The organism is Bacillus sp. I-2 (assembly GCF_001974945.1).
GTDB lineage: Bacteria > Bacillota > Bacilli > Bacillales > Bacillaceae > Bacillus > Bacillus safensis.
This window is the reverse complement of sequence record NZ_LZRW01000002.1, coordinates 1-57,671: the sequence shown is the minus strand read 5'-3', so window position 1 is coordinate 57,671 and position 57,671 is coordinate 1. Positions and strand designations below refer to the sequence as shown.

Sequence of the window (57,671 nt, the reverse complement as noted above, 5' to 3'; positions counted from 1 at the left end):
GCGCACGAGCTTCAAATTGGTGATGTCATTTGCTACGATTTTGAAGGTGATGGAAGGTATAATCATACAACCATTGTCGTTGATCATGACAAAGGAGGAATGCCTCTTGTGAATGCACAGACGTATGACTCCCGCATGCGTTATTGGTCATACGAGGATTCGACTGCCTATACACCTTCTATTCGATATATGTTTTTTCACATTCTGGACGATGCCGCGAAGGATAGTTAGTGGTATAATGTTGAGCGGAAAAGAAAATTAGAGGTGAACTTTTTTGGGACTTCATGTCGTTTTATATCAACCAGAGATTCCAGCTAATACTGGAAATATTGCGCGTACATGTGCAGCAACAAATACAACCCTTCATCTGATTCGTCCGCTTGGTTTTTCGACAGATGACAAAATGCTGAAGCGTGCAGGACTCGATTATTGGAAATATGCCAATGTGGTCTATCATGATTCACTTGATGAATTGTTTGAGGCACATCCGAAGGGGCAATTTTTCTATATCACTAAATTTGGCCAAAAGCCGCATACAACATTTGATTACTCTCAGCTGGATGAAGACTATTTCTTTGTGTTTGGAAGAGAGACAAGTGGATTGCCAAAAGATTTGATTGAACAAAATATGGACCGTTGTCTTCGATTACCGATGACAGAGCATGTTCGTTCTCTGAATCTGTCGAATACGGCAGCCATTCTTGTATATGAGGCACTTCGCCAGCAGCAATATCGCGATCTCATATAAGATCATGATAAAAGCCGAGATACTGAACTCGGCTTTTTTATGTGAAATCACTTTTTTTGACATGTTGAAAATGAAAAGGATGTTCCGCAAATGGAACATCCTTTTTTTTCATTTACCAGGCTTGCCTTCGTAGCCAGCAGTGAAAATGGATACTAAAAACGTAATGATGACGCCCATCATAATGACCGTTCTCATATAAGCTCCCCCTTATCCCTTTGTTCCGTTCGCTGCCTGTTTCATATGATGTGAAGTTCACCTTGAAAAGCAGGAGAAGAAAATCATTTTTCTCCTATTTTTCCTTTATTATGAAGGGTCTTGCGGATGGTTGTCAATTCAGTTTGCCAATTCGTCATTTTGAAGAACAAAAGCATGTAATAGGACGCCTCCGCATAGATTGTAAAACAGTATCTGATTTCTAGCTTCAATCTTGAAAGAGGAGGTTCATATGGATATTTTAAAGAAAATCGAACAGCACAGAGAAGAAGAGCAGCGTCTCAAATGGGAAGGCACATTCAGCGATTATTTAGACATTATTAAGGAAAATCCACTTGTCGCTCAATCTGCTCATTCTCGCGTTTATCATATGATTAAAGACAGCGGGATTGAAGAGGAGAATGGGGTCAGAACCTACAAATTTTTTGATCAGGAGCTGTTTGGGTTAGAGGAATCACTCGAAAGATTAGTGGAGGAATATTTTCACCCTGCTGCCAAGCGGCTAGATGTCAGGAAGCGTATTTTATTACTGATGGGACCAGTAAGCGGGGGGAAATCGACGCTTGTCACTAGATTGAAAAGAGGACTTGAAGAATATTCACTGACAGATCATGGCGCAGTTTATGCGATCAAAGGCTGCCCTATGCATGAAGATCCGCTTCATCTCATTCCGCAAAATCTGCGGGAGGATTTCTATAGAGAATATGGGATTCGTGTGCAGGGGAATTTGTCGCCTCTGAACATGATGAGACTGGAAGAGGAATATGGCGGCAGAATTGAAGATGTAAGGGTCGAGCGGATCTTTTTCTCTGAAGATAAACGGACCGGTATTGGTACTTTTAGTCCGTCTGATCCGAAATCTCAGGACATTGCCGATTTAACAGGAAGCATCGATTTTTCAACCATTGCTGAATTTGGATCAGAGTCAGATCCCCGCGCCTACCGCTTTGATGGAGAACTCAATAAAGCAAACCGAGGGATGATGGAGTTTCAGGAGATGTTAAAGTGTGATGAGAAATTTCTCTGGCACCTCCTGTCATTAACGCAGGAAGGAAATTTTAAGGCAGGAAGATTCGCCTTAATTAGTGCAGATGAATTGATCGTCGCCCATACGAATGAAACCGAGTACCGGTCGTTTATTTCAAATAAAAAGAACGAGGCGCTCCATTCAAGAATTATTGTGATGCCAATTCCTTATAACTTAAAGGTCACAGAAGAAGAACGCATTTATCATAAAATGATTTCAGAGAGTGATGTCTCAGATGTGCATATTGCCCCGCATACGCTGAAGGTAGCAGCAATGTTCTCCATTTTGACGAGATTGAAAGAGCCGAAGCGTTCTGATATTGATTTGGTGAAAAAAATGCGTTTGTATGACGGAGAAAGTGTCGAAGGCTTCCAATCAGTCGACATTGATGAGATGAAAAAGGAATTTCATGACGAAGGGATGAGCGGAATTGATCCGCGGTATGTGATTAACCGAATTTCATCTACCATCATTCGAAAGAATATGGAATCGATCAATGCACTGGATGTCCTTCGCTCCTTAAAAGAAGGGCTCGATCAGCATCCGTCTATCTCCAGCGAGGACCGGGAGCGTTATTTGAATTTCATTTCAGTCGCGCGAAAAGAGTATGATGATATTGCGAAGAAGGAAGTGCAAAAGGCATTTGTGTATTCCTATGAGGAGTCTGCGAAAACGCTGATGGATAATTACTTAGATAATGTCGAGGCATACTGCAATAAAAACAAGCTGCGTGATCCGTTAACGGGTGAAGAAATGAATCCTGATGAAAAGCTCATGCGTTCAATTGAAGAGCAGATCGGTATTTCTGAAAACGCCAAAAAGGCATTTAGAGAAGAAATTCTAATTCGTATTTCGGCTTATGCGAGAAAGGGAAAACGCTTTGATTATAATTCGCATGAGAGATTGCGGGAGGCCATTCAGAAGAAGCTGTTTGCTGATCTAAAAGATGTGGTGAAAATCACGACATCGACGAAGACACCGGATGAACAGCAGCTGAAGAAGGTCAATGAAGTAGTGGCTAGATTAATTGATGAGCATGGCTATAATTCAACAAGTGCAAATGAACTTTTAAAATATGTAGGCAGTCTTCTGAATCGTTAATATATGAAGGAGGCATTATTGGCGCATCAGCACCGGTAATGTCTTTTTTAGAAATGATCGTCAACTTGGATGACGAGCAGCATAGGATAAAGGAATCGATGGTTAGAAGAATTGTGCAAATAGGTGAGGAGGGGGATGGATGTCCCGGCAAGAAAAAAGTCAGTTTATTGTGTCTCAGGAAGACTGGTCCCTCCATCGAAAAGGCTATGACGACCAGCAGCGTCATCAGAAAAAAGTCAAAGAGGCGATTAAAAACAATTTGCCGGATCTTGTCACAGAAGAAAGCATCATCATGTCGAATGGAAAAGATGTTGTGAAAATTCCGATCCGTTCATTAGATGAATATAAAATTCGGTATAACTACGACAAAAATAAACATGTGGGTCAAGGCGATGGAGACAGCGAGGTTGGCGATGTTGTTGCGCGTGACGGCTCAGACAGCAAGCAGGGTCAAGGAAAGGGGCAGGGTGCTGGAGATCAAGCTGGTGAGGATTATTACGAAGCAGAAGTCTCATTAATGGATCTCGAGAAAGCACTGTTTCGTGAACTAGAGCTGCCAAACCTCAAGCAAAAGGAGCTTGACGACATCATTGTTGAACAAATTGAGTTTAACGATATTCGCAAAACCGGGTTAACAGGAAATATCCACAAAAAACGAACGATGCTGTCGGCATTTAAACGAAATGCGATGACAGGCAGTCCTTCCTTTTATCCAATCTACCCAGAGGATATCAAGTATAAAACGTGGAATGAAGTGACCAAACCAGAGTCGAAAGCCGTCGTTTTGGCGATGATGGATACGAGCGGAAGTATGGGGCTTTGGGAAAAATATATGGCGAGAAGTTTTTTCTTTTGGATGACACGTTTCTTACGGACAAAGTATGAGACGGTCGATATTGAATTTATTGCCCACCATACAGAGGCGAAGGTGGTAGACGAAGAACATTTCTTCTCACGGGGTGAGAGCGGGGGGACCATTTGCTCGTCTGTCTATCGAAAGGCACTAGAGCTCATAGATGAACGATACCCGCCGTCGAGATATAATATTTATCCTTTTCACTTTTCTGATGGTGACAATTTGACCTCAGACAACGCCCGGTGTGTGAAACTTGTTTCTGAAATCATGAAAAAAGCCAATTTATTCTGTTACGGTGAGGTCAATCAATACAACCGGCATTCTACGTTAATGTCAGCATATAAGCACATTCAGGATGAGAAATTTAAGCATTATATTTTGAAGCAAAAATCAGACGTTTTTCTCGCACTAAAAAAATTTTTTCAGCAGGAAGAAGTTCATTCATAACGAGCACATTTGAAAAAACCTTTCAGCATAAGGGCTGAAAGGTTTTTTGTGTGGAGAAGGAAAGGATCGCCAAAAAAAAAGTAAAACTTTCTCTTTGACATTTCAATTTTCATTTATTAATATTTAATCTTGTTAAATATAAGTTTTTCAAAAAAGATGCCGATCGTCTTTTCTTCTTTTTCTGCTCTTTGCTCATAAGTGAACAATAAGTATAAATGGGCTGCACACCATGATAGGGGCGGGAGTAGATGAAGGGAAAAGGACAGATTGTTGAGCTTGTTTCATATTCTGTCAGATGATGGGCATTCTAAGTTTGCTAAAGCAGATGACACTATATTTTTATACATGAAAGGAGAAACAAAACATGAACAGAGGGCGTTTATTGCTAACGAACATTATTGGCCTTATTGTGATTCTTGCCATTATTGCCGGAGGTGCTTATTACTACTACGAAAGCACAAACTTTGTCAAAACAGATGAGGCAAAAGTGACAGGTGACATGTATCAAATTACAGCACCAGCAGCTGGACAAATCAAAGGCTGGGATATCAACGAAGGTGACGAAGTTGAAAAAGACAGCACAGTTGCAAAAGTTGAAGGACAAACAAAAACAAACATTAAAGCAGTGGCTGATGGCACATTAGTCAAAAAAGAAGTACAAAACAATCAACAAGTGCAGCCTGGTACAGTTCTTGGTGAAACAATTGATTTAAGCAAGCTTTACATCACAGCAAATATTAAAGAAACAGATATTAAAAACATTGAAAAAGGCGACAAAGTCGACATCGTTGTAGATGGAGATCCTGATACAACATTTGAAGGAACTGTTGAACAAATTGGTTATGCGACAAACTCAACATTCAATATGCTGCCAGCAACGAATTCAAGTGGTAACTATACAAAAGTAACGCAAAAAGTAGCAGTGAAAATTTCAATTAAAAATCCATCAGACAAAGTGCTTCCAGGTATGAATGCTTCTGTCAAAATTTCATCTTAATGATGATTGATATCAAAATATGAAAGGAGGTTGTCTGAGATGGCAAATCAACCTGCAGCGACAAAACAGGGAACAGGCTCCTTGTCTTTACTGATCATTTTAATGGCCGGTTTGTTCGTAGCGATTTTAAACCAAACGCTTTTGAACGTAGCCATGCCCCATTTAATGACAGAATTTAATGTGAGTGCAACGACGATTCAGTGGCTGACAACAGGCTACATGCTTGTCAACGGTGTGCTGATTCCGTTGTCTGCGTTTTTAATCACACGTTTTGGACAGCGCAGCTTATTCCTAGTGGCTATGATCTCTTTTACACTAGGTACATTTATTTGCGGTATTGCGCCAAACTTTTCAACGATGCTTATCGGCCGTTTGATTCAGGCTGTCGGCGGCGGTATCTTACAGCCGCTCGTCATGACAACAATCCTTTTTATTTTCCCTCCGGAAAACAGAGGGAAAGGAATGGGGATTTTTGGTCTTGCGATGATGTTTGCTCCTGCAGTAGGACCAACATTATCTGGTTACATTATTGAACATTATTCTTGGCGTATTATGTTTTATGGACTTGTGCCAATCGGTGCGATTGTCATTATCGCGGCTTTCTTTATGTTTAAAAATATTGTAGAGCCTAAAAAAATCAAGCTGGACAGTCTTGGTGCGATTCTTTCAATCGTCGGTTTTGCTTCCCTTCTATACGGAGTGAGTGAAGCAGGAAGTGATGGTTGGACAGATCCGATCGTCTTATCTACGATTATTATTGGTGCGATTGCGATCATTCTCTTTATTTTCCAACAGCTGAAAGCTGATAATCCAATGCTTGATTTCCGTGTATTTAAATACAGCATTTTCTCATTATCAAGTGTCATTAACATCATTATTACAGTTGCCTTATATACGGGGATGTTCTTACTTCCGATTTATCTGCAAAACCTCGTTGGGTTTACGGCATTGCAATCTGGGCTATTAATGCTTCCAGGGGCACTTGCGATGCTCATTATGTCCCCGATTTCAGGAATCTTATTTGATAAATTTGGACCTCGTCCGCTTGCCATTGTGGGGATGCTCATTACCGTTGTCACGACATATGAGTTTACAAGGCTGACCATTGATACTTCCTATAGTCACATTGTGCTCATGTATGCAGTACGTGCATTTGGTATGTCACTCTTGATGATGCCGGTTATGACAGCAGGGATGAACCAATTACCGCAGCACTTAAACAGCCATGGTACAGCGATGTCTAATACATTAAGACAAATTAGCGGTTCCATCGGTACGAGTTTGATCACAACGATTTATACGAATCGGACGACATTCCATTATTCCAATATGGCGGATCAAACAAATACAGCGGACCCGTTCTTTATGAATTCATTCCAGGCGGCTGTATCGAATGTGATGCATCATATGGGCATGACAGCAGAAGCTGCACAAAAATATGTATCCACCCAGCTCTTTACAAAAGCACAGGTTGATTCAAACGTGATGGGCATCAATGATGCTTACATGTGGGTGACATTATTCTGTGCGGCTGGTGTTATTCTCAGCTTGTTCCTGCGAGATGTTCGTAAGGATAAAAAGCGAAAAGAACAGCAGCATAAGAAACAAGAAATATCACTGCTTCCAGCACCTAAGGAAGCTAACCAAGATGCAAGATAAGTGTGGAGGGACCGTACATGAAAATTTATGTTGTATACGATAGTGAAGGTGACCATACAAAAGCACTTGCAGAAGCGATTGCAGCAGGCGCGGGTGAAACAGAGCAGGCTGAAGTATTCATTGATCACGTGAAAGATGCGGATATTCGCAAGCTCGATCAAATGGATGCGATCATTTGGGGCTGCCCTGGTCACTTTGGTACCATTAGTTCTGGGTTAAAGACATGGATTGACCGTCTCGGCTACTTATGGGCAGAAGGAAAACTAATCGATAAAGTCGGTGCTGTTTTCTGTACAACTGCTACAACACACGGCGGTTTAGAAATGACAATGCATAATTTGATCACACCAATGTTCCACCAAGGAATGCTTGTTGTCGGCCTTCCTGGAAATGTTCCAGAGAATGCTTTATACGGCTCTTACTATGGAGCTGGTGTGACATGTCCGATCGATTCAGATGAATTGATTTCGACTGAAGGCATTGAACTTGGAAAAGCACTAGGAAGACGTGTAGCATCAGTCACTGCATCATTTAAGCGATAAGGAGAGGGTTCTTTTGGCGACGATTATTGTAGCGTTAGTAGCTGCTGTTCTAGTCATTATTGGATTAGTAGCGTTCAATGTCAGACACGCATCAGCCGATAAGGAAGAGATCAAAGAAGATGTCTCCAATCAGCCTGACGTGCCGCATAGCGAGCCAGAAGCTGTGGCGAGACATGTAGAGCCTGAAGTTGAAAAAAAAGCGTCAGAGCCTTCTCAAACGGATGATGCTGCGTCTGGCGACGATTTCTATAGACAGGCGCTTCAAAAGTTTAAGCAGCCAGAACCACCTGTCAAAGAAGAAGAACCAGAGACAAAAATGAATGATGACATGTATCGTTCTGCTTTGCAGAAGCTAAAGCAGAAGGACAAATAAAAAAGAGAACCCCTCATCAGGTTCTCTTTTTTTATGGCACAAAAAAACCGCCGGCAGAAGCCGGGCGGTTTTCCTTCACTCTATAAAGTGCTAAAAGAGCAGATGCTCTTAAATTACGCTTTGTTAACGTTAGCAGCTTGTGGTCCACGGTTACCTTCAACGATTTCGAAAGAAACTGATTGACCTTCTTCTAAAGTTTTGAAGCCTTCGCCTTGGATAGCAGAGAAGTGAACGAATACATCGTCTTGACCTTCTACTTCGATGAATCCGAAACCTTTTTCAGAGTTGAACCATTTTACTTTACCTTCTAACATGAAATTTCCTCCTAAAGCGATCTTAACGCTTAAATTCACTATTCTTGCTCTTACACAAACTTCAAAGACGAAAACTCTTTCAAAACTTTCTTCTTAAAGATGATACGAACAAAAATAATTACCTTTACTTTACCAGTGTTTGCGGGAAAAAACAACTGTTATACGAAAACTTTTTTAAAAATAATTAGCGCTAACAAATTGAGGAAAATGCCTATGTCAAATGGTCTTTTTTTCTCTCTGAAAAGCTCACTTGATTTCGGCCAGACTCCTTCGCTTTATAGAGCTCCTGGTCAGCTATAATCGGTAATTGCTTGATGTCTGCACCAATTCCTTGAGAATAAGCACATCCAATTGATACCGTAGTGTGGATAGACAGACCGTTTTTTAAATAAATCGGCTGATCGGCTATTTTTTTTCGCAAGCGTTCTGCAATCTGCCATGTTTTTTCAATTGTACAATTTGGTAGAAGGACAGCGAATTCTTCACCGCCAATCCGACCAATATAATCAGAGCTTCTTGTGTTTTTAATCAGCCTTGTACCGATTTCTTTTAAAACAATATCTCCCTCATGATGCCCATATTGATCATTGATGGTTTTAAAGTAATCGATGTCTAGGTAAATAAGGGACATTTGATGGATAGGCTGCTTCAACTTTTTAGTAAAAGCATCACTTAATACCTCATCGAACTTCCGTTTATTTAAAACACCTGTTAAAAAGTCATAATGAGCCTGGAATTTATACAAATTTAACAGCTGATATGCTTTTGTTTGATGCTCAATGACATAAAAGTTAAACAATCCAGCAATATATGAGAAAATCCAATAAGTAGAATGCAGCTGAAATGATGTCTCATGCACGATCAAGATGAACAGGCTTGTGGCAACCACATTACCAATCGTAATGGATAACAGCATTTTCACAACATGATTCATATGACGCTCTGCAATCAAAAAAGAAGCGGCTGCGATAAACATCATGGAAAAAATATTGATGGAAGAAGCGATATTGGCATCAATTAATAATCGGCCAATGATCACAACAAAAGCTGCAATCATTGTTTGGGCGATGCCTCCATAAAAGGCCGTTAAAATAAGGGGAATATGTCTTAAATCGATGATCGCTGGTCCTGTTTTAATAGAGAAGAACATTAAAAGGACACCGAGTAACCCAGAAAGCATGCCTTTGCATATTTGTCTGAGCAAGGTATCTTCTTTCTTCAGAAAATTCTCTTTAAACACAAGTATAAATAAGTAATGGAAAGTGACAAGAATTGTTAAATTAATAAAGAGGTCTCTTAGCAAAATAGAATCACCTTTTTAAAATTACTAAAATTTGTTGCAAAAGAAAAGGGGAAAAAAGATAATTAATAAAAATTTTAATGATGAGGAATTGAAGAAAATGCGAGGAAAACGCTTTCCAGATCAAACGGACTGGCTTTCTTTTTTTGAAAAAATGCCAGATGCCGGATTTGAAAAAGAAATGCCGGTTGAATATCAAGATTTGACTTTTCGGTTCGAGAATCAGGAGGAGCGATTTGTTGTGAACATGTCGCTTGCTATGAAGGAGTTTAGCTTAAACGTCGTTCGAAAAAAGACCGAATCCGTTTTAGGAATATATGATTTTAAAACAGTGCAGCATGCAGAAATAAAAAAAGATCGAAAGGAAGAAAAGGAGCTTTTACTGATATTAGAGCATCATGACGACTTCATCACAACTATCGAAATCACATTTCTACCTTCCTTTTGTCTTATGGTCAAAGAACATTTTTCAGGAGAATAAACAGGAGCCTCTTTTTATGAAGGCTCCTGTTTTATTATTTGTGCTCGATGTCATTGATGACTTGCTGGATCGATTCATCATCCATCACATTCATCACACTTTCATCAATGTGAAGAGATTGCGCATAAGACTCTCTTGGCTGATGAGTTCTTGATGGTGATTGGTGCTGGCTCGTTTGATTTGGCTGGACAGCTGTGAATGCCTCCTTGATCATTTGGCCAACTTCACCTGTTCCTTTTGATTCCTTATGTGAGTGGGACTCATGGCGAGATGAGTTTTGGTGCTGATGGTTTGCGTCTTTCATCATTGAAGACATATTCATTTGTGTCATGCTTTTCAGTCTTCTTCGTAAAACCGGGGAGAATAATGCAATGATTGCTGTTGATACTGCGATCATTGCGCCAGTGCTCATACCTTTTCTTTTTTTAAACAAACGAATCCCTCCATTTGATCGTGATGATCTTTCATCAAGTTTAGGATGACCAATCACAGCTGAATTATGAATTCATTTTGCGGAAAGAGAGGATATGTGCATAAAAAGCCGGCTGGATGAAAAACCTATGAGCAAAAGGAGGGAATAATTGATGAATAAGAAATGGATGCTATCTTTACTGCTCGTGCCAACATTAATCACCGCTGGGTGTGGAATGAACAACCAAGGCGATGAGCGTAGAGGAACAATGAAAAGGCAGTATGAAAATGTCACATATAAGAATGACAACATGAGACAGGATCAGCAAGATGTTCAAACACCTCAGAAGGTCAAAGTGGCAGATAAGGCGTCAGAGCTTGTAGCCAATATGTCTGAAGTGAAGACAGCAAACGTGCTTGTCACAGGGAAAAATGCATTTGTTGCCGTTGTACTTGAAGGCAATAAAAGCGGTGATGTGACGGACGATCTGAAAAAGAAAATTTCAGACAAAGTCAAATCAACGGATCAACAAATCGACAACGTGTATGTATCTGCTAATCCAGACTTTGTCGATCGTATGCAAGGTTACGGAAAACGTATTAAAAGCGGAGAGCCAATTTCAGGATTTTTCGATGAATTTACTGAAACGGTTAGACGTGTCTTCCCTGAATCAAAATAGCTACGACAAAAGCCGTATGTCATATGCGGCTTTTTTGTTTGGAACCGCACCTCGCGCACCTGACTGCATAAAGTAAAAAATATATCACCTCTTGTTGATCTTTGTTTCTTCATAGAGAGAGAAAGAGGGTGCAGGATGAATTCAGGTGGGGAGCAAATGAAAGCAGGGCCGTCATTGATTCATAAGAAACTTGTAAGCGGGATGATTGCAGCAGGTTTGATTTTTTATGCTTTCACCGCGTACTTGATTTATGTTGCGTTTCAGCTGACAGGACAATATTTAGAGCAGCAGTCTTCTCCTAAAACGATTATCACGGAGGGACTCAATAAGCAAGTCTATGAACATATTCGAATCTACTATGCAGAGGAAGAGGATGCTTTTGTTGATCTGACCATAGAGGCCATGAAACAGGCAAAGAAGAGGACAGCGTCAGTGTTTCAATTTGAAGCTGACAGACCTTTAGACGTTATTTATTTTGATGATAAAGAGACGATCGAACAAATCGCTGGTATCAAGCATATTACGGGATTTTACTCCGATCATGATCAAATGATTGGGTTATATCCAGATAAACGGGAAGCATTATTGAAGAAAGAGACACTGCCTTTATACTTTTTCAATACGCTTTTTATTCATGAGTATGCTCATTTTGTTTTCTATGAAAAGGTCCATTCATATGAAGTATCTCCAGGCATTTTTCCGCTTTGGTTCCACGAAGGAACAGCAGAGTGGACGGCCTATGACGTGTTAAATGCTACGTCTGAACGCTTCGACGTGATTCCTTTTCAATCTCTTCATTCTGATCAAGACTGGCAGAACTCCCGGGTGACATATGAGACAGATGTCTATTTACAAAGCTACTATATAATCTATGAGCTGGTGCAGCTTTACGGACGAGACATCATACATGAGATCATGGAGGAAACTGCAAAAACGGGCCAATTTGCTAGCGGCTTTGAACAGGCGACGGGGGAGAGGCTCACAGATTTTGAAGAACAGTTTAAAGTGATGTACCAAAGAAAAAACGGTTGACCAGAGAAGGGGGTCAGCCGTTTTTTTAATGAAGAGGCTTTTGTTGATCGGCCTTGCTAGAAGGCATTTGAACCTGCCCCTGAAGCGGTGCAAAAGCTGACGTCATGGCTGTCATATCTTGTTTGGAAAGCTGAGGAACTTGATAGTAGCCATGCTTGTTTTGATACAAGAAAATTTCATAGGCCATTTCGATAAAGTTCGGAATCTGCGCAGCAAGCACACGTCTGACAACAGGATTTGTTACTTCTAATGCGGACATAGAAAGTAACCCAGCGTGTGATTTGACTAGGCTGAGCATATGTCCTGTGATGCCTAAGTCTTTTACATCCTGTAATGATTGATTCGGCTTCTTCGGCTGAGAAGGTTTGATTCCGTATGTCACTTGTGTGTGTTCTTTCATCATATAAGTAGCGGTTTCTTCACTAGGCTTTTGGCCTGTAGAAAAACAATCTACAGTGACATTGTACTGGGATAAAACGAATTGATATTGTCGATCCAGGATGTCGGATAATGCAGGATCTTGAATAAATTGCCGCAGGATCATATATTGATCCAAAATATTAATCGTGCCGGCTAAAATTTCATGTAAATCGAATAACTCATGCCCGCCATGGTTGAGTTCAGGCTGCTGAGCGTTTCCTTGAAACATTGGCTGTTGATCGTTTTGCATTGAGATTCCTCCTTTTGTTTATACAATCTGTTTTAATGTGAGGATGTTTTCACGTTTTCATGCAAAAAACATTATTTACAATTAGAGGGTTTTCTTTCTTTTTGTCGAAAAAAAGTATCAGACGAATGAACATGGGGGTACCAGATGCAGGACAAAATCATTAATCGTTTGATAGAAGACGAACATGTGCAGGCACCAGTGATCGGCATCGGTGTTTCGCCGTTTGAACAGCATCATCTTGAGGCTTTTTTTCAATCGTTGCCACCTGAATTAAATGCCTCTTTTATTGTTGTGCAAAATCATGTGACAGGCGATTGTATCACAGATTTAGAAGCACTTGTTTTACCGATTGGCTACCGGGCAAAAACGATTAAACATGGTGAGAAAGTCATGAAGAAGACCATCTATTTTTGTCCGCAGCATGCGGCTGTGACGTTAACAGAAGATCATCGGCTTCATGTATCAGAGCAGCTGCCAACAAACAAGGCATGCTCTGTCGACTCGCTTTTTAAGTCACTTGCCAGTGTTCAAAAAGAAGAAGCGTTTGCGATCTTTTTTCAAAAAGGTCATTGTGTGGGGAGTGGATTGCTTCGGTTGGTTGAGCAAGGCGGTACAGCCTTATCATGCAGTGAGGTAGAGAGTGGTTTTGACAGCATGTATCATCACACATTCAAAAATCCATCCACCCTTGCAGCTTATATGGCCAATATCATCAATGTCCCGTATGTGGATGAGACGGATCCAGCTTTACTAAGAATCATTGAACGTCTCGAAATGTATAAAGGGATTGCCTTTTCAACCTATGAAAAGAAAAGGCTGCTTTCTGTTATTCAAAAACGCATGCGCACTGCAAACGAACCGATGTCATTATTAACAGAGTACGATCGTTTATTAGAAAGAGAACCAGATGAGCTTGACCGACTGCATGCCCAGCTCCTAAGCGGCACGACTGCTTTCTTTAGAGATATGGAGGCTTTTCGAGTATGTGAACAGAAGGTGATCCCGTCAATCATTGACCATTCGATGAACAACGGGAAATCTCGATGCCGAATTTGGATTGCGGGATGTTCGACAGGGGAAGAAGCTTATTCTTTTACGATTTTATTTTTAGAAGAAATGAAGCGAAGAGATGTGTCCATTGAACTTCAAGTCTTTGCGACAGATATCAACCGAAAAGCCATTCAAATAGCTAGTAAAGGTCTTTACTCGATAGAGTCTATGGCAAGCATACCGGAAAAATGGCGGGCGCGATATTTCGAAAAAAAAGGTGACGCTTTTATTGTGAAGCAGTCGCTTAGAAAACATATTGTTTTTGCTCCTCACAATTTATTGATTGATTCACCTTTTATCCACCTCGATTTTATCAGTTGCCGAAATGTTCTGATGTACTTTGAGCCAGAAGTACAAAAACGAGTATTATCCCGATTCCAATATGCTTTAAAAGATCAAGGGGTGTTAATCTTAGGGCCAAATGAAACTGTTCCTAATATTCCTCGATTGTTTCAATTGTTCAATGAAAAGTGGAACATTTACACCTATTCAAATGTTCCTGCATCTAGTGTCCCTTGGGTATATGACGCTCGTGATGCCGAGTTAAAAAAGCGAGCTGCACAATATATGGAAGAAGTGAGCGAAGAATATGACGCATGCATGGTGATCAATGATTGTGACAAAATTCTGGCGATGTCAAATGGGGCCTATTCCTTCTTAGACCATGCAGAGGTGTCAGATCAATCATGTGAATATGTCACACCTGATTATTTGAAAGAGATGTTGAGTCAAACCTTTCAAAAGGTGTGGACAGACGAGACAGAGCTGGTGTTTCAGCATGTCCTCATTTCGGAAAAAGGAAAAAAGCAGTATGCGGATTTTATTGTAAAGAGTTTTGATCACCGTTTTAAAGGGGTATACGTCATTCTCATTCGAATGAATGAGAGAGGGAAAATTCAAAAGAACAGCAGGGAAAAAGGGATGCCAGATCAGAATTCAGTTTATCAGCAGCGTATTGTCGATTTAGAAAATGAACTCAATGAAATTAAACAAAAGGAGCAGGAGGCAAGGGCTCAATTAAAAGTGAAAAACACGCAAATAGCGGAGCTTGAGAAAAAACATGAACATTTTATTAATATCATAAACAACTTAAGGGTAACAAGGGAAGAACTGTATAGACCTTCTGTTAAGCCTCAGCTTGCGACGTTGTTTGTGGACCGGGACATGAATATTCGCTATTACACTCCTACAGCCGCCTCTTTATTTACTTCAGCTCAAATAAGGCAACAGCAATCCTTTCAGGCGATGGCTAAGAAGCTTACGCAGGAAACGCTCTATCATGACATACAATCGGTTATCTCGGACAGGCGCGTCATCGAACGAGAAATTGAAACGAATGAAGGAGAACAATTCACTGTTCACATCACACCTATCTTTGACCAAGATCATGAGGGAGCGGTGATGACGTGGATTAAAATGACGGAAATGACAAAAATCAAACAGTCACTCCATCTAGCGATAACAGCCCTGGATAATAGCCATATCCATATTGTTGTTGCAACTGAGGAAGGGGTCATCCAATGCGTGAATCAGCGTTTTTGCCAGTTTGTACAGCAGCATGAATATGACCTGATCGGCAAAGATATTTTTTCTGTCTATCATTCGCTGTGTCAATGTGATGATTTAGAAAAGCAATGGGACGTTTGTTTAAAAGAAGGCAGCTGGACTGGTGAGCTGTACTTTCAGGATTTATCAGGCCGTGAACGATGGGAGAGGGTCTCTTTACACCGAATTGATGATCCTGACAAAATGCAGTCAACCGTGATGCGGATTTCAGAGGACATTACCAATCAAAAGCAGTCAGAGAAGATGCTGATGAAGTCAGAGATGCTGTCCGCAGTTGGTCAGCTTGCAGCCGGCATCGCCCATGAGATACGGAACCCGCTGACGTCGTTAAAGGGATTTTTACAGCTGATGATTCAAAGTAAGAAATATCAGAAGGATTATGCAGATGTGATGATGTCTGAATTTAATCGGCTTGAAGCGATTATTAATGAATTCCTTGTGCTCTCTAGAAGCAAATCGGTGAAATTTGAGCCGGTACATGTCAATCTTCTGCTCGAAGAAGTGATCATGGTCGTTGAATCACAGGCGGTTTTAAAAGGCGTGTCTATTCAGAAGAATTTGTCTCCGTCGCTGCCAAACATTCAAGGTATACCGAATGAGCTGAAACAAGTTTTCTTAAACATTCTTAAAAACGGTATTGAAGCGATGGATGGTGTGACAGGTGTTATTCAAGTCACATCCGTATTGGAACATAATCAGATGATGCTGATCTTTGAAGACCAAGGAAAGGGCATACCAGAAGACGAAATAGGGAAACTGGGTGAACCTTTTTATACAACGAAAGAAAAAGGGACTGGCCTTGGTTTAATGATGACGATTAAAATTATTGAAAGCCATGGCGGCAGCATTCGTTTTGAAAGCAAAAGCTTTGAGGGGACACGAGTGATTATTACGTTTCCAATGAGCTGACAGACATAAGATTTACAAGAAATCCATCTACCATCAATATTTACTTAGTACACTATGAGAGATAAAGCTCGGAAGGGGAGGGTCTAATGAAACGTGTTCGATCCATTCGAATGATCTGCTGTCTGGTTTTAGTGATCTTTAGTCTGCAATCCTTACTGCCTAGCATGATCACAGCAGAACAAGCCATTGCGTCTGAAAAGAAGGAAACGGTTTGGAACCAAAAGAAGTCAATGAAAATCAAGAAAGCCCGTCAACTGATCGGAGAGACGGTGACGGTGAGTGGAATTGTGACAGCAGACCAATCGGCTATAGGCAATGGGAAACTGTCAACGTACATTCAAGACAAATCAGCTGGAATCAATATTTATTCAGCACAGCCCAACAATTTCCCAGAACTAAAAGCAGGCATGAAGGTGACAGTAACGGGGAAGATCACGTCTTATAAAGGACTGATTGAAATTGTGCCGGATCGAGACCGTCTGAAGATCGATGGTGTGAATCAAACTTTGCCAAAGCCGAAGCGAGTCTCCGTGAAACAACTAGAAACGGATCAGGCACGTAAACATGAAGGAAAACTTGTGAAGGTCAAAGGCTATGTTGAATCAAAACCAGAGCAGCCGGCTGGCGGAGGATACAATGTCGTGATCATTGATAAAAAATATCACAGCACCATCCTTAGAGTGATGGTGGATACAAGTGCCATTGATGAAGTAAAGACAGGGAAATGGTATGAGTTTACAGGAGTGTTAAGCAGATATGATACGCTGCAGGTGCTTCCAAGACACAAGGGTGATGTCAGTCTGCTGAAACGCCAGCCAAAGCCGCCAAAAATGAAGAAAGAATACGAGGCAACGGTTGACCGGGTGGTAGATGGAGATACGATTCATTTAAAGAAGCCTGTGCTTGGTACAACAAAGGTGCGTTTTGTGAATATGGACACGCCGGAAACGTACCATAAGCCAAAAAATGAATTAGATCAAAACCAGCTGCGTTTTGGACAGAAGGCGGCCGACTATTTAAATACGCTTCTTTCAAGCGGAGATAAAGTCACATTAAAGATTGGTCCTGAAGCGAAGGACGGCTATGGACGTCTTTTAGCTCAAGTGAAAACCAAAAAAGGGGTCAATACGAATTTAGAGCTTGTGAAAAAAGGATATGCCCCTACGTATTTCATCTGGCCGGTTGGAGATGAAAAGGACTATCAGATGTTCCAAAAAGCTGTCAAAGAGGCAAAACAAAAAGGGCTGGGCATATGGAACGAAGCGGACCCGCTGCTGGAACAGCCGTTTGAATTTAGGGCACGTGAACAGAAAAAAGGACTGACACGCTACGTTGGTGATTCATCAGCGAAAACGTACGTATCGCCTGGCAGCTGGAAAGAAATCGCTGTAGATAAACGCATCTTTTTTGCTTCAAAAGAAGAAGCAGAACGGGCTGGCTATCAGCCGGCAGAGAAAGCTGGGGAAGTCCCATTAACCATTTTAAGCATGAATGATTTACACGGAAAAATTGATCAACAATACGAGCTGGATCTAAAAGGTGATGGCAACAAAGGAACGTATGGACGGATGGATTATGTGGCGGCTTATATGAAACAAAAACAAGCAGCCCACAAAAATACGATCACAGTCCACGCCGGAGATATGATTGGCGGCAGCTCTCCAATATCGTCGCTTCTGCAGGATGAACCAACGGTTGAACTCATGGAGAACATAGGCTTTGATGTTGGCACGGTCGGCAACCATGAATTTGATGAAGGGGTGGACGAGCTATTACGTATCATAAATGGCGGAGATCATCCTAAAGGCACAAAGGGATATGACGGACAGAATTTTCCGCTTGTTTGTGCAAACTGTGAATACAAGGATACAGGTAAACCCCTTTTACCTGCTTATGAAATCATGGATGTCGAGGGAATTCCTGTAGCATTTATCGGTGTTGTGACAAAGTCAGCCGCAGGAATGGTGATGCCAGAAGGGATTAAAGACATTCAGTTTACAGATGAAGTCAAAGCCGTAAATGAAGCCGCGAAGGAATTAAAACAAAAAGGGATCAAAGCCATTGCGATCTTAGCTCATATGACGGCCTCTCAAAATGGAGATACCATCACTGGAGAAAGTGCGAAGCTGGCCAAAGAAGGCGATGATGAAATTGATGTCATCTTTGCGGGGCATAATCACGAAGTGGTAAACGGAGAGGTCAATGGGAAATTAATTGTTCAAGCCTTTGAATATGGGAAGGCCATTGGCGAGGTCAATGCAACACTTGACCGCAAAACGAAGGATATTGTCAAAAAGAGTGCAACTATCCAGTATGTAGACCAGTCTGGTATTGAAAAGGACAAGGAAGCAGCCGGCATCTTGGCTCATTACGGGAAAGAAGTTGAGCCGATTATTAGTGAGGTAGTTGGAGAAGCTGGTGTCAAAATGGAAGGCGGCTATTCAAATGATGGAGACACGCCGCTCGGTAATTTGATTGCTGATGGTATGAGGTATTCTATGAAAAGTGATTTTGCCATGATGAATGGCGGCGGCATCAGGCAAAACCTTGAAAAAGGGCCGATTACGTGGGGAGATCTGTTTAATATTCAGCCTTTTGGCAACGTCTTAGTTAAACTTGAGATTAAAGGGAAAGACTTGGCTGAGATCATTGAAGCGCAAATTTCTCCTCAATTTGGACCAGATTATAGCATTTCGGGCTTTTCATATTCCTATGATCCGGTAACATATAAAGTAGTCGACTTAAAGCTGCCAGATGGATCAAACGTTGCGCTCGATCAAACATATACACTCACGGTGAATAACTTTATGGCAACTGCAACTGGCAGTAAGTATGCACCGATAGGAAGGCTGGGGAAAAATCCTGAAACAGGTCCAGAGGATTTAGAAGCCACTGTCGCTTTTGTGAAGAGCTTTGAAGGAGCTTCCATTGTGTATCAAAAAGAGGGACGCATTCAAAAAGCAAAACAAGAAGAAAAAGCAGCAAGCTAAAGAGCGTATCATCTAAGAGGAATGTAACAGGTAAAGGAGTTTAAGCATGAAAAAGTGGCTTGCACTTACTGTGATGACAGCAGGAATTGTCTTGCTAGGCTGGGGAATTTGGCAAATCGCCTCTACGCACCTTCAAACAGCACAATCATTAGAAGACGCGAAGAAAGCGGTAGCGGACGATCAAAGGATATCAAAGAAGCAGTTTTCTCCTGAAGTGGGGAAAGCCTCTGGCATTCTGACGATTCCGAAATTAAAAGCAGACCTTCCCATTGTCGAAGGGACAGATGCGGATGATCTTGCCAAAGGAGTCGGGCATTACAAAGGCAGTTATTACCCTGATCAAAAGGGACAAATCGTCCTATCTGGCCATCGTGACACGGTATTTCGTCGAACAGGTGAATTGAATATTGGCGATCAGCTGAAAATCACTGTGCCGTATGGTGAGTTTGTTTATAAAATCACACATACGAAAATCGTGGATCAGCATGATACATCCATTATTACTTTGCAGAATAAAAAGGAAGAGCTGTTGTTAACGACATGCTATCCATTTCATTTCGTCGGCAATGCACCAGAGCGGTACATTATTTATGCCAAAAGAGCATCTGGCTAATGAAGAAAGAGCCTGCTTATCAAAAGCAGGCTCTTTTTTAATGAATGATCTCGTCCATGAGCTGAGCCATATCTAGTGGAAGCGGTGCTTCTATGCTCAGTTGCTCACCTGTAAAAGGATGTGTCATGTCTACTTGTTTGGCGTGAAGAGCGCATCTGTTGATATAAGCGCGAGCGCCGCCATAAAGTGAATCCCCGGCTAAAGGATGCCCGAGACTGCTAAGATGGACACGAATTTGATGTGTTCTTCCCGTCTCAAGTTGCAGCTTAACAGCTGTCATTTGCAGGCGTTTATTGATGTCCATAACCTGAAAGTGAGTGACAGCACTTTGACCAGTAGGAGAGATTCTGCGTCTGACGGCATGATGCTTGTCACGGCCGATCGCTGCCTCGATAGTTCCTTTCTTTTTCTTGAAAAGTCCTTCTGCGATAGCGATGTAGGTTCGGCTGATCGTTTTTTTAGAAAGCATTTGATCAAGCACAGCATGAGCTAATCTGTGTTTGGCAAAAATGACCGTGCCGCTTGTGTCTTGATCGAGTCTGTGAATATGTCTCACTCGCTTTTCCTCGCCATTTGCTTGAAAATGAAAGGCCACAAGGTTTGCTAGTGTGCCTGTTTGTCCCTTTTCATTCGGATGCGTTGGTCGTCCAGCGGGCTTTTGTACAATCAATAAGTGCTCGTCCTCAAAGAGCACCTCTAATTCACCATATTCTGGCGTCACATCACTTTCTTCCGTTTCAAATAAATCGATCAGGATGTGATCGCCTGTACTGACTTTTGCCGCGTGATGGGCAGGCTTTTGATTTAAACGTATTTTTTGATGCTCCATCCAAAAATGGATAATCGGTTTTGAGGCCGACACGGCTGTTTTTAAAAACTGACTCAGTGAAGTGTCATGATCGTGCTCACCTGCTTTTAGCGAGAGCGTGTGTCCGTTAATGTTCATGATATCCGTTCCTTTCTTTGGGTATATATAGGAAACACTTACCTTGGCGAACGCCTTTTTTTCTGTGCTATTCTGAATGGAGAAATAACGACAGAGAGGTAGATGCCACGTGAGAATAATGAAAGCTGCGACAGACATGCAAGAGCAGGCAATTGAAGAAATATCAAAGGATGTTGAAGATCTTCTATCCCATGCTGTCGGTGAAAACCCAGCTGCGCGTCAACAAGAACGCCCGCTGACCTTTGTTGAAGGGGTTTATAACGGAACGATGGACGATGCTTTTCGTATTTTATCGGGACTTCAGCTATTACATACCATTATTGTAAAACCTAAACGCCATATTACAAAGCGTGATCGTGAGCTATTCGAGCGAAATCGTGATCAGGTCAATGCATGCGGCTTTTCTTTTCCGTTTGATTTAGACGATTTTGCCAGCCGCCGTCTTCAAAATGCGTAAAAGTTGGTGTGAACTTCCTTGTTAACTTACAAGGCTGCCGCACATACTATTTTTAAGGGAACGGAGAAACCTTAAGATCTGTAATACCAAACCCGCTCTTTTTCAACATTGCCTATTTCTCCACGAATCGGAGCGCTTGGACCTCTTGCAGAATAAACCGAACACGGGTAGGAGCCTGACAAAATGGTACAGGCTCCTTTTATACATAATGATTTTAGCAGACATTCATCTTTGAAAGTCAATTTTATTCACGATATGATAGCATTGAGTATCATATTAAAGACTTTCGTAAAAAAAGGAGTGGCCTCGTTGGTAAAGGCGATTATATTTGATTTTGACGGATTAATTTTAGATACAGAAACACATGAATATGAAGTTTTACAAGAAATGTTTGCAGAGCATGAGTCGGAGCTGCCTCTTTCTGTATGGGGCAACGTCATTGGGACGCAGGCAGGCTTTAAGCCTTTTGAATACTTAGAAAAGCAGCTAGGAAAGACGCTCGATCATGAGGCACTCACAGCGGACCGGCGTTCTCGTTTTCAAAAGAGAATGAAGGATGAATCAGCACGACCTGGCGTAGAAGCTTATTTACAGGCAGCGAAGGAGCTTGGGATCAAGATTGGACTTGCTTCCAGCTCAGACTATAAATGGGTGTCTGATCACCTGAAGCAAATTGGTCTTTTCGATTATTTTGAATGTATCCGCACGTCAGATGATGTGGAAGAAGTCAAACCTCATCCAGAGCTTTATTTGCAAACCGCAAGCTGCTTAGGTGTAGAGCCAAAGGATTGTGTGGCATTTGAGGATTCAGTGAATGGATCAATTGCTGCCAAACGCGCAGGCATGAAATGCGTCATCGTCCCAAACAAAGTGACGAGCACGCTGCAGTTTGAAGAATATGATGTCAGATTAGAATCCATGGCTGAAATCGAATTGCTCCAGCTATTCCATCAGCTTGAAAAAGAGGATCAGTAAGGGGGCAAAAACATCATGGCAGAAAAACTCGATTTAACGCGGTTTGAAAAAAGAATGGTGATCCGTAATATCCGAGAAGAAGATATTGACCGAATCATCGCCTTGCAGGAGGTATGCTTTCCGGGCATGGACCCTTGGAAACGAGAGCACCTTGAAAGCCATCTTGAGCATTTCCCAGAAGGTCAGTTTTGTGCTGAATTTGAGGGAGAAATCATTGGCTCTTGTTCAAGTTTATTAATTAACTTTGATGAATACGATGACCGTCATACTTGGCAGGACATCACAGATGATGGGTACATCACAAACCATAATCCAGATGGGATGAATATGTACGGAATTGAAGTGATGGTTAGTCCTGAGTACCGCCGCATGAAAATTGGCCATCGTTTATATGAAGCAAGAAAAGACTTAGCGAGAAGATTAAATTTAAAAAGCATCATCATTGGCGGACGCATCCCGAATTATCATAAATACCAAGAGGAAATGACGCCTCGTCAATATGTGGAGCAGGTCATGCTTCACCAAATTTATGATCCTGTTTTATCTTTTCAGCTGTTAAATGAGTTTAGCCTCATGCGGATCAATCCGAATTACTTGCCGGATGATAAGGCATCGAGCACATATGCGACGTTAATGGAATGGAACAACGTCGATTATCGTCCGCAATCGAAGAGATATTATAAATCGGCATTCCCAGTTCGTATTTGCGTCATTCAATATGCGATGAAACAAATTCATTCCTTCGAGGAATTCATGAATCAGGTGGAGTATTATGTTGATGTCGCATCAGATGCGTCAGCTGACTTTGCCGTATTCCCAGAAATTTTTACAACGCAGCTCATGTCTTACTTAGAGGAGCGCTCCCCAAGTCTTGCAGTACAAAGGATCACAGAATATACCGAGGATTACATTAATTTGTTCACAGACCTTTCTGTGAAGTACAACATTAACATCATCGGCGGATCCCATTTCGTTGAAGAGGAAGGGAAAATCTACAATATCGCTTATTTATTTAGACGTGATGGAACAATTGAAAAGCAATATAAGCTCCATATCACACCGAATGAAAGAAAATGGTGGGGGATTTCAGCAGGTGATCAAGTTCGGGTATTTGATACAGACTGCGGTAAAATTGCGATCCAAATTTGCTACGATATTGAATTTCCTGAGCTTGCTCGGATTGCAGCTGATAAAGGAGCGAAAATTATTTTTACTCCGTTTTGTACAGAAGACCGCCAAGGCTATTTAAGAGTGCGTTACTGTGCACAGGCTAGAGCGGTTGAAAATCAGATTTATACCGTTATCTCAGGAACAGTCGGAAACCTTCCGCAAACCGAAAATATGGATGTCCAATATGCACAATCAGCGATCTTTGCCCCATCAGACTTTGAATTTGCAAGAGATGGGATTGTAGGTGAGTGTAATCCGAATATAGAAATGGTTGTCGTTGGCGATGTCGATTTAGAAATTTTAAGAAGACAGCGGCAAGATGGAACGGTACGTCAGCTCAAGGACCGAAGAAGAGACGTGTACCATATTGAATATAAGAAATAATGAAAGGAAGCGCCTGTCACAAGGCGCTTCAGCGCGCAGACAAACCCTCGCATTCGGTGTCAGGTCTGCGCTCCAGTGCTCATGAATGTTTCATTCGCTCCGCTCCGGTGCTCGATCTTCCTAGACTGCAAAGGTTTTCTATCACGCTGAAAAGAAGCGCCTGTCACAAGGCGCTTCTTTTTGTTGACATTTTTTAAGAGACATAGTAGAGGCACGAGCGCTGCTACCTGTTCAAGATTCATCATCATTTTTTGCCTACATAAGATGGAGAGCTTATTTTTTTATGTGATAAAGGGATGCCGGAGCAAAATCTGAATATACTGAAAGGAGATCATGTGTTCAAAAAGGAGAGGAACATGGGACGACAAGCTAAACATTTATATATCAATTTGCCGGTAAAGCATGTCAAGGAATCAAAGGCTTTTTTTGAGCAGCTGGGTTTTGAGTTTCAAGAGCAGCTGACGAATGATCAGGCAGCTTGTTTGGTCATTGGTGACACCATTACGGTCATGCTGTTAACCCATAAGCATTTTCAAACCATCTCAGAAAAACAATTGGTGGATGCAAGGCAGGGATCAGAGGTCATTGTCTCTATGCGGGTTGATTCACGAAAAGAGGTCGATGAGCTTGTCGAGCAGGCGATGGCAGCAGGCGGGTCACCGTTTAAGGAAAAGCAGGATCATGGGTTCATGTACGGTTGGAGCTTTCAGGATCTTGATGGTCATTTGTGGGAAGTGTTCTATTTGGATGAGGAGAGAAGCGGCCTTTCATAAGGGTGCTTCTTTTTTATTGTTTAACAGTGGTATGATTATGAGGAAGAATAGGAATTCATCTAGAGAAAAGTAGGTGCAGCATGGAGTTTTTACTTGTCTTACTGCCAGTGTTCGGTATTTTCCTTATCGGGTATATTGGGCAGAAGGCCATTGGTTTTGACATACATACGCTCTCATCAATGTCTTTATATTTAATGTCACCATTTCTTGCGTTTGAAACCTTTTATCAAAACAAAGTATCGATGGACTATGTGTACCTATCTATTTTTGTCATCGGACTTTGTCTTTCACTTGTTTTATGTGTCTTTATTTTATCTCGTATTTATGGTTATTCGAAGGAAATGTATTGTGCCATGATTCTGTCGTCAGCATTTATGAACAATGGGAATTACGGCACGCCCGTTGTCCTGCTTGTCTTCGGAGCAGCAGGTTTAGATATTGCCATCGTCTTAATGGTACTGCAGCAGCTTGTCATGAGTACAATCGGTATGTATTATGCAGCAAAGGGCGGAGAGGATGCAGGAGATGGAAAGGTTGTGCTGAAAAAAGTGCTGCGTATGCCGGTGGCATATGGGGCACTCCTCGGTCTATTATTTCAGCTGATTGATCTTTCATTACCTAAAGAGGTGATGACGGGTGTCCAGCTTGTGGGGGATGCCGCCATACCGACGATTATGCTTATTTTAGGCATGCAGCTCGCCGTCATTTCTTTTAAGCAAGTGGATTATCGAAATATTTCTTATGCTGTATTGCTGAAGCTGTTTATCTCACCACTCATCGCATTTGGTTTTACGCTCATTTTACCGGTAGACGATTTGGTGAAACAAATTATGATCTTAGTTGCAGCCATGCCGACAGCAGCAAATACCACGCTGATGGCTGTACAATTCCGAACGAAGCCTGAGTTTGTCTCAAGCACGACATTTCTCAGTACTGTTTTAAGTATCGTGACATTACCAGTTTTATTATGGATTTTATCGATGCACCCTCTGGGATAGGGGATGGGCGGCAAAACAAAGGGGGACATATCAATGAATGTAGATGTTCATTTTCAAGTGAGTGATGTGTTGAAAACAAAGTATTTTGCCCATGCAAAAGTGTTAGCAGGAGAAAAGGGATTGTTTCGGCAGGTCAAATGGGTCCATGTGCTAGAAGTGCCTGCTGTAGAAGATTTGTTAAATGGGGGAGAGCTCATACTAACAACAGCCGCAGGCTTTCATGATCAATTGGATGTGTTTCAAGCATTTTTAAAACAGCTGATCGTTTCTGGTGCGGCAGGCTTGTGTATTGAATTTGTTCCGCTCAGATTCGATGTGCCGGAAGAACTGATTGCGTATGCAGAAGAAAGAGATTTTCCGCTGATTCTGTTTACAAAAGAAGTGAAATTCGTCAACATCACACAGCATCTCCATACGATGATGATTGAACGCCAGTATCAAATGATGGCTGATTTAGAAGCACTATCATCAAAGCTGAATGAGCTTTTATTGACTCCGCATCCGCAGATGGATATTTTGGATCAAGTGTATCAGCACGTAAGGGGCATTCTTTTACTTATTCCTGTTCAGGGGGAGCCGATTATTTTATGTGATTCCTCTAAACAAACCGAAGAGCTGGTCATGAATTATTTACAGTTTGCTTCCTTGCCAAAAGGATACGAAGTGACCAAAAAAGAAGTGCTTGCACTCAAGCAGACATTTGCAGACCTTGTGCTCATTCATCAAACGAACACACTCTCAGAATTCGAACTGCTCGTCATGGATAAAGGGGCAAATGCTCTTGCCCAGCAAACGCTAAGAGAGCTTTATACAGAAGAGCTGAAGAAGACAAAAGAGAACGAATGGCTGCAAAAATGGTTCCAAGAAGAGCATACAGAAAGAGATATTTTAGAGCATCTTGAAGAAACAGAAGGATTGAAAAAGCCAACCGGCTGTGTGGTGATGCTCTTTCAAAAGCATCATCAAATCGAAGAAATCGCAGGAAATCTTTATTTTCTCGTATCGTGCCGCTCCATCTTTCAGCGTGCGGGTTTCCACTTGATTCCATATGAGCATCAAGGACAAACCTTGTTTATTTTATTGAACACGAGAAAGAAGGAGGATTGGAAAGAGCGTGCAGAGAGGGCTGCGAGTGACATCAAACAATTGTATGATCGGGAGCAGCCCCGCGGAACTGTGATCAATTTTGGCATCGGTCCATATTGTGAACAGTTTCAGCATATGAGAAAAAGCTTTCAAGCAGCCAAAGAAGTGCTGCATTTAAAGAAAGTGATGCCCCAGCGTGTGGAAAGCCCATTTTATCAAGATTTGCATATGCTCCGTCTCATGCCTTTCATGAAGGAAAGCGGACTGCTTGAATGTATGGTGAAAGAGTATTTGGAGCCTGTCATTTTATATGATAAGCAAAATAGCGGAAGACTTTATCAAACGCTGAATATCTTTTTACAGACAAACGGTTCTAAAAAGGAAACTGCAAGCCAGCTCTATATTGTCAGGCAGACGCTTTATCATAGACTAGATAAACTGCAAGCATTGCTTGGCGAGGATATGATGCAGGCACCGAAACGACAGGCGCTTGAATTTGCGATTCTTGCATATGAATTCCTGCAAGGAAATGACCGTTAACGAGGTATGTTAGATTTGCTAAGCATCCGAGTGGAGTGTCTTACGGTTCTTTTCAATCAGTTGACGATCTGTCTAATGTAATGGGCCCGGCCCCTTTTTTATAATGAAAGTAATGGTTGGTTCTCTCTTACGGGCGGCCTAGTTTCAGTTTCATATGCCTCCCTTTTCAGCCATATAATGAATAGAGGGGCAATGTGCTGCTGAACCGGTTTAAGCTTCTTTAATGATGAAAACGGATACATGGGGGTCGGGAAGATGAAAATACATGAGCAGGCTCAAAATCTTCAGACGAAAGATGATCAGTTGATCTGGCATCATATGAAAGGGACAAACAAGGAAAATGAAAGCATGGTCATTCACAAGGCAGAAGGCGCATGGGTGACTGATATTCATGGGAATCGCTATTTAGACGGGATGTCAGGTCTTTGGTGTGTAAATGCCGGTTATGGCAGAAAAGAGCTTGCAGAAGCGGCATATAAGCAGCTCAATACAATGCCTTACTATCCGCTGACGCAAAGCCATGTGCCAGCGATTCAGCTGGCTGAAAAGCTAAATGAATGGCTTGGCGGGGACTATGTCATCTTCTTTTCTAACAGCGGTTCTGAAGCCAATGAAGCCGCATTTAAGATCGCCAAACAATATCATGCGCAAAAAGGAGAGAGCACAAGAACAAAGTTCATCTCCAGGTATCGGTCGTATCACGGTAATACCGCAGCAGCTCTTGCTGCAACGGGGCAGGCGCAGCGTAAATATAAATATGAACCATTAGGTCAAGGCTTTATCCATGTCGCACCGCCTGATATGTATCGTCATCCTGAGGATCAAGAGACTTTGGCAAGTGCAGCGGCAATCGATCAAGCCATGACGTGGGAACTAAGTGAGACCATTGCTGGGGTCATTATGGAACCGATTATTACAGGCGGCGGTATCTTAATGCCGCCAAAAGGGTATTTGAAGAAGGTCAAAGACATCTGTGAGGCTCATGGAGCGCTTCTCATTGTGGATGAAGTCATCTGCGGCTTTGGCCGGACAGGGAAGCGGTTTGGTTTTATGCATGAAGATGTAAAGCCGGACATCATTACAATGGCAAAAGGGATCACAAGCGGCTATTTACCTCTTTCTGCAACGTGCGTGAAACGAGAAATCTATGAAGCCTACGCAGGGGAAGATACGTATGACAGGCTGCGCCATGTAAATACATTTGGCGGTCACCCTGCTTCTTGTGCGGTTGCCCTTGCCAACCTAGAGATCATGGAAACCGAGAAATTAGTAGAACGGTCTGACACGCTGGGGCAAGACATGCTTGAACGTTTGCAAGAGTTAAAAGAGCATCCATTTGTCGGTGATGTCAGAGGGAAAGGCCTGCTGTTTGGTATTGAACTTGTTCAGGATCAACAGTCTAAAAAACCGGCTGATCCACAGGTTGTCGGTCAATTGATTGCAGAATGTAAAAAACGCGGACTGATCATTGGGAAAAATGGTGATACGGTTGCCGGCTATAATAACGTTGCCCAGCTTGCACCGCCGCTAAATATAACAAACGAAGACGCCTCATTTATTATCAACACGCTAAAAGAAAGTATGGCGCAGTTATAGCAGAGAGATTTCTCTGCTTTTTTCTATGGGAAGAGCACATACATTAAGATGCTGTTAGGTAAAATCGGCATTGGATACATTAGGTGTATTGAAAAATAGAAGAGATTCTATTACTGTTAGGAGAAGACTGAACCAATACACTTTAGAAGGAGACGGCATATGAGTTTTCATGATCAACCCATTCTACCTGCTGTTCGCAATATGAAGCAATTTGAGGAATTTTTAAAAAGTCCATTTACATATGGGGTCTTACTTGATGTGCATTTAGGCCGGCTAAAGGGCATCATGAATGAGGCGAATGCCCATCATAAAAAAATGTTTGTCCATGTCGATCTCATTCATGGGATCAAACATGATGAGTATGGAACGGAATTTATTTGTCAGGAAATGAAGCCGGCAGGAATTATTTCTACTAGGTCTTCTGTCATAGTGAAAGCCAAGCAAAAGAAGGTATATGCCATTCAGCGAATGTTTTTACTTGATACAAGTGCGATGGAAAAAAGCATGGAGTTCGTAGGAAAACATCGTCCAGATTTTATTGAAGTATTGCCTGGGGTTGTGCCGGATTTAATTACTGAAGTGCGCGAGCGAGCTGGGATTCCAATATTTGCAGGCGGATTTATCCGTACAAAAGAAGATGTGGAAAGAGCGCTTGAAGCGGGAGCTACAGCTGTGACAACATCGAATACAGCCCTTTGGAAAGCGTTTCAAAAGTGAAAAAGATAAAATGTGAAAATTGATTGACAACGTTTTCATCCTCTGATACTATAGCACTAAGTTAATATCATGTGATGGAGAAACGGAGATCCACAACAGCGCTTTACTAGGTGACAAATGACCCTGATGTAAAGTATGTTTGTTGTGGATCTTTTTTCTTTATCTTTTTTTACACATTCATAGGGATGGCAACTGAACCAGAGGAGGAATTTTCATGACACCATTTTGGGGTGAAGTCGTAGGTACAATGCTTCTCATTATTTTTGGAGGCGGTGTATGTGCGGCAGTCAATTTAAAGAAATCGCTCGCATATCAGTCCGGCTGGATTGTAATCGCTTTCGGATGGGGATTTGCAGTAGCCATAGCAGCTTATGCAACAGGTGGAATCAGCGGAGCACATTTGAATCCAGCACTAACAATTGGGCTTGCGCTTGAAGGAAGTTTTCCTTGGGCTGATGTACCAATGTATATTGCCGGTCAAATGCTTGGCGCATTAATAGGAGCTATTATTGTCTTTTTACATTACTTACCGCACTGGAAAGCAACAGACGATCCAGGTGCAAAGCTGGGTGTATTCTCAACTGGTCCTGCGATTCCGCATACTTTTGCAAACGTACTTAGTGAAGTCATCGGTACATTTGTATTGGTTCTAGGAATCTTAGCGATTGGTGCAAATAAATTCGCAGACGGAATCAATCCGCTGATTGTTGGATTCTTAATTGTCGCAATTGGTCTTTCTTTAGGCGGAACAACTGGTTATGCAATCAATCCTGCACGTGATTTAGGTCCGAGAATTGCACATGCGATTCTGCCGATTCCAGGTAAAGGTCCATCGAATTGGAAGTATGCTTGGGTGCCAGTCGTTGGTCCAATTTTAGGCGGCGCATTTGGCGGTGTTTTCTACAATGCAGCCTTTAAAGCGAACATCACTCCAGCCTTTTGGATTGTAAGCGTTATTTTAGTTGTGGTATTGTTAGGACTCTATGTCTCTACGAAAAATCAAACAAATGCTGTAAATGAAAGTATGTAAGGGGAGGAAAACACCATGGCAAAAGAAAAATATATTCTCGCTTTAGATCAAGGGACAACAAGCTCAAGAGCGATCTTATTTGATCAAGAAGGCAAAATTGCACATACAGCTCAGAAGGAATTTAATCAATATTTTCCGAACCCAGGCTGGGTAGAACATAATGCAAATGAAATTTGGAGCTCTGTTCTATCCGTCATTTCAACTGCTTTAATTGAATCAGGCATTGAAGCAGATCAAATCGCCGGTATCGGAATTACGAACCAGCGTGAGACAGCTGTTGTTTGGGATAAACATACAGGCGCACCCGTTTATAATGCAATTGTTTGGCAGTCTAGACAAACGTCTGGCATTTGTGAAGAGTTAAAAGCGCAAGGACACAATGAAACGTTTAGAAATAAAACAGGTCTTCTCATTGATGCTTATTTCTCAGGGACAAAAGTAAAATGGATTTTAGACAATGTAGAAGGTGCTCGTGAGAAAGCAGAAAATGGCGACTTGCTGTTTGGCACAATTGATACATGGCTCATTTGGAAGATGACAGGCGGTCAATCACACGTCACAGATTACTCCAACGCGTCAAGAACGTTAATGTTCAACATTTACGATCTGAAATGGGATGAAGAATTACTTGAGATCCTTGGCGTACCTGCTTCTATGCTTCCTGAGGTGAAACCATCTTCACATATCTATGGTGAAACAACAGACTATCACTTCTTCGGCAGAAATATCCCGATTGCAGGGGCGGCGGGAGACCAGCAGTCTGCACTATTCGGTCAGGCTTGCTTTGAAGAAGGAATGGCGAAGAACACGTATGGCACAGGATGTTTCATGTTGATGAATACAGGGGAAAAAGCAATTAAGTCGGATCATGGTTTATTAACGACAATTGCATGGGGCATTGACGGTAAAGTTGAATATGCTTTAGAGGGAAGTATTTTCGTAGCTGGTTCAGCGATTCAGTGGCTGCGCGATGGACTGAGAATGTTTAAAGACTCAAAAGACAGCGAAGCCTATGCAAAGCGCGTTGAGTCAACAGATGGCGTATATGTCGTTCCAGCATTCGTTGGTCTAGGCACACCATACTGGGACAGTGATGTCAGAGGCGCTGTATTCGGATTAACACGCGGTACTTCTAAAGAGCACTTTGTCCGTGCAACGTTAGAATCACTTGCTTATCAAACGAAGGATGTTTTAGATGCGATGGAAAAGGATTCAAACATCTCATTAAAAACGTTGCGTGTGGATGGCGGAGCTGTAAAGAATGATTTCTTAATGGGCTTCCAAAGTGATTTGCTGGATGTACCAGTAGAGCGTCCAGAAATTAATGAAACGACGGCACTCGGTGCGGCCTATCTTGCGGGAATAGCAGTTGGCTTCTGGAACGACCGTTCAGACATTGCAAAACAATGGAACCTTGACAAGCGCTTTGACCCTAAAATGGAAGAGGACAGCCGCGACTCGTTATACAGCGGGTGGAAAAAGGCTGTAAAAGCAGCTCAAGCTTTCAAATAAACCAAAAGTATGGTATACTTCAAGTAAGTTAATAGAACGGTTGGAGAACTGGAGAGACCGCAGGCACCGAAGTGTAGAAATACGCTTTGGGTGTTTGCGGTCTCTTTTTCTTTACCGTACAACATGGGAGGAACAAGAGATGACTTTTTCTAGCTTAGAAAGAGAACAAATGCTGCAGGAAATGACAAAAAAACCATATGATGTGTTTATCATTGGTGGGGGTATAACAGGCGCTGGTACAGCACTTGACGCGGCTTCACGCGGAATGCGTGTCGGTCTTGCAGAAATGCAGGATTTCGCAGCAGGTACGTCTAGCCGCTCAACGAAACTAGTGCACGGCGGACTTCGTTATTTAAAACAATTTGAAGTGAAAATGGTCGCAGAGGTCGGTAAAGAGCGTGCCATTGTATACGAAAATGGTCCTCATGTGACAACGCCAGAATGGATGCTTCTTCCGATGCATAAAGGCGGGACATTTGGTAAGTTTTCAACCTCTATTGGACTTAGAGTGTATGACTTTTTAGCTGGCGTAAAGCATAGCGAACGCAGAAGCATGCTAAGTGCAAAAGAAACACTTGAAAAAGAACCGCTTGTCAAAAAGGACGGCTTAAAAGGCGGCGGCTACTATGTTGAATACCGTACAGATGATGCACGCCTCACAATCGAAGTCATGAAAGAGGCTGTGAAATTCGGAGCGGAAGCGGTCAACTATGCGAAAGTAAAAGAATTTATTTATGATAAAGGCAAAGTGGTTGGTGTTGTCATTGAAGATGTCATGACGCAGAAAACATACGATGTGTATGCGAAGAAGATCGTCAATGCGACAGGTCCATGGGTAGATCAGCTGAGAGACAAGGACCACTCAAAAGAAGGAAAACACTTACAGCATACAAAAGGAATTCACTTAGTATTTGACCAATCGGTCTTCCCATTAAAACAAGCGATTTACTTTGATACACCTGATAAACGTATGGTCTTTGCCATTCCAAGAGAAGGCAAAACGTACGTTGGAACAACAGATACAGTGTACAAAAAACAGCTGGAGCACCCGCGTATGACAAAGGCCGATCGTGACTATGTCATCCAAGCGATTCAGTACATGTTCCCTGATCTCAATATTACAGAAAAAGATGTAGAATCCAACTGGGCCGGTCTTCGTCCGCTCATTCATGAAGAGGGCAAAGATCCTTCAGAAATTTCTCGTAAGGATGAAGTGTGGACATCATCTTCAGGCTTAATCACCATTGCTGGCGGTAAATTAACAGGCTACCGTAAAATGGCTGAGCATATTGTCGATCTAGTACGTGATGGACTGAAACAGGAAACGGGCAAAGATTACGGACCATGTAAAACAAAGCATATGCCAATCTCAGGCGGCCATGTAGGCGGATCTAAAAACATGGCAGCCTTTGTTCAAGCGAAAACAGCAGAAGGAGCATCTGTTGGTTTAACAGAACCGATTGCACAAAAACTAGCTGAAAAATATGGTTCAAACGTCAGCAGTGTCTACAAACGAGTAGAGCAGCTTCAAGGGGAAGCAGACAAACGAAACATTCCAGCATATGTGCTGGCAGAGCTTGTCTATGCGATCGAAGAAGAACTAGCTGTAACACCTGTCGATTTCTTCTTAAGAAGAACAGGAAGCCTATTATTTAATATCAATTGGGCAAAAAAATACGCACAACCTGTTGTTGACTACATGGCAGAGCGTTTTGGCTGGGATGAAGCAGCAAAACAGAAACATCAAACAGAATTAGATCAACTATTCCATGAAGCAGTCGTACCGCTTGATGCTGAATAAAAAGAAGACAAAGGGTTAAAGCAAGATCATTTTAGCCCTTTGTCAACAATCTGAAAGCCGATCATGTATCGGCTTTTTTTATTTGTGCAGCATTTTTTCCAACTGCTAATGATATAGCATGACATAAAGGATGATTCCATATAGAATAACAGTAGATGTTATTTTATTGATGATAAGAGCTGGGGAGGACGACCATGAGTTGGAAGACGAATTATGAGCGATGGATCAATGAGAAGCACCTGGATACTGAACTAAAGGAATGGCTAAAGACGCATCAAGATGACCACCAAGCACTTGAAGACTGTTTCTACAAAAACCTTGAGTTCGGCACTGGAGGAATGCGCGGTGAGATTGGTGCAGGCACGAACCGAATGAATGTGTACACTGTTCGTAAAGCATCAGCAGGTCTTGCTGCGTATATTGCGAAACATGGAGAGGATGCAAAAAAAAGAGGCGTCGCCATTGCATATGATTCACGCCATAAATCGCCTGAATTTGCGATGGAAGCAGCCAAAACACTTGCTTCACAAGGCATTCAAACGTACGTATTTGATGAATTGCGTCCGACACCAGAGCTCTCCTTTGCGGTTCGTGAGCTGCATGCATTTGCTGGAATCGTCGTGACAGCAAGTCATAATCCACCAGAATATAATGGCTATAAAGTGTATGGTGAAGATGGCGGGCAGCTGCCTCTATTTGAAGCAGATCAAGTCATTCAAGAAGTAGATGCAATTGAAAATGAACTGTCGATTTCAGTTGATTCTGAAGAAACGTTGAAACAGCAAGGGCTGATCAAAATAATCGGAGAAGAAATCGACCATGCTTATATTGAAAAATTAAAAACCATTAGTGTGCACCCTGAGCTGGCACATGAGGTCGATGTCAAAGTTGTGTTTACTCCGCTTCATGGGACAGCCAATCACCCTGTCAGAAACGGGCTTCAGGCTCTAGGTTATCAGCATGTCACTGTTGTGCCTGAGCAGGAAAAACCAGATCCACAATTCTCAACAGTGACCTCTCCGAATCCAGAGGAGCATGCAGCATTTGAGTACGCCATCAAGCTTGGTGAAAAACAAAATGCCGATATCCTCATTGCCACAGACCCAGATGCTGACAGGTTAGGCATTGCGGTCAGAGATCACGAAGGAGAATTTACCGTCTTAACAGGCAACCAAACAGGCGCCCTGCTGCTCCATTATTTATTGTCTGAAAAACAAAAGCTGGGTCAATTGCCGCCTCGTCCCGTTGTGATGAAAACCATTGTTACAAGTGAGCTTGGGCGCGCTGTAGCATCAGCTTTTGGTGCCGACACGATAGACACACTCACAGGCTTTAAATTTATTGGAGAAAAAATTAAGCAGTTTGAAAAGAGCGGAGAATACACGTTTCAATTCGGTTATGAAGAGAGCTATGGCTATTTAATCGGTGACTTTGCCCGAGATAAAGATGCGGTGCAAGCGGCACTTTTAGCCGTTGAAGTCGCTGCTTTCTATAAAAAGCAGGGCAAGTCCTTGTACGATGCGCTTGTCGATATTTTCAAGCAGTTTGGATTTTACCGGGAAGGGTTAAAGTCGTTAACCTTAAAAGGAAAAGAAGGAGCAGAGCAGATTTCAGCGATCCTTCATACCTTTAGAACAAATCCGCCAGATGCCATCGCAGGGCAGCGCATCACAGTGATTGAGGATTACCAATCAAGTCAAAGACAACTTGTGGCTGAAAAGAAAGAGGAAACCATTCACCTGCCAGCATCAAATGTGCTGAAATATTTCCTTGAGGATGGTTCGTGGTTCTGCTTAAGACCTTCCGGCACTGAGCCTAAAGTGAAATTTTATATTGCAGTCAAAGGTACGTCTTTAACAGATAGTGAAGAAAAGCTAAAGCATTTGTCAGAAGAAGTGATGAAAATCGTTTATGATATTGTGGAAGAAACAGCGAAATAACGAAAGACAAGGCCATCGTGTATGAATACATGATGGCTTTTTTCTCAGCCAAAAGGATGAGAAGAAATCATTCTTTTGGAGAAAGAGCGACAAAGGGGCCCATGGTATAATGAGCGTAATGATAAGTAAAGGCTGCAAATGCCGGGGGTAAACAGTATGGGAGAATATCAAGAGAAGGTTGAAACATTAAAAACGTTAAAAGAAATTGCTGAAAAGCTTAATGAAGGCATGGAAATGAAAGAAACGCTCCATGAAGTGCTCCATATGCTGATGGATGTCACAGGCTTTCATTCAGCATGGATTTATTTTATAGAAAAAGACGGGTCATATGAACTGATGGCAGAGGTTTCCTTACCTGAAGCACTTGCAAAACATCAAAAGCAGCTCATGTGTCAAAATGATTGTTATTGCATCAATCGATACACAAAAGGTTCACTGCAATCAGCCACCAATATTATTAATTGCAAACGGATTGAAACGGCGATTGAAGAAAAGCTCGGGGATACAGAAGGAATTACTCATCATGCGACCGTACCGTTAAAAGCGTGTAAGCGTACATTCGGTTTATTAAATGTGGCGGCAAAAGGAAAAGTCACGTTTACGCAAGAAGAGCTGAATTTGCTTGAAAGCATTGCACTTCAAATTGGCACCGCCATTCAGCGGATGAAGCTTGTGCAAAATGAACAGCAGCACGCACTTCTAGAAGAAAGAAACCGGCTCGCACAGGACTTGCATGATTCTGTCAACCAAATGTTGTTCTCTGTGAGTCTGACTGCTAAGGCTGCACGGCAAATGACAAGCGATCAGAATCTAGGGGAAATGATTGATTTTATTCAGCATTTGTCACAAGACGCTCTGATTGAAATGCGGTCACTCATTTGGCAGCTGAGACCAAGAGGCCTTGAAAAAGGGTTTACGACAGCAATTGAAGAGTATGCACAGCTTTTAGGATTACGCTGCACTTTATCTTTATCAGGCTGTATAGAAATGGATCATTCTCACAATGAAACTTTGTTTCGGGTATGTCAAGAAGCGCTGAATAACTGTCAAAAACATGCGGAAGTAGAAGAAGTCGAGGTCAAGCTTGAACAATCAAAAGACACGTTGGAGATGAAAATTATTGATCACGGAAAAGGTTTTCAATATGACGAGCAGATGAGCCTTCCTTCACTTGGGCTGAAAGGGATGTCTGACCGCATCCGAAGAGCAGGTGGTACATTTTGTCTCCATTCAGAGTTAGGTAAAGGAACTACGATTCATGTAAAAGTGCCATTTTCACAAGAAAGGAAGGGATCGTCATGAGAGTTGTCATTGCAGATGATCATCATATTGTGAGAAAAGGGCTTGTGTTTTTCTTACAGACACAGCCTGATGTGGACATCGTTGGTGAGGCGTCCAATGGGCAAGAGGCATTAGAGGTTGTCAGAGAAACTCAGCCTGACATTGTCTTAATGGATTTGTCTATGCCTGTAATGAATGGCATTGAGGCAACGAAACAAATGACGCTGGAAATGCCGGACGCCCGCATTGTGATCCTGACAAGCTATGCGGATAAAGATTATGTCATTCCCGCCATTCAAGCAGGGGCGAAAGCCTATCAATTAAAGGATGTGGCACCAGAAAAGCTGCTTTCGACCATGATTGAAGTCCAAAATGGCACCTATCAGTTAGATGGTCATATCACGACCTTTCTCGTGCAGCATCTGACAGAGCCAAAAGAGCAGAAATGGGCATTGATGAAAGAGCTCACCAATAGAGAGCGAGATGTCTTATTTGAGATTGCAAAAGGCAAAAGCAACAAAGAAATTGCCTCATCGCTGTTTATTTCTGAAAAAACTGTCAAAACGCACGTATCTCATGTATTATCAAAATTAGAGCTGGCAGATCGAACCCAAGCGGCTCTGTATGCAGTGGATTATCAAAAAAATCAGCCGAAAGAGCTGCTATGACAGAAAAGAATTTAGTCGTTATGCTAAAACTTTTAAGCGCATATTCAATTCAATGAATTGAATAAAAAAGAGCATAGATGTTGGTTATTTGACGTTTCTAATAGAAAAACAAAAAAGACTTGATGAGAGTATGCTCATCAAGTCTTTTTTTATTTTAAAGGAGGTGATGAGCTGGTCAATCAAAGGTGAATGTAAAATGGGAGGGGATCAGGTGGAGGCATATGAATTAGTAAGTGATTTTCGTTAGGATTATCTCTAACGCTCCCGTCTATTTCATGTCAGCCACTTTATGTTTCCCATCACAGCGCACTGCTAATTGTATGTAAAAGGGAAGGGCTAAAAAAATTCATTTTAGCCCTTTTTCTTTATGTGTACATCGGTTGTGAATAAACTTCAGCAGCAGCCTCTGAAGCATGGTCAATGTACTGCAGGAGCCCATATAAACATTTTTCAACATCTGCATCGTTCCGGTTAAATTGATACGCATGTAAGAAATGCTCAATACGTTTCGAGAGCAAATCATCTTGCGTACGTACCATAAGAATAAGTAAATTATCCCATTGCGAGCGATGCGTATAATAAAGTGCTTTATCATAATCCGCCACATTCATTAAACCTTCTCCTTTCCCTTGAGAAGTCCTCATTAGTTTGCTCGGATGATATCGACTTTTTCAGGGGAAAAGTTGGTGTCCGCATCAATCGTGTACCGGGAATTATAGGCTGAATAATTGCTTCATGTATGAAAAAGGACCAGCCAGCTAAACCTAAACAAAACATATATGAAAGTGAGTTCAATGATATCATGCAGCCGAAATGGTGGATGCTTATTGCAGCAGGAATCGTTTTGCTTGGCAGTTTGATGATTCATCCTGCATCAAAAGCAGCGGTGCAGCCGTTTGAAAATTGGGAAAGACTTGCGTACACAGCGTTTAAAGATGAATATAAAGGTGCCGCTTTCAATGATTATCATTACATTGGCCGGACAGAAGTGAATGATGAGCAGACAAAAGATGTGTTTCGCGTCACTGTAAAGGAAGGATCAACTCGCTTTGCCGCACATGCAGAAATTTATTTTCATCCGGTAACCGGTCATTTGATTAGTATTAACGTGTTTCGGCTATAAAGAAGCACCTTTTTTTGTAAAAGATGCTCGAGGCGTTCAGTCAAAAAAGACAAAGGGCTAAAATCAAGATCATTTTAGCCCTTTGTCCAACAATTTTTTTTTCGAAATGGAATTACTTCATGCTACCTTGAAGATAAGCGCGAATATCCACTCCAAGTGAATCTGCTAAACGCTGGCCGTAATCTTCATCGGCACGATAGAAGTTGCAGATTGCAAGTAATTTTGTTTTGTCATTCACATCTTTCAAATCAGCTGTTAGGTTTTTAATCAATGCTTGTTTCTCTTCTTCAGAGTAGCTTCGATATTTTTCTCCAGCTTGTTTGAAATCGTTCGGTTTTTCAATTTTTTGTCTCACCATACGGTCACCGTGAAGAACTGGCTCACTTTCTTTGTAGTGAGGGTTTTCTTTTGGCTGATCGGCATAACGGTTTGGTTCATAGTTAATATGACCGCTTGGACGAGTCGTTGTCATAAAGCCATCCTGCTGGTTATTGTGTACAGGTGCATAAGGGCAGTTAACCGGAATGCGCATGTAGTTCGCACCAAGACGGTGGCGCTGCGTATCAGGATATGAGAACAGACGGCCTTGAAGCAGTTTATCTTCAGATGCCTCAATTCCTGGAACAAATGCACTTGGCGTGAAAGCAGACTGTTCTGTTTCAGCAAAGAAGTTATCAGGATTGCGGTTGAGTGTCATGCGTCCTACTTTTTGAAGCGGGTAATCTTCCTCGCTCCACGTTTTTGTTGGGTCACATGGATCATAATCAAGGTCATCATAATCGCTAAGCGGCATAAGCTGAACATATAAGTCCCATGCTGGGAAGTTGCCTTTTTCAATGCGGTCATATAAATCTCTTGTCGCATGCTGGAAATCATTTGCTTGAATTTCCGCTGCTTCTTCCATAGATAAGTTGCGAATACCCTCAGAAGGTCTCCAGTGATATTTCACATATTTTGCTTCGCCGTATTTGTTCACCCATCTAAATGTATGCACACCAGAACCGCGCATTTCAGCGTAGCTTGCAGGGATTCCTTCGTCAGAGAAAAGCCATGTGAGCATATGAGTGGATTCAGGTGTTAAGGTCATAAAATCCCAATAACGGTCAGGATCTTGAATATTGGTTACAGGATCTGGCTTGAGAGAGTGAACCATATCAGGGAATTTCAATGCATCACGAATAAAGAAGATCGGCAAGTTGTTACCAACGAGATCATAGTTGCCTTCTTCTGTATAAAATTTGACAGCAAATCCGCGCGGGTCACGCAATGTTTCAGGTGAACCTTTCGGATGAATAACGGTAGAGAAGCGAACAAAAACGTCTGTTTGTTTTCCTTCTTCACTTAAGAAGGCTGCTTTTGTATGTTTCTCCATGCTGTTTTCTACTTCAAATACACCGTAAGCGCCGGCGCCTCTTGCATGAACGACGCGCTCTGGAATACGTTCACGATCAAAGTGTGCAAGTTTTTCAATCAAATGGTAATCATCAAGAAAGGTAGGTCCGCGGTGACCAGCTGTTCTTGAGTTTTGGTTATCGCCAACAGGCACGCCTTGGTTCGTTGTCAAATTTTTATGATTTGAATTTGTCATTCTTTTCTCCTCCTGTAAACAAAAAAGTGTTTTCTAGCAATCTATATACCCTAATTATATTGAATCAAACATGATAGTCAATATTTATTTATAATAATTTTAAATAAATTATTATTACAAGAAGGTAAAGAAAAAGACGAAAGAATAAATTCTTTCGTCTTAAAGCAGGAGCTCTCTAAGAGCATCTTTGTTTTGTGTTAAATCGTTTAGTGTGTATCGGTCTAGAACGCTTAAATAAGCAGTGAGTGCTTCATGAAGTACATGCTTTAATGAACAAATTGGGGAGATGATGCAGCTGTTTTTCTTTGGATCAAAGCATTCAACCATGACTAAATCATCCTCTGTATAACGGACAACCTCTCCAATATTAATGCTTTCTGGGCTTTTTCCAAGCCTGATCCCGCCATTTCTTCCGCGAATCGTTTCCACATACCCGCGTTTTCCAAGATGATAAATCACCTTCGTCAGATGATTTTTAGAAATGCCATAAACATCGGCGATCTGCTGAATATTTGACAGTTCATTATTTTCTCTCGAAGCTAAATAAATGAGTACCCTTAATGAGAAATCTGTGTAATTCGTAAGTTTCATTTTGACGACCTCTAAACCTAATAGAGTTTTGTATCATCGTAACACATTTTAGACAAAAACTGTTCGAGAAAGTGTAAAATGTGACAACATTTAAAACATGTATTATAAATATTGCTTTTAGAGAGTGTCATCTATTACGATAAAGATGTATTTAAAATACTTCTTTTGAAAGAAGGAATGACGATGTTATCTAAAGATCAAATGAATGCAATAAAGCAATCAGCCCCTCTACTAAAAGCCGAGGGAACCAAACTTGTCACTGTTTTTTATCAAAATATGATTCGCCAGCACCCGGAGCTGCTCAATCAATTTAATAAAACAAATCTGATGAACGGAAGTCAGCCAGAAGCACTTGCTGCGACACTATATCAAGCTGCACTGCACATTGATCGGTTAGAGGAATTACTTCCTGCGGTCAAACAAATTGCCCATAAGCATGTCAGTGTCATGGTCAAAAAAGAACAATACCCAATTGTTGGATATCACCTGATTGAAGCGATGAAAGAGGTGTTTGGCTTAAGAGAAGAAGATGCCACTTTATTAGCTTGGAAAGCTGCATATGACATCATTGCGAATATTTTCATAACCATAGAAGCAGAAATGATGGATGAAAATGTGAAACAGACAGGCGGATGGGCAGATGTGAAGCCGTTTGTGATTAAGAAAAAGAAGCAAGAATCTCCATCGCTTATCTCTTTTTATTTAGTACCAGAAGATGAATCAGAGCTGCCAATGTATAAAGCAGGCCAATACATTACGGTTCAGGCAGATATGCCAGGAGAAGCCTATATGTGCAGCAGACAATACAGTTTATCAGACGAGCATCATCCATCTTATTACCGTATTACAGTGAAGCGTGACGGTCATGTGTCTACATTTTTGCATGATGAAATGGAAGAAGGGGACGTTCTTCAAGTGAGTATGCCGCAGGGAATGTTCTGCTTGCAGGGAGACACAAAAGAGCCTGTTTATTTTATCAGTGCCGGGTCTGGTGTCACACCAATGATTGGTTTAGTGAAAACTGCCGCACAAAACAGCCAGACATTCACGATGATTCATGCAGATCGATTAGAGGATGTAAACGCTTTTGAAAATGAGTTTGAACGCGTTCTAGCGTCAGCTTCCTATGGGCGCATCATCCTATGTAACGAACAATTTACGCAGTCTGGAAAGGGTGAACTTGTTGAGAAAGCGGCTTCCCGCATTGACCGTCCATTTCTTCAATCGGTGATCGGAGAGGGGAAAGGCCAATTTTATCTATGCGGTTCCCCGGTGTTTACACAGGAGATCATTCATCATCTAAAAGAGCTGGGAATTCCAGCACACCATATTCATTTCGAAGCATTCGGCGGGCAATCCACGAAAGAAATGGAAGTCGTCTAAACGATTGGCGGAACATCATGTTTTTTTACATACGCTCATATAGTAGGGATAAGTCCGATGAGGAGGGATGGTTTCCTTGAGCGTATCTGAAAAACGTCTTTTACAAAGAGCGATTGATGAAATTACAGAGATTGCAGAAGGATTTGGTCTAGATTTTTATCCGATGAGGTATGAAATCTGTCCCGCGGAAATTATTTATACGTTCGGTGCATATGGAATGCCAACACGATTCAGCCACTGGAGCTTTGGGAAGCAATTTCATAAAATGAAGCTTCATTATGATTTAGGGTTAAGCAAAATTTATGAACTTGTCATCAATTCAAATCCTTGCTACGCCTTTCTACTTGATAACAATACGCTTGTTCAAAATAAATTAATTGTGGCTCATGTATTGGCACACTGTGATTTCTTCAAAAATAATTGCCGTTTCCAAAACACAAAACGAGATATGGTCGAAAGCATGTCAGCAGCGGCAGAGCGGATCAAAGAATATGAGCATATCCATGGAACAAAAGAAGTCGAGTCCTTTTTAGATGCCGTATTGGCTATCCAAGAGCATATTGATCCGTCTCTTGTTCGATCAAAATTAAGCTGGAATATGGACGATGAAGAAAGTGAAGATGATAAACCAAAACGTCAAACGCCTTATGATGATTTGTGGGGAATGGATGAGCCGAAAACGCGTGAGAAAAAGAAAACCGTTAAGCAATTTCCGCCAAAGCCGGAAAAGGATCTTTTACTCTTTATTGAGGCGCATTCCCGCGAGCTGGAGCCGTGGCAGCGGGATGTCCTTACCATGCTGAGAGAAGAAATGCTCTATTTTTGGCCGCAGCTGGAAACCAAGATTATGAATGAAGGCTGGGCATCGTATTGGCACCAGCGGATTATGCGGGAGCTTGACTTGGATTCAAGTGAATCGATAGAGTTTGCGAAATTAAATGCAGGTGTGGTGCAGCCTTCTAAAACAGGCATCAACCCTTACTATTTAGGGCTGAAAATTTTTGAAGATATTGAAGAACGCTATAACAACCCATGTGAAGAATTAAAAAAAGCAGGGGTCACAGAAGGATCTGGCCGCAGCAAAATGTTTGAAGTCAGAGAAATTGAGTCAGATATTTCCTTTATTCGAAACTACTTAACGAAAGACCTTGTGATGAGAGAAGACTTGTACTTGTTTCAAAAGCAGGGGAGAGACTATAAAGTCATTGATAAAGAATGGAAGGCGGTTCGTGATCAGTTAGTCAGTATGAGAGTGAATGGCGGCTTTCCGTATTTGACCGTGATCGATGGCGACTATTTAAAAAATAACGAACTTTATATCAAGCATTGGTATGAAGGCATTGAACTTGATCTGAAATACTTAGAAAAAGTCCTTCCGTATTTATATCAGCTGTGGGGAAGAAGTGTGCATATCGAGTCAGTTCTTGAAGGAAAAGAAGTGATGTTTTCTTATGATGGAAAAGGGGTTCATAGGAAATATCTTGCATGAAAAAGACCAAAAAAGATGTCTCTTAGCAGACATCTTTTTTGTCCATTTTATTGGTTTTTCAGCAGTTTGAAAATGTGTTTTGCTTGATCGGTATTTTCCATCAGACCTTTTAGCTGCTGGCTTGTTGGGCCATACGCAAAGAATGGAACTTCATCACCGGTATGACCAGATGTTGTCCAGCCTGTATGTGATCTTGTATTGATCACTTCTTCAATCGCATCATCAATTTTAACAGTATCCTTTGTTTCAGCGGCCTTTTGAATGGATGCTATTTCTTCTTTTGTGAAATCAAGATTGATATATTGTTTCAGTGCTGACTCGACAGGCATGCCGCTGACAATTTTGTTTGCGATAAAGTCAGGCGTTTTTTTCGCTGCTTTTACCGGTTTGTAATCCCAGCTGCCTGAACCGTCTGCTCCGAAGGAAAGTCCGCCAGTTGAATGATCCGCAGTCGTGATGACTAACGTGTTTTTATCCTTTTTCGCAAAACGAATCGCTTCTTCAAATGCTTTTTCAAAATCCTTCATTTCGCTCATTGCACTGACAATATCATGATCATGTCCTGCCCAGTCAATTTGACTGCCTTCGACCATAAGGAAAAATCCTTTTTTGTTTTTAGACAGCTGTTTGATGGCTGAGGATGTCATGTCTTGCAGGGAAGGAGTCGCTTTATCACGATCAATGGCTTTATCGAGACCTCCATCAGCAAAAATGCCTAACACTTTTTCATTTTTGTTTTTTTGTAAGGCAGCTTTATTGGTGACATAATCATAACCGGCTTGTCTGAATTCCTTCGTCAGATCACGATCCTTTCGGACAAAGTCGACAAGTCCTCCGCCAAGCATGACATCGACTGTATGCTGTTTTCCGATTTTCTCATCGAAGAAGTCATCAGCGATGGCTGCTGTGTTCTTCCTAGACACATCGTGAGCGGCATACGCAGCAGGCGTAGCATTTGTTAATTCAGATGTCACGACAAGACCCGTCGATTTTCCTTTTCGTTTGGCTTCTTCTAAAACGGTTTTTAGTTTTTTGCCGTTTTTGTTTACACCAATGGCATTGTTGTATGTCTTTTTACCAGTGGCCATGGCTGTACCAGCTGCTGCTGAATCGGTAATGTTACTTTTAGAGTCGTCAGGGTATGTTTTATGCATGCCAGTGAGGTAAGGGTCAAACGCTGTTTGCTTTGAAAGGTCACCGTTGTGTTTAAATGAGCGGTAAGTTGAAAGATAAGGTGTTCCCATGCCATCTCCAATCAGCACGATCACATTTTGCACGTCATTTTTCGGCTTCTTTTTAGCCTCAGCTTTGTCAGCTTGTCCAAATTCAATCCCTGAAAAAATGCCAATCGATAGCACAGATGCTGCTGCCACTGCAGCGATTTTCGTTTTCGAGCTTTTCAACACACTCATTCATTTTGCCTCCTCATTGTTTATGTATCGCTCTTACGTTTACAATGGTAGAGCAGAAGTGTGGATTCCTTTTTACAGCACCGTAAAGTTCACTTTAAAATTGTAAAGGTCCACTTTACATAGAATGAACCAAAAAGAGAAATGAATGTATCATTTATCCATGACAAGATGCGATTATTTTGTCATGATTGTGTAATAAAAATGAAATAAAAAGAACCCTAAAAAAAAATAAATTTTGCCGAATTAATAAGCATAATGTCGTAGGAAGTCAAGACTATTTCTTCTGGTATTTGATCCTTATAATAGGGAGTAGATAAAAATTCGGATCAGATAGATACATACAGGAGGAACAAATGAAAAAACAATTGATCACAGCTGCAAGTGCAGTTCTACTTGGGACGACATTATTTGCCGGAGCTGCCTCAGCACAATCAGTAAAAGTTCAAAAAGGTGACTCTCTTTCTGTTCTAGCGAAAAGATACAAAACAAGCGTGAGCAAAATTAAATCAGACAATAAGCTGAAATCTAACGTGATTTATGTTGGACAAACCTTAAAAGTGAATGGCACTTCTTCGAAAAAAGCAGTGAAGACATCAAAAACAACAACAAAAGTAAAAACGGCTTCAGCAACTGCCACTTATAAAGTTGTCAAAGGTGATACATTATCTAAGATTGGCAAAAAATACGGGATGACTGTGAAAGAGTTGAAATCGTTAAATAAACTTAAAACAGACCTCATTAAAATCGGGCAAAAGCTAAAGGTGAAAAAGACGTCTAAAGTAAAGACGAAACCTGTGAAAGAAAAAACAGTCTCTACTTCTTCCTTAAACACGTCTAAGCTCATAGCAGATGCTAAAGCGCAAAATGGTACTCCATATAGATGGGGTGGAACGACACCGAAGGGCTTTGATTGCAGCGGATTTATGTGGTATATCATTAACAAACAAAAAAAGATTTCAAGACAAACAACTGAAGGTTTCTGGGGATCGATGAAAAGTGTGTCCAAACCAAAGGTTGGAGATTTTGTCTTCTTTACAACGTATAAATCGGGTCCATCTCACATGGGTGTCTACCTTGGGAACAATAAGTTTATCCATGCTGCTTCTGACGGTGTAACGATCAGTGATATGACATCAAGCTATTGGAAGCCTATTTATCTTGGAGCGAAAACATTTGTAAACTAATTCATTTTAAGAGACTGCTATGAAGCCGTCTCTTTTTGATTTACGCTGTAGACTGAAGAAAATAAATCGATATAAAAAGCCCGTGCTGCTTGGCATTAGTCAAGTAACACGGGCTTTTGCTTTTGAGTACTGATTAAAAACCTAACTGAAGATCGACATCAATTGATACGATGGCATAGACACAAACAATGACAAAGATATTCAGTACGACACCGAGGAAACCTGGACCCGTACGGCCTTTTTTAATGAACAGTTCAATAATGCCAAATGGAACTGCGGCCATTGCAAAAGGAAGCATTTGAAAAGAATAAAATGTCACGTTGCTGATAATGGCGAGGTTTAGCATGAGCAGGGATAATATCGCTGTGCCGACAGAAATCCAGCCAAATACATTATGCTCTTTAAAAATTCTTACCAATTCCATAATTCCACCTCGCTCACTTTTGCCGTTTTAATGCGTTTTGTCTTTACAAATTTCTCAATTTCTTTTGAAGGCCCAGTGACCACAGAGCCATAAACCATGACGCCATTTTGATCGATATAGCGTATACGATTAGACAGGTCAAGATCAGGTCTGCCAGCGATCGTTGTTGCCCATGTCGGGTGCTGATTAACATAAGCAAGGGCATCTTTGAATTGATCTACCTCAGTTTTTGATGTGTGCTGAAGCTCTTTTAAAAATTCAGAGTCCTTCCCAGGAAAGCCGATTGGCCGCTGATTTCCACTTAATGAATCCTCTGTTTTAATCGCATTCCACAGCACTTTCATATCGTATTTTTTAGCAAAGGAATAAATATCCTTTGGTGTGTAAGCTCTATCATAGGATACATACACTTCACTTACTGTTCCTTCAGGAAGCTTGTCTAACGTAGTGAGTGTTTGTTTTTTTGAGGCATCTGCCTGCGACGAAGGATGGGTAAAGAAACCCTCCGTTTCACGTGCGCTGTCACCATAATAAGAGATAGTAGGCTGCTTTAATTTATCGAAAAACATCTCGATTTGTTCACTGCCAATGGCTTCTGTTTTATTGCCAATTTGTTTTTGCAGCTTCAATTCAGTGTTCATCCCAAAAAGTTTGACCTGACCTTTTAAATCCTTCATATCAATGGCCACGTTTGGTTTGGTCAAAGCGACGGTGACAGCGGCTGTTTCCATGAAGTGATTGCCTTTGCTCTCGGCTCCGCCAACGCCGTAGTATAAATAACTTCCTAATGTACAAAGCGGTAAAATAATGAGTGTCGATATGACAGCAAGTACGGAAATACGTAAATATGACTTTCTTTTTCCGTATTGTAAAATGGCTTTTTGCTTCTCAGGACTGATGGAAAAGTCTGTCCAATCCGAGTCGTTCAGTTCCTGGCTTAAGCGTTTTTCGTTTTCTTCAAGCTCTTCTTCAAACGCTATCATTTCTTCCTCATTCATCTCACCATTATTATATTTTTCCCATCGCTTGTTAAACTCTTCATTCATCATTAACACCTCTGTTGTAAAGTGCTTTTAGGCGCTGCCTTGCACGAAATAAAACACTTTTGAAATTTGCTTCAGTAATATTCATGACCTTGGATGCTTCCTTGTAATTTAGTTCTTTTAAATAATACAATGTCAACGCTTCCTTGTAGTTATCTGGAAGCTGCTCTAAATACATGGTAAGGACTTCCTTTATTTCAACCTGTTCAGCAGGGCTTTGTACAGACGTTTGTAAAAGACCGCCAATGAGGTCATCCGATATGGTCACTTCTTTTTTATGTTTCCTGACATAATCAATAAAAGCATTTCGTGCCACCTGAAATAACCAAGGTTTCACTTTGCTATGGTCGTAGGAATGAATATGTATATACGCACGCATAAAGGTTTCCTGCAATAAGTCTTCTGCCAAATGTTTGTCTTTTGTCATGGAGAGCAGAAACCTGTAAACATCGTTCATATACATTTGATAAATTTCATCGATCGTCACTGATTTTTCTCCCCTCTATGTTATACACGCATAAGAAAGGCATAAAGTTGCACGAAACTTCTCATTACCGTACATTACTCATTTCTTTCGCCGAATCAAAATCATTTCTCCTTATCATAGCGAAATTTGCATCATTTATAAAGTATTTTCAATAGAACAAATCAGGAAAAAACATCGAAAAACGACAAAATTGGACACAATTCCTATTCTATTCTCCCCTAAAACCTTGTGCTTGAATACAGTCAGAACGTTCATTTTTAAACGAAAAAAATGGGGAGGAGTGGACTGTGTACAAATTTTTAGTACCAGGTAATAAAAAATTTGTTATAATAGAGACAAATCCTTCATTCTTCAAACAAAGGAAGTGCACTATGTATAAATTTTCAGGCTATACCGTCAAACTATTATTTGGTCTCCGAGGTGGAATCAAAGTATATCAAAAAGAGAATCTGCCAACTGATCGGGGTTTTGTCATTGCTTGTACACATGAGGGTTTTGTGGATGTTCTTGCATTAGGCGCAGGAATTCTTCCGTTTGAGATCCACTACATGGCGAAAAAAGAATTGTTTGCAAATAAATGGATCGGTGGATTTTTAAAAAAGATTCATGCCTTTCCAGTTGATCGAGAGAATCCTGGGCCAAGCAGTATTAAAACGCCCATTAAATTATTAAAAGAGGGAAAGATCGTTGGGATTTTTCCAAGCGGCACACGTACAACAGAGGATGTTCCTTTAAAAAGAGGGGCGGTTACCATTGCACAGCTCGGTAAAGCGCCAATTGTTCCAGCCGCATACAAAGGACCTTCAAATGCGAAAAGCCTTTTCAAAAAAGGGAAAATGCGCTTAATCATCGGTGAACCGATTGAGCTGTCTGAATTTGACCATCTGCCGCCAAAAGAAAGATTAGGTGCCATGACAGAAGTATTAAACACAAGAATCAAAGAGCTAGAAGCTCAATTAATGGAAAAGGCATAAGAAAAACGACCGCTTGCTTAGGCAAGGGTCGTTTTTTTCTTAAGAAGCGCCTTCTTCAGCTGCTTCTAATAATTGTTCATTTAACTTTTTTACTTCGATGTATGCCACATGGTGTCCATCGACTTCATTAATAATAAATTCATAGCCTTGTTCACGAATGGCGTCATTTTTCTCTACTTCATATTTCTGAGTAAGGAACCAGCCGCCGATTGTGTCGACCTCTTCATTATCAAGCTGTGTACCTAATAGCAGGTTGACTTGATCAACAAGAACCTTGCCATCAAAGATGTAATGGTCTTCTCCAAGTTTACGCACTTCGTTGATTTCATCAATGTCGAACTCATCACGAATTTCACCAACGATTTCTTCAAGGATGTCTTCAACGGTCACAAGACCTGCTGTACCGCCATATTCATCTGATAAAATGGCCATGTGTACACGTTCACGCTGCATTTTGAGCAGTAAATCATGAACAGGAACCGTTTCAATCACATGAATAATCGGATTTACAAACTTTTCGATCGTATCGCTTGTAGAGCACTCACCGCTAATGCAGGCAGTGAGAACCTCTTTAATGTTAAGAACACCGATAATGTTGTCTTTGTCGCCATCTTCAATTGGATAACGTGTATATTTCTCTACCTTTGTTACCTTCAGCATTTCCTCAATGGTAATATCATACGGGAAGCTGACAACTTCGGTACGAGGAATCATAATTTCTTTCGCCAGACGGTCATCAAATTCGAAAATTTTATTTACATATTTGAATTCAGACTGGTTAATCTCGCCGCTCTTATAGCTCTCTGATAAAATAATCCGCAATTCTTCCTCAGAGTGCGCCATGTCATGCTCAGATACTTGCTGAAGACCGAACGCTTTCGTTAACAAACGAGCAGATCCATTTAATACCCAAATGAACGGGAACATCACTTTGTAAAAGATCATCAGTGGTCTAGCAAAAAGAAGGGATACTTGCTCAGCCTTTTGAATGGCGAGTGTTTTCGGTGCAAGTTCTCCAACGACAACGTGTAAAAACGTCATGATACTAAACGCAATAATAAAAGTGACAATAGAACTAGCTGATTGAGGAATGGACAACTCTGCAAAGAGCGGCGCAAGCATATGCGCAATTGTTTCTTCCCCTAACCAACCAATACCAAGGGCGGTAATGGTAATACCAAGCTGACAGGCTGATAGGTACTCATCAAGGTGAGTCGTTACATGCTTGACAGCAACTGCTGTTTTATTACCTTCTGCGATTAACTGATCAATTCTTGAGCTTCTTAAGCGAATGATCGCAAACTCTGATGCAACGAAAAACGCGGTTAAAGCTATAAGTAAAGCAACTATGAGTAAATTAACTATGTCCAATTAAGGCCTTCGTTCTGACTTTGAGAACGAAGGTAACACCTCCTGTTTAGTAAAAATTTTAACTTAACAGCAGTAAAAATGATTGGACAGCCGTCATTTTTTCAGGAGTAAGCTGCTCTTTTAGTTTTTCACGTTGTTCTGGCTGAAGCTGCTTACAACGTGCCAAAATGCGGTCCATATGCTCATTCATCCGATCGATATCAGAGGTTAAATGGACAAGTTCATCATGATCTTCCTTTTGAGAAGGGAATTGTTCATCTAATCTGGATTTGATGTCAGAAAGAGCCAATCTCTGCTGTTTGCAAAGAACGATTAATTGTAATCGTTTTAAAGCATATTCATCGTAATAACGATAATTTGAGCAAGATCTAACAGGCGCAAGCAAACCTAGATTTGTATAATAATCTACAGTTCGTTTCGTCACCTGTGCAATCTGTGCTAGTTCACCAATACGATACTTTTTCTCAGCCCCATCTGAACATCTCCTCCTAACCGTCACGTTATAGTTTATGAAAATAGTTTAATATAATTCTAGTCTGAAACACAAGTTAATTGTTCATATTTCCTGCCAATAAGAAGAAACAGAGGAGGATTTCCCTCAATTTAGTCAGTCATGTCAAAAACAGCATGATGATACAGGAATTTTCAGATTATTTATGGTAAGATAAAATGAATACCGTTTCATATATATGTAGAGAGGCGGAATTTTACGTGAACCGGAGGTGGTTAAGTGGGGCCCTCAATGTAGTCTTATTTAATCAGTTAACCGTTTTGCAAAACATAACATCATCAATCAGGAGGTGACTCCTTGTTCTTCTAAGAAAGAGCAAGGTTAAATGGACGATATTGTTAATCTGAGTATAGTCGGTGTTTTGATTGCTTTAACAGCTTTCTTTGTTGCATCTGAATTTGCCATAGTAAAGGTGAGAAGTTCAAGAATTAATCAGCTTGTTGCCGAAGGGTCCAAAAAGGCCATCATGGCGAAAAAGGTGACATCAAGGCTAGATGAATATTTGTCAGCCTGTCAGCTCGGTATTACAGTGACATCCCTTGGTTTAGGGTGGATTGGTAAGCCGGCTGTGAAAGAACTTTTGGTTCGAGGTTTTGGTTTGACAAACATTCCTGATTCAGCAATCAGCCTGATCTCAGCAACACTTGCGTTCTCTATTATTACCTTTTTGCATGTAGTTGTAGGCGAGCTTGCACCAAAAACGCTTGCCATTCAAAAGGCGGAAAAAATGACACTATGGCTGTCAGGCCCGCTGCATGCATTTTATATCCTTATGTTCCCTTTCATTTATGTGTTAAACGGGTCAGCACGTCTGCTAACTAAAATGATGGGCATCGATATGGGGTCTGAAAAAGAACATTCCCATTCTGAAGAGGAACTGAAGATTTTATTATCTGAGAGCTTAAAAAATGGGGAAATCAACCCATCAGAATATAATTATATGAACAAGATTTTCGATTTCGATAATCGAATTGCCAGAGAGATCATGGTACCGCGGCGAGAAATTTGTGCGATTCCAGAAGATATGCCGTTAGATGATATCCTCGCCATCATGACGCAGGAAAAGTATACACGTTTCCCTGTGTTTTCAGGAGATAAAGACCATGTCATCGGCATGCTGAACAAAAAGCAGCTCTTTGCAGATCTTGTGTATCAAGGTGAAAAAGATCAACTGAAAATTCAAGATTATATATATCCAGTGATTGAGGTTATCGACACGATTCCTATTCAAGAGCTTCTCGTCAAGATGCAGCGTGATAGAATGCATATGGCGATCTTAACTGACGAATATGGCGGAACGTCTGGACTTGTCACAACGGAGGATATTTTAGAAGAGATTGTCGGAGATATTCGAGATGAATTCGATGAAGATGAACAGCCAGTGATTCAAAAAAGAGCCGATCATCATTATGTTTTAGATGGCAAAGTGAGATTAGATGAAGTTCAAGATTTGATCGAGATCTCTTATCATGATGAGGAAATTGATACAATCGGCGGACTCATCTTAAAAGAGAATATTGATATCAGAGAAGGACAATCCGTCTATCTTGATGATATTCGAATGAAAGTGCTGGAAATGGATGGACGCTACGTTAAAAAGATTGATTTGAAAAAAGGCGTCACATCGGCAGAAAAAGGCAGTGCACGCACTGGGCTTGATATAAAGGAGCCGCTGCTAGTAAACGAAATGACCTTGAGCGAAAAATAAGCTCAAGGTTTTTTTAGGTATTTAGTCTCTTTTGTACGAATATATGTTCGGTATATAATAAGAACAAACGTTCGATAGAGGAGGATGGACATGCTTTGGTATGAAACAGCAAGTATCACGGAGAAGAAAACCTCAATGAAACGAATTGAGTTTCATTTAAAGAATTTCAAAAATTATCAAGCAGCAATCTTAAATATCGAAAGGCAGCTTGAAAAAAGAAGCCCGCATCATCTCGACCACATGACACGGAAAAAGTTAGAAGAGCAAAAAAATCAGTATGAACTCATCGTTGCTTGTATTGAAACGGCATTAAAAGAGTTGGACGAAATAGAGCAGCAGCTCATCGATTACAAATATTTTCGAGATTGGCGGATGGCAAAGTGTGCAATGGAAATTGGCTATAGTGAAAAAACACTCTTTTTGATGAAGCGCCAGCTGATGGATCAGCTGCTCATCAGCTTAGCCGCTATTACCAATATTTAAAGATGCTGTCCTATTTGATAAAACGTAGCAAAGAGACATAAAGACCCGATGATTGTGACCAATAAGTAGACAGCAAGTTGTCCAATTTGCCGCTCTTGCAGCATGGACGCAGCCTCTACACTAAATGTAGAGAAGGTTGTAAAACCACCGAAAAACCCAGTACCTATGATCATTAGCAGTGGATCACTGTCAGTCACTGTACCTGTCAGTAAACCTAAACCGGCAGCGCCGAGTAAGTTGATGAGAATAATACTATACGGAAAACGAGTATGAAACTTGGTTTTCTGAATCGATTGACTGAGGAAAAAACGAAGGGCACTGCCTATCCCGCCGGCAACAGCTGTATAAAATACAATCATTTATCTGCTTCCTTTCGGCTGCTCATCTTGTTGAAAGAGGCGCTGAGCGGTGATCAGTCCACATAAGGCAGCGCCCACTCCAGCAATCACTGAGAGTAAAATGTACATGATACTTGATGTGAACAGTCCATCCTGCAATAAGAGAACCGTTTCTTTAGAAAAAGTGGACATTGTCGTAAAACCACCGCAAAATCCTGTTCCGATCAAAGCAGCAAGATATTTTTTCCCCTTCCGAAACATAAAATACCCTGTTGAAAAGCCAAGAAGCAGACTGCCTGTCATGTTTTCAATCAGTGTTGCATAAGGGAATGTCTGGCTGACAACGGATTGGCTAAGTTCATATCTGCAAAGGGTACCAACCAATCCACCGATAAATACTGCGAGATATGCTTTCATTTAATCATTTCTCCTTTAGAAAAAATGGCGGGTGATCCGTCACCACTCCATCAATGAGGTATGTTTTCATTCTGTCGGCTGTTTTTTGATCTTTCACTGTCCATATAAAGACATCCATTCCAAATGAGTGGATGCGATCAATCCACCATCTGTTGATCATCGTTTTCTTCATATTAAGGCAATCCGCAATGGAGCTGTACTCCGCTAATTTCCTTTTCGTCAGTTTAAAGGCAGAGGGTTTTATAATAAAAGCTGTTCGAAGAGAAGGGGCGTAAGCTTTGACTCTTTGAAGTGCATTGGCATCAAAAGATTGAACCATGATGTGACGGGAATAGGCAAACCGGTTGATGATGTCGACAACTGCCTTTTCAATCCCAATTTGCCGTTTTGGATTCTTGATCTCAATCAGTATCCCGACACGCTGACTGTATCTTTCAAGAATTTCCTGTAAGGTGGGAATTCGTTCGTTGGCGTACTGAGAATGAAACCAGCTTCCTGCATCCAGTTTCTTCAGCCGATCAAGTGTATAACTTTTCACTAAGCCGCTTCCGTTACTCGTTCGATCAACAGTATCATCATGGATGACGGCTACGTGCTGATCCATTGTCAGCTGGACGTCTAACTCAATATAATCCGCACCCTGCTGAACAGCTAAATCAAATGCGGCGATTGTATTTTCTGGGGCAGCGCTTGAGGACCCTCTATGCGCAATAATATACACATGCTCCAGCTCCTGACATAAGTTCTGGTCTTATCATATCAAATTTTTGCTGTTTTTCCTTCTTTACTATATGGTACGAGGGAGAGCTGTATGTAATGGAACATGGCATATGGTGAGAAAGCATCGTGTATGAAAGGTGAAAAGTTGCAGGAATATCCCAAGCTCTTATTGAGTAAATCTGAACTACATCATTTTTTCTTCGATCAATTTTGTCCAAATCGTCAGCGTTCGTCAAAATATTAGTGCTTTCGTCATGTTGACTGAAAATTCTGATGTTTTATAATGATGAAAAGGAGGCGAGATGATTGGGTAAAGGGAGAATTAGAGTGGAAGAACGTATTAAGGCCGAAACGGATGCTGAAATGTTTAAAGCGACTCTCCTTGATCAGGCTCAGAAGAAAAAGTAGTTTGCTGCCCGTCGATATGTCTCTAGCCAAAATTTCATATTTGAACTTCATGCCTCGGGATCTGTCCCGAGGCTTTTTATGTAGAGGTCAGACATTTAAGAGAGGACATGAACGAAGGTTATATTATAAACTAGAGAGGATTGTTTTAAAGGAGAGAGACAGACATGTTTACACAAAAATGGATGGATACATATTTTACAGTAGATATTGCGATCCAAATTGGTATTAGCCTTTGTATTTTATTGCTTTTTTTATTGCTTCGGAAAGTATTTACGAAGTATTTATTTCAGCTTCTGTTTAGGCTGACGAATCGGTCTAAAACGGAGGTCATTAACCAAATTGTTGTGGCATTTGAAAAACCAGCCAGGCTGTTTTTCGTGGCACTTGGTTTATATTTTGCGTTAAGACAAGCGCCATACTTTGAGCATCATATGGATGTCATCATTAAATTGTATAGATCCTCAATTATATTGATGCTGACGTGGGGGCTTTGTAATTTAACCGCTGCATCTTCTTTCTTGTTTCAAAAGGTCAATTCGAAATTTGAATTAGATATGGATGATATTTTAGCACCATTTTTATCAAAGGTACTTCGCTTCATTATTATTGCACTGAGTATTAGTGTCATTGCACAAGAATTTAATTATGACGTAAATGGACTTGTGGCAGGTCTTGGTCTAGGTGGTCTAGCCTTTGCGCTCGCCGCTCAGGATACAGTGGCTAACTTTTTTGGAGGGATTGTCATCATTACAGAGAAGCCTTTTACGATGGGCGACTTTGTGGAGACACCAAGTGTTCTTGGGACTGTGGAGGACATTACATTTCGAAGTACAAGGTTTCGAACACCTGCTGAAGCCGTCGTGACCGTTCCGAATTCTACGCTTTCTAAGGAGCCAATCACAAACTGGACAAGAATGAATAAACGTCAGATTACGTTCTCTGTTCGCGTTTCCTACAATACACCAAAGGAACATATTGATCAGTGTATTAAGCGTCTCAGACAGATGCTTCACGAGCATGATGGTGTGCATAAGGAGACAATCATGGTAAATCTCGATGTACTGGCAGACAGCTATTTGAACTTGTTTTTCAACTTTTACACAAACACGACAGCTTGGTCTGAAAACCTTGATATTAAGCAGGATATTAACTATCGCATCATAGATATTTTCCACGAGGAAGGCGTAGAATTTGCTTTCCCTGGTCAGGCCATTTATATGAAACAAAAAGGTGAGAAGCAGCTGGGTGAATAAAGGAGGAATGGTGCGTGGACCAAACAAAGGTGGATGTGTTAAGAGAGAAATTATCGCAGGCTTCACATATCACAGTACTCTCAGGTGCTGGTATGAGTACAGAATCGGGCATTCCTGATTTTAGATCAACGGGTGGTCTGTGGACAGAAGATGCTTCCCGCATGGAGGCGATGAGCCGGTCCTACTTTTTATCAAACCCTCATCAATTCTGGCCGAAATTTAAGGAATTGTTTCAGATGAAAATGAGTGGAGAATATGAGCCAAATAGCGGGCACACCTTTTTAGCCAGCCTTGAGCAACAAGGGAAGCATGTGGATATTTTTACCCAAAATATTGACGGTCTTCATAAAAAGGCGGGAAGCCAGCATGTATATGAACTCCATGGCTCCATTCAAACGGCCACTTGTCCATCGTGCCAGGCGGTATATGATCTGCCTTATTTATTAAAAGAGGAGGTGCCGGTCTGTCAAAGGGTTTCCTCAGACGGCAGTACGTGTGGACGTGTGCTAAAAACAGATGTTGTCCTATTTGGCGATATGGTCAAACATTTAGACCAAGTGGAGACATCACTTCAGAAAACGGACATGCTTCTCGTCATGGGGACTTCCCTGGAGGTAGCGCCAGCAAGGTATATTCCAGAAGATGCAGCTCATGATCCTTCCATCTTCATGGTGATGATGAATTTGAGTGAAACAGAATTCGATCCGCTTTTTGATCTTGTCTTTCATGAGCGAATTGGTGATCTCGTGAAAGCTTTATAAATCATTAAAAACCCGCATCCTAAGGGACTGACCCCATAAAGTGAGACAAATAAAAACACCTTTAAATTGAAAAATCGGGTATAGCATATCTGAAAACAATTTGGAGGTGTTTTTTGTATGGGAAAAAGAGTTAGTTATCCGATTAGTGTA

General features: G+C 41.3%; 55 protein-coding genes (1 of these 55 running past the window's edge). 38 read left to right on the top strand and 17 right to left on the bottom strand.

Features of this window, described 5'->3' with window-relative positions:
* From BAE31_RS00940 to BAE31_RS00905, 8 genes are all read left to right on the top strand, one after another.
* Window positions 1-231, top strand: partial view of an amidase domain-containing protein gene (locus tag BAE31_RS00940; protein WP_076839163.1) — the 3' portion only. It extends 672 nt beyond the left edge of the window; the window shows 231 of its 903 coding nt (coding positions 673-903); its start codon lies beyond the left edge, outside the window; the stop codon is at window positions 229-231.
* A 43-nt stretch (window positions 232-274) separates the two neighbouring features.
* Window positions 275-748: a tRNA (uridine(34)/cytosine(34)/5-carboxymethylaminomethyluridine(34)-2'-O)-methyltransferase TrmL gene (gene trmL / locus BAE31_RS00935; RefSeq protein ID WP_034282301.1), complete on the top strand. Its 474-nt coding sequence runs from the start codon at window positions 275-277 to the stop codon at window positions 746-748.
* A 445-nt stretch (window positions 749-1,193) separates the two neighbouring features.
* Window positions 1,194-3,089 (top strand): PrkA family serine protein kinase, encoded by a 1,896-nt coding sequence (locus BAE31_RS00930; RefSeq protein ID WP_024425326.1) that lies wholly within the window; start codon window positions 1,194-1,196, stop codon window positions 3,087-3,089.
* A gap of 139 nt (window positions 3,090-3,228) precedes the next feature.
* Window positions 3,229-4,392, top strand: coding sequence for a sporulation protein YhbH (gene yhbH / locus BAE31_RS00925; RefSeq protein ID WP_076839162.1), 1,164 nt, complete (start codon window positions 3,229-3,231; stop codon window positions 4,390-4,392).
* Between the two features lie 364 nt (window positions 4,393-4,756).
* Window positions 4,757-5,389 (top strand): biotin/lipoyl-containing protein, encoded by a 633-nt coding sequence (locus tag BAE31_RS00920; RefSeq protein ID WP_024425324.1) that lies wholly within the window; start codon window positions 4,757-4,759, stop codon window positions 5,387-5,389.
* 39 nt (window positions 5,390-5,428) lie between these two features.
* Complete coding sequence (locus BAE31_RS00915) at window positions 5,429-7,048, top strand: DHA2 family efflux MFS transporter permease subunit (RefSeq protein WP_041109865.1); 1,620 nt, start codon at window positions 5,429-5,431, stop codon at window positions 7,046-7,048.
* A 17-nt stretch (window positions 7,049-7,065) separates the two neighbouring features.
* On the top strand, window positions 7,066-7,590 hold the full coding sequence (locus tag BAE31_RS00910) for an NAD(P)H-dependent oxidoreductase (RefSeq protein WP_024425322.1): 525 nt from the start codon (window positions 7,066-7,068) through the stop codon (window positions 7,588-7,590).
* A gap of 13 nt (window positions 7,591-7,603) precedes the next feature.
* Window positions 7,604-7,963: a hypothetical protein gene (locus BAE31_RS00905; RefSeq protein ID WP_024425321.1), complete on the top strand. Its 360-nt coding sequence runs from the start codon at window positions 7,604-7,606 to the stop codon at window positions 7,961-7,963.
* Between the two features lie 113 nt (window positions 7,964-8,076).
* On the opposite strand, the gene cspB is transcribed toward BAE31_RS00905, so the two are convergent.
* Window positions 8,077-8,277 carry a cold shock-like protein CspB gene (gene cspB, locus BAE31_RS00900; RefSeq protein ID WP_008349061.1) on the bottom strand — a complete coding sequence of 67 codons (201 nt, stop codon included), beginning with the start codon at window positions 8,275-8,277 and terminating at the stop codon, window positions 8,077-8,079.
* Window positions 8,278-8,488: 211 nt separating this feature from the next.
* Window positions 8,489-9,580: a GGDEF domain-containing protein gene (locus BAE31_RS00890; RefSeq protein ID WP_041109867.1), complete on the bottom strand. Its 1,092-nt coding sequence runs from the start codon at window positions 9,578-9,580 to the stop codon at window positions 8,489-8,491.
* A gap of 97 nt (window positions 9,581-9,677) precedes the next feature.
* On the opposite strand from BAE31_RS00890, the gene BAE31_RS00885 reads away from it, so the two are divergent.
* Complete coding sequence (locus tag BAE31_RS00885; protein WP_076839161.1) at window positions 9,678-10,058, top strand: hypothetical protein; 381 nt, start codon at window positions 9,678-9,680, stop codon at window positions 10,056-10,058.
* 34 nt (window positions 10,059-10,092) lie between these two features.
* Here the strand turns inward: BAE31_RS00885 and BAE31_RS00880 are convergent, their stop codons facing one another.
* Window positions 10,093-10,491, bottom strand: a complete 399-nt coding sequence (locus BAE31_RS00880; RefSeq protein ID WP_076839160.1) for a spore coat protein — start codon at window positions 10,489-10,491, stop codon at window positions 10,093-10,095.
* 151 nt (window positions 10,492-10,642) lie between these two features.
* Here BAE31_RS00880 and BAE31_RS00875 point away from each other — a divergent pair, with 151 nt between their 5' ends.
* Complete coding sequence (locus tag BAE31_RS00875; protein ID WP_029707565.1) at window positions 10,643-11,149, top strand: YhcN/YlaJ family sporulation lipoprotein; 507 nt, start codon at window positions 10,643-10,645, stop codon at window positions 11,147-11,149.
* 156 nt (window positions 11,150-11,305) lie between these two features.
* The gene (locus tag BAE31_RS00870) at window positions 11,306-12,181 is read left to right on the top strand and encodes a hypothetical protein (protein WP_041110182.1); all 876 of its coding nucleotides are present in this window, start codon (window positions 11,306-11,308) and stop codon (window positions 12,179-12,181) included.
* Window positions 12,182-12,206: 25 nt separating this feature from the next.
* Here BAE31_RS00870 and BAE31_RS00865 read toward each other — a convergent pair whose 3' ends face one another.
* Window positions 12,207-12,851 (bottom strand): spore coat protein, encoded by a 645-nt coding sequence (locus tag BAE31_RS00865; protein WP_041109872.1) that lies wholly within the window; start codon window positions 12,849-12,851, stop codon window positions 12,207-12,209.
* A gap of 144 nt (window positions 12,852-12,995) precedes the next feature.
* Between BAE31_RS00865 and BAE31_RS00860 the strand changes: the two genes are divergently transcribed.
* From BAE31_RS00860 to BAE31_RS00850, 3 genes are all read left to right on the top strand, one after another.
* Window positions 12,996-16,376, top strand: a complete 3,381-nt coding sequence (locus tag BAE31_RS00860; protein ID WP_076839158.1) for a CheR family methyltransferase — start codon at window positions 12,996-12,998, stop codon at window positions 16,374-16,376.
* A gap of 86 nt (window positions 16,377-16,462) precedes the next feature.
* Window positions 16,463-19,366, top strand: coding sequence for a 5'-nucleotidase C-terminal domain-containing protein (locus BAE31_RS00855; RefSeq protein WP_041109876.1), 2,904 nt, complete (start codon window positions 16,463-16,465; stop codon window positions 19,364-19,366).
* A 46-nt stretch (window positions 19,367-19,412) separates the two neighbouring features.
* Entirely contained in the window at window positions 19,413-19,979 is a 567-nt protein-coding gene (locus tag BAE31_RS00850; RefSeq protein WP_041109878.1) for a class D sortase, read from the top strand.
* A 37-nt stretch (window positions 19,980-20,016) separates the two neighbouring features.
* On the opposite strand, the gene BAE31_RS00845 is transcribed toward BAE31_RS00850, so the two are convergent.
* Window positions 20,017-20,925 (bottom strand): RluA family pseudouridine synthase, encoded by a 909-nt coding sequence (locus tag BAE31_RS00845; RefSeq protein WP_041109880.1) that lies wholly within the window; start codon window positions 20,923-20,925, stop codon window positions 20,017-20,019.
* Window positions 20,926-21,034: 109 nt separating this feature from the next.
* On the opposite strand from BAE31_RS00845, the gene BAE31_RS00840 reads away from it, so the two are divergent.
* The 14 genes from BAE31_RS00840 to BAE31_RS00770 all read left to right on the top strand — a co-directional run bounded on the left by BAE31_RS00840 (window position 21,035) and on the right by BAE31_RS00770 (window position 37,853).
* Complete coding sequence (locus BAE31_RS00840; protein ID WP_041109882.1) at window positions 21,035-21,382, top strand: DUF5365 family protein; 348 nt, start codon at window positions 21,035-21,037, stop codon at window positions 21,380-21,382.
* Window positions 21,383-21,691: 309 nt separating this feature from the next.
* Complete coding sequence (locus BAE31_RS00835) at window positions 21,692-22,357, top strand: HAD family hydrolase (protein ID WP_034282284.1); 666 nt, start codon at window positions 21,692-21,694, stop codon at window positions 22,355-22,357.
* A 15-nt stretch (window positions 22,358-22,372) separates the two neighbouring features.
* Window positions 22,373-23,911, top strand: coding sequence for a bifunctional GNAT family N-acetyltransferase/carbon-nitrogen hydrolase family protein (locus tag BAE31_RS00830; RefSeq protein WP_012009394.1), 1,539 nt, complete (start codon window positions 22,373-22,375; stop codon window positions 23,909-23,911).
* Window positions 23,912-24,267: 356 nt separating this feature from the next.
* Entirely contained in the window at window positions 24,268-24,684 is a 417-nt protein-coding gene (locus BAE31_RS00820) for a VOC family protein (protein ID WP_041109886.1), read from the top strand.
* A gap of 80 nt (window positions 24,685-24,764) precedes the next feature.
* Entirely contained in the window at window positions 24,765-25,682 is a 918-nt protein-coding gene (locus BAE31_RS00815; RefSeq protein ID WP_041109888.1) for an AEC family transporter, read from the top strand.
* 33 nt (window positions 25,683-25,715) lie between these two features.
* Window positions 25,716-27,308: a PucR family transcriptional regulator gene (locus BAE31_RS00810; RefSeq protein WP_041109890.1), complete on the top strand. Its 1,593-nt coding sequence runs from the start codon at window positions 25,716-25,718 to the stop codon at window positions 27,306-27,308.
* 255 nt (window positions 27,309-27,563) lie between these two features.
* Window positions 27,564-28,904: an aspartate aminotransferase family protein gene (locus BAE31_RS00805; protein WP_041109892.1), complete on the top strand. Its 1,341-nt coding sequence runs from the start codon at window positions 27,564-27,566 to the stop codon at window positions 28,902-28,904.
* A 159-nt stretch (window positions 28,905-29,063) separates the two neighbouring features.
* Complete coding sequence (locus BAE31_RS00800; protein ID WP_024425304.1) at window positions 29,064-29,621, top strand: glycerol-3-phosphate responsive antiterminator; 558 nt, start codon at window positions 29,064-29,066, stop codon at window positions 29,619-29,621.
* A gap of 214 nt (window positions 29,622-29,835) precedes the next feature.
* Complete coding sequence (locus BAE31_RS00795) at window positions 29,836-30,651, top strand: MIP/aquaporin family protein (RefSeq protein WP_024425303.1); 816 nt, start codon at window positions 29,836-29,838, stop codon at window positions 30,649-30,651.
* 15 nt (window positions 30,652-30,666) lie between these two features.
* On the top strand, window positions 30,667-32,163 hold the full coding sequence (gene glpK / locus BAE31_RS00790) for a glycerol kinase GlpK (RefSeq protein WP_041109894.1): 1,497 nt from the start codon (window positions 30,667-30,669) through the stop codon (window positions 32,161-32,163).
* A gap of 139 nt (window positions 32,164-32,302) precedes the next feature.
* Window positions 32,303-33,964 carry a glycerol-3-phosphate dehydrogenase gene (gene glpD, locus BAE31_RS00785; RefSeq protein ID WP_024426602.1) on the top strand — a complete coding sequence of 554 codons (1,662 nt, stop codon included), beginning with the start codon at window positions 32,303-32,305 and terminating at the stop codon, window positions 33,962-33,964.
* A gap of 194 nt (window positions 33,965-34,158) precedes the next feature.
* Window positions 34,159-35,904, top strand: coding sequence for a phospho-sugar mutase (locus tag BAE31_RS00780; RefSeq protein WP_076839155.1), 1,746 nt, complete (start codon window positions 34,159-34,161; stop codon window positions 35,902-35,904).
* 156 nt (window positions 35,905-36,060) lie between these two features.
* The gene (locus tag BAE31_RS00775) at window positions 36,061-37,206 is read left to right on the top strand and encodes a GAF domain-containing sensor histidine kinase (RefSeq protein ID WP_076839153.1); all 1,146 of its coding nucleotides are present in this window, start codon (window positions 36,061-36,063) and stop codon (window positions 37,204-37,206) included.
* Window positions 37,203-37,853 carry a response regulator gene (locus BAE31_RS00770; protein ID WP_041109900.1) on the top strand — a complete coding sequence of 217 codons (651 nt, stop codon included), beginning with the start codon at window positions 37,203-37,205 and terminating at the stop codon, window positions 37,851-37,853. Before BAE31_RS00775 ends, BAE31_RS00770 begins: the two co-directional genes overlap by 4 nt.
* 365 nt (window positions 37,854-38,218) lie before the next feature.
* On the opposite strand, the gene BAE31_RS00765 is transcribed toward BAE31_RS00770, so the two are convergent.
* Window positions 38,219-38,464: a YhdB family protein gene (locus BAE31_RS00765; RefSeq protein ID WP_075622702.1), complete on the bottom strand. Its 246-nt coding sequence runs from the start codon at window positions 38,462-38,464 to the stop codon at window positions 38,219-38,221.
* Between the two features lie 191 nt (window positions 38,465-38,655).
* Here BAE31_RS00765 and BAE31_RS00760 point away from each other — a divergent pair, with 191 nt between their 5' ends.
* The gene (locus tag BAE31_RS00760; RefSeq protein WP_373272906.1) at window positions 38,656-38,976 is read left to right on the top strand and encodes a YqzG/YhdC family protein; all 321 of its coding nucleotides are present in this window, start codon (window positions 38,656-38,658) and stop codon (window positions 38,974-38,976) included.
* Window positions 38,977-39,088: 112 nt separating this feature from the next.
* On the opposite strand, the gene BAE31_RS00755 is transcribed toward BAE31_RS00760, so the two are convergent.
* Both BAE31_RS00755 and BAE31_RS00750 read right to left on the bottom strand, forming a co-directional pair.
* Entirely contained in the window at window positions 39,089-40,564 is a 1,476-nt protein-coding gene (locus BAE31_RS00755; protein WP_041109904.1) for a catalase, read from the bottom strand.
* 159 nt (window positions 40,565-40,723) lie between these two features.
* On the bottom strand, window positions 40,724-41,155 hold the full coding sequence (locus BAE31_RS00750; RefSeq protein ID WP_024425294.1) for an Rrf2 family transcriptional regulator: 432 nt from the start codon (window positions 41,153-41,155) through the stop codon (window positions 40,724-40,726).
* A gap of 183 nt (window positions 41,156-41,338) precedes the next feature.
* On the opposite strand from BAE31_RS00750, the gene BAE31_RS00745 reads away from it, so the two are divergent.
* Together BAE31_RS00745 and BAE31_RS00740 are read left to right on the top strand one after the other, a co-directional pair.
* Window positions 41,339-42,538, top strand: coding sequence for a globin domain-containing protein (locus BAE31_RS00745; RefSeq protein WP_076839150.1), 1,200 nt, complete (start codon window positions 41,339-41,341; stop codon window positions 42,536-42,538).
* A gap of 67 nt (window positions 42,539-42,605) precedes the next feature.
* A complete protein-coding gene (locus tag BAE31_RS00740) occupies window positions 42,606-44,027 on the top strand; it encodes a SpoVR family protein (protein ID WP_370880851.1) in 1,422 nt (473 codons plus the stop codon).
* Window positions 44,028-44,074: 47 nt separating this feature from the next.
* Here BAE31_RS00740 and BAE31_RS00735 read toward each other — a convergent pair whose 3' ends face one another.
* Window positions 44,075-45,439 (bottom strand): alkaline phosphatase, encoded by a 1,365-nt coding sequence (locus BAE31_RS00735; protein WP_076839148.1) that lies wholly within the window; start codon window positions 45,437-45,439, stop codon window positions 44,075-44,077.
* A gap of 353 nt (window positions 45,440-45,792) precedes the next feature.
* On the opposite strand from BAE31_RS00735, the gene BAE31_RS00730 reads away from it, so the two are divergent.
* Window positions 45,793-46,623: a C40 family peptidase gene (locus BAE31_RS00730; protein WP_076839147.1), complete on the top strand. Its 831-nt coding sequence runs from the start codon at window positions 45,793-45,795 to the stop codon at window positions 46,621-46,623.
* A gap of 133 nt (window positions 46,624-46,756) precedes the next feature.
* Here the strand turns inward: BAE31_RS00730 and BAE31_RS00725 are convergent, their stop codons facing one another.
* Genes BAE31_RS00725 through BAE31_RS00715 form a run of 3 tightly spaced genes read right to left on the bottom strand, consistent with a single transcriptional unit; the run spans window position 46,757 to window position 48,577 of the window.
* Complete coding sequence (locus BAE31_RS00725) at window positions 46,757-47,047, bottom strand: hypothetical protein (RefSeq protein WP_024425288.1); 291 nt, start codon at window positions 47,045-47,047, stop codon at window positions 46,757-46,759.
* Window positions 47,035-48,093, bottom strand: a complete 1,059-nt coding sequence (locus BAE31_RS00720; RefSeq protein WP_076839145.1) for an anti-sigma factor — start codon at window positions 48,091-48,093, stop codon at window positions 47,035-47,037. Before BAE31_RS00720 ends, BAE31_RS00725 begins: the two co-directional genes overlap by 13 nt.
* The gene (locus tag BAE31_RS00715; RefSeq protein ID WP_024425287.1) at window positions 48,086-48,577 is read right to left on the bottom strand and encodes a sigma-70 family RNA polymerase sigma factor; all 492 of its coding nucleotides are present in this window, start codon (window positions 48,575-48,577) and stop codon (window positions 48,086-48,088) included. Before BAE31_RS00715 ends, BAE31_RS00720 begins: the two co-directional genes overlap by 8 nt.
* A 371-nt stretch (window positions 48,578-48,948) precedes the next feature.
* On the opposite strand from BAE31_RS00715, the gene BAE31_RS00710 reads away from it, so the two are divergent.
* Entirely contained in the window at window positions 48,949-49,551 is a 603-nt protein-coding gene (locus BAE31_RS00710; protein WP_024425286.1) for a lysophospholipid acyltransferase family protein, read from the top strand.
* Window positions 49,552-49,590: 39 nt separating this feature from the next.
* Here the strand turns inward: BAE31_RS00710 and BAE31_RS00705 are convergent, their stop codons facing one another.
* Both BAE31_RS00705 and BAE31_RS00700 read right to left on the bottom strand, forming a co-directional pair.
* The gene (locus tag BAE31_RS00705) at window positions 49,591-50,922 is read right to left on the bottom strand and encodes a hemolysin family protein (protein ID WP_024426590.1); all 1,332 of its coding nucleotides are present in this window, start codon (window positions 50,920-50,922) and stop codon (window positions 49,591-49,593) included.
* A 58-nt stretch (window positions 50,923-50,980) separates the two neighbouring features.
* The gene (locus BAE31_RS00700) at window positions 50,981-51,421 is read right to left on the bottom strand and encodes a MerR family transcriptional regulator (protein ID WP_034667702.1); all 441 of its coding nucleotides are present in this window, start codon (window positions 51,419-51,421) and stop codon (window positions 50,981-50,983) included.
* A 337-nt stretch (window positions 51,422-51,758) separates the two neighbouring features.
* Between BAE31_RS00700 and BAE31_RS00695 the strand changes: the two genes are divergently transcribed.
* Window positions 51,759-53,141 carry a hemolysin family protein gene (locus BAE31_RS00695; RefSeq protein ID WP_025093319.1) on the top strand — a complete coding sequence of 461 codons (1,383 nt, stop codon included), beginning with the start codon at window positions 51,759-51,761 and terminating at the stop codon, window positions 53,139-53,141.
* A 90-nt stretch (window positions 53,142-53,231) separates the two neighbouring features.
* Window positions 53,232-53,624: a hypothetical protein gene (locus tag BAE31_RS00690; protein ID WP_024425732.1), complete on the top strand. Its 393-nt coding sequence runs from the start codon at window positions 53,232-53,234 to the stop codon at window positions 53,622-53,624.
* On the opposite strand, the gene crcB (BAE31_RS00685) is transcribed toward BAE31_RS00690, so the two are convergent.
* From crcB (BAE31_RS00685) to BAE31_RS00675, 3 genes are read right to left on the bottom strand one after another with little or no spacing between them, the layout of a single operon-like run.
* Entirely contained in the window at window positions 53,621-53,983 is a 363-nt protein-coding gene (gene crcB / locus BAE31_RS00685) for a fluoride efflux transporter CrcB (protein WP_076839143.1), read from the bottom strand. The genes BAE31_RS00690 and crcB (BAE31_RS00685) overlap by 4 nt on opposite strands.
* Complete coding sequence (gene crcB, locus BAE31_RS00680) at window positions 53,984-54,379, bottom strand: fluoride efflux transporter CrcB (protein ID WP_024425734.1); 396 nt, start codon at window positions 54,377-54,379, stop codon at window positions 53,984-53,986.
* Window positions 54,380-54,383: 4 nt separating this feature from the next.
* On the bottom strand, window positions 54,384-55,100 hold the full coding sequence (locus BAE31_RS00675; RefSeq protein ID WP_075622711.1) for a glycerophosphodiester phosphodiesterase: 717 nt from the start codon (window positions 55,098-55,100) through the stop codon (window positions 54,384-54,386).
* A gap of 305 nt (window positions 55,101-55,405) precedes the next feature.
* Here BAE31_RS00675 and BAE31_RS19425 point away from each other — a divergent pair, with 305 nt between their 5' ends.
* The 3 genes from BAE31_RS19425 to BAE31_RS00665 all read left to right on the top strand — a co-directional run bounded on the left by BAE31_RS19425 (window position 55,406) and on the right by BAE31_RS00665 (window position 57,521).
* Window positions 55,406-55,507: a YhdX family protein gene (locus BAE31_RS19425; protein ID WP_017360338.1), complete on the top strand. Its 102-nt coding sequence runs from the start codon at window positions 55,406-55,408 to the stop codon at window positions 55,505-55,507.
* Window positions 55,508-55,671: 164 nt separating this feature from the next.
* On the top strand, window positions 55,672-56,760 hold the full coding sequence (locus tag BAE31_RS00670; protein ID WP_041109924.1) for a mechanosensitive ion channel family protein: 1,089 nt from the start codon (window positions 55,672-55,674) through the stop codon (window positions 56,758-56,760).
* Window positions 56,761-56,789: 29 nt separating this feature from the next.
* Window positions 56,790-57,521, top strand: a complete 732-nt coding sequence (locus BAE31_RS00665) for an NAD-dependent protein deacylase (protein ID WP_481747475.1) — start codon at window positions 56,790-56,792, stop codon at window positions 57,519-57,521.
* Window positions 57,522-57,671 lie beyond the last annotated feature (150 nt).

Excerpts from the sequence above, each read along its gene's own strand:
- BAE31_RS00740 (WP_370880851.1), top strand. The coding sequence starts at position 42,606 with ATGGTTTCCTTGAGCGTATCTGAAAAACGTCTTTTACAAAGAGCGATT.
- BAE31_RS00780 (WP_076839155.1), top strand. The coding sequence starts at position 34,159 with ATGAGTTGGAAGACGAATTATGAGCGATGGATCAATGAGAAGCACCTG.
- BAE31_RS00845 (WP_041109880.1), bottom strand. The coding sequence starts at position 20,925 with ATGAACATTAACGGACACACGCTCTCGCTAAAAGCAGGTGAGCACGAT.
- BAE31_RS00815 (WP_041109888.1), top strand. The coding sequence starts at position 24,765 with ATGGAGTTTTTACTTGTCTTACTGCCAGTGTTCGGTATTTTCCTTATC.
- BAE31_RS00735 (WP_076839148.1), bottom strand. The coding sequence starts at position 45,439 with ATGAGTGTGTTGAAAAGCTCGAAAACGAAAATCGCTGCAGTGGCAGCA.
- BAE31_RS00930 (WP_024425326.1), top strand. The coding sequence starts at position 1,194 with ATGGATATTTTAAAGAAAATCGAACAGCACAGAGAAGAAGAGCAGCGT.
- BAE31_RS00750 (WP_024425294.1), bottom strand. The coding sequence starts at position 41,155 with ATGAAACTTACGAATTACACAGATTTCTCATTAAGGGTACTCATTTAT.
- BAE31_RS00850 (WP_041109878.1), top strand. The coding sequence starts at position 19,413 with ATGAAAAAGTGGCTTGCACTTACTGTGATGACAGCAGGAATTGTCTTG.
- BAE31_RS00760 (WP_373272906.1), top strand. The coding sequence starts at position 38,656 with ATGCAGCCGAAATGGTGGATGCTTATTGCAGCAGGAATCGTTTTGCTT.
- BAE31_RS00775 (WP_076839153.1), top strand. The coding sequence starts at position 36,061 with ATGGGAGAATATCAAGAGAAGGTTGAAACATTAAAAACGTTAAAAGAA.
- BAE31_RS00855 (WP_041109876.1), top strand. The coding sequence starts at position 16,463 with ATGAAACGTGTTCGATCCATTCGAATGATCTGCTGTCTGGTTTTAGTG.
- BAE31_RS00770 (WP_041109900.1), top strand. The coding sequence starts at position 37,203 with ATGAGAGTTGTCATTGCAGATGATCATCATATTGTGAGAAAAGGGCTT.
- BAE31_RS00830 (WP_012009394.1), top strand. The coding sequence starts at position 22,373 with ATGGCAGAAAAACTCGATTTAACGCGGTTTGAAAAAAGAATGGTGATC.
- BAE31_RS00710 (WP_024425286.1), top strand. The coding sequence starts at position 48,949 with ATGTATAAATTTTCAGGCTATACCGTCAAACTATTATTTGGTCTCCGA.
- BAE31_RS00860 (WP_076839158.1), top strand. The coding sequence starts at position 12,996 with ATGCAGGACAAAATCATTAATCGTTTGATAGAAGACGAACATGTGCAG.
- BAE31_RS00865 (WP_041109872.1), bottom strand. The coding sequence starts at position 12,851 with ATGCAAAACGATCAACAGCCAATGTTTCAAGGAAACGCTCAGCAGCCT.
- BAE31_RS00690 (WP_024425732.1), top strand. The coding sequence starts at position 53,232 with ATGCTTTGGTATGAAACAGCAAGTATCACGGAGAAGAAAACCTCAATG.
- BAE31_RS00755 (WP_041109904.1), bottom strand. The coding sequence starts at position 40,564 with ATGACAAATTCAAATCATAAAAATTTGACAACGAACCAAGGCGTGCCT.
- cspB (WP_008349061.1), bottom strand. The coding sequence starts at position 8,277 with ATGTTAGAAGGTAAAGTAAAATGGTTCAACTCTGAAAAAGGTTTCGGA.
- yhbH (WP_076839162.1), top strand. The coding sequence starts at position 3,229 with ATGTCCCGGCAAGAAAAAAGTCAGTTTATTGTGTCTCAGGAAGACTGG.
- crcB (WP_024425734.1), bottom strand. The coding sequence starts at position 54,379 with ATGAAAGCATATCTCGCAGTATTTATCGGTGGATTGGTTGGTACCCTT.
- BAE31_RS00875 (WP_029707565.1), top strand. The coding sequence starts at position 10,643 with ATGAATAAGAAATGGATGCTATCTTTACTGCTCGTGCCAACATTAATC.
- BAE31_RS00730 (WP_076839147.1), top strand. The coding sequence starts at position 45,793 with ATGAAAAAACAATTGATCACAGCTGCAAGTGCAGTTCTACTTGGGACG.
- BAE31_RS00805 (WP_041109892.1), top strand. The coding sequence starts at position 27,564 with ATGAAAATACATGAGCAGGCTCAAAATCTTCAGACGAAAGATGATCAG.
- glpK (WP_041109894.1), top strand. The coding sequence starts at position 30,667 with ATGGCAAAAGAAAAATATATTCTCGCTTTAGATCAAGGGACAACAAGC.
- BAE31_RS00810 (WP_041109890.1), top strand. The coding sequence starts at position 25,716 with ATGAATGTAGATGTTCATTTTCAAGTGAGTGATGTGTTGAAAACAAAG.
- BAE31_RS00820 (WP_041109886.1), top strand. The coding sequence starts at position 24,268 with ATGGGACGACAAGCTAAACATTTATATATCAATTTGCCGGTAAAGCAT.
- BAE31_RS00765 (WP_075622702.1), bottom strand. The coding sequence starts at position 38,464 with ATGAATGTGGCGGATTATGATAAAGCACTTTATTATACGCATCGCTCG.
- BAE31_RS00670 (WP_041109924.1), top strand. The coding sequence starts at position 55,672 with ATGTTTACACAAAAATGGATGGATACATATTTTACAGTAGATATTGCG.
- crcB (WP_076839143.1), bottom strand. The coding sequence starts at position 53,983 with ATGATTGTATTTTATACAGCTGTTGCCGGCGGGATAGGCAGTGCCCTT.
- BAE31_RS00910 (WP_024425322.1), top strand. The coding sequence starts at position 7,066 with ATGAAAATTTATGTTGTATACGATAGTGAAGGTGACCATACAAAAGCA.
- BAE31_RS00745 (WP_076839150.1), top strand. The coding sequence starts at position 41,339 with ATGTTATCTAAAGATCAAATGAATGCAATAAAGCAATCAGCCCCTCTA.
- BAE31_RS00885 (WP_076839161.1), top strand. The coding sequence starts at position 9,678 with ATGCGAGGAAAACGCTTTCCAGATCAAACGGACTGGCTTTCTTTTTTT.
- glpD (WP_024426602.1), top strand. The coding sequence starts at position 32,303 with ATGACTTTTTCTAGCTTAGAAAGAGAACAAATGCTGCAGGAAATGACA.
- BAE31_RS00720 (WP_076839145.1), bottom strand. The coding sequence starts at position 48,093 with ATGAATGAAGAGTTTAACAAGCGATGGGAAAAATATAATAATGGTGAG.
- BAE31_RS00695 (WP_025093319.1), top strand. The coding sequence starts at position 51,759 with ATGGACGATATTGTTAATCTGAGTATAGTCGGTGTTTTGATTGCTTTA.
- BAE31_RS00915 (WP_041109865.1), top strand. The coding sequence starts at position 5,429 with ATGGCAAATCAACCTGCAGCGACAAAACAGGGAACAGGCTCCTTGTCT.
- BAE31_RS00725 (WP_024425288.1), bottom strand. The coding sequence starts at position 47,047 with ATGGAATTGGTAAGAATTTTTAAAGAGCATAATGTATTTGGCTGGATT.
- BAE31_RS00800 (WP_024425304.1), top strand. The coding sequence starts at position 29,064 with ATGAGTTTTCATGATCAACCCATTCTACCTGCTGTTCGCAATATGAAG.
- BAE31_RS00870 (WP_041110182.1), top strand. The coding sequence starts at position 11,306 with ATGAAAGCAGGGCCGTCATTGATTCATAAGAAACTTGTAAGCGGGATG.
- BAE31_RS00920 (WP_024425324.1), top strand. The coding sequence starts at position 4,757 with ATGAACAGAGGGCGTTTATTGCTAACGAACATTATTGGCCTTATTGTG.
- BAE31_RS00795 (WP_024425303.1), top strand. The coding sequence starts at position 29,836 with ATGACACCATTTTGGGGTGAAGTCGTAGGTACAATGCTTCTCATTATT.